General features: G+C 59.9%; 45 protein-coding genes, 2 rRNA genes, 1 other RNA gene and 3 pseudogenes (2 of these 51 cut by a window edge). 19 read left to right on the top strand and 32 right to left on the bottom strand.

Going from position 1 to position 57671, the window contains the following annotated elements:
• The 7 genes from AB4N53_RS23565 to AB4N53_RS23535 form a co-directional block, all read left to right on the top strand.
• A protein-coding gene (locus tag AB4N53_RS23565) for a (Fe-S)-binding protein (RefSeq protein WP_460123861.1) crosses the window boundary here: on the top strand, nt 1–238 show its 3' end. 587 nt of this gene lie to the left of the window's left edge; only the last 238 of its 825 coding nucleotides appear in the window; its start codon lies beyond the left edge, outside the window; it ends in the stop codon at nt 236–238.
• Nucleotides 235–1692: a LutB/LldF family L-lactate oxidation iron-sulfur protein gene (locus AB4N53_RS23560; protein WP_460123858.1), complete on the top strand. Its 1458-nt coding sequence runs from the start codon at nt 235–237 to the stop codon at nt 1690–1692. Before AB4N53_RS23565 ends, AB4N53_RS23560 begins: the two co-directional genes overlap by 4 nt.
• Nucleotides 1689–2360 carry a LutC/YkgG family protein gene (locus AB4N53_RS23555; RefSeq protein ID WP_460123855.1) on the top strand — a complete coding sequence of 224 codons (672 nt, stop codon included), beginning with the start codon at nt 1689–1691 and terminating at the stop codon, nt 2358–2360. The genes AB4N53_RS23560 and AB4N53_RS23555 overlap by 4 nt, the downstream gene beginning before the upstream one ends.
• Nucleotides 2357–5167, top strand: coding sequence for an FAD-binding and (Fe-S)-binding domain-containing protein (locus AB4N53_RS23550; protein ID WP_460123852.1), 2811 nt, complete (start codon nt 2357–2359; stop codon nt 5165–5167). The genes AB4N53_RS23555 and AB4N53_RS23550 overlap by 4 nt, the downstream gene beginning before the upstream one ends.
• A gap of 129 nt (nt 5168–5296) precedes the next feature.
• Nucleotides 5297–5575 carry a hypothetical protein gene (locus AB4N53_RS23545; protein WP_076565773.1) on the top strand — a complete coding sequence of 93 codons (279 nt, stop codon included), beginning with the start codon at nt 5297–5299 and terminating at the stop codon, nt 5573–5575.
• 98 nt (nt 5576–5673) lie between these two features.
• Nucleotides 5674–6062, top strand: a transfer-messenger RNA (tmRNA) gene (gene ssrA, locus AB4N53_RS23540).
• A gap of 187 nt (nt 6063–6249) precedes the next feature.
• Complete coding sequence (locus AB4N53_RS23535) at nt 6250–7506, top strand: integrase domain-containing protein (RefSeq protein ID WP_460123847.1); 1257 nt, start codon at nt 6250–6252, stop codon at nt 7504–7506.
• A gap of 146 nt (nt 7507–7652) precedes the next feature.
• Here AB4N53_RS23535 and AB4N53_RS23530 read toward each other — a convergent pair whose 3' ends face one another.
• The 7 genes and pseudogenes from AB4N53_RS23530 to AB4N53_RS23500 all read right to left on the bottom strand — a co-directional run bounded on the left by AB4N53_RS23530 (nt 7653) and on the right by AB4N53_RS23500 (nt 12457).
• Nucleotides 7653–7922 (bottom strand): hypothetical protein, encoded by a 270-nt coding sequence (locus tag AB4N53_RS23530; protein ID WP_093202012.1) that lies wholly within the window; start codon nt 7920–7922, stop codon nt 7653–7655.
• Nucleotides 7919–8509: pseudogene (locus AB4N53_RS23525) on the bottom strand (integrase domain-containing protein); the annotation flags it as partial. The pseudogene AB4N53_RS23525 and the gene AB4N53_RS23530, both read right to left, overlap by 4 nt.
• A pseudogene (locus AB4N53_RS23520) lies at nt 8509–8667 on the bottom strand (DUF3987 domain-containing protein); the annotation flags it as partial. The pseudogenes AB4N53_RS23525 and AB4N53_RS23520, both read right to left, overlap by 1 nt.
• Nucleotides 8668–9824: 1157 nt before the next feature.
• Complete coding sequence (locus AB4N53_RS23515) at nt 9825–10361, bottom strand: LasR-specific antiactivator QslA (RefSeq protein ID WP_107321852.1); 537 nt, start codon at nt 10359–10361, stop codon at nt 9825–9827.
• 76 nt (nt 10362–10437) lie between these two features.
• Entirely contained in the window at nt 10438–11322 is an 885-nt protein-coding gene (locus AB4N53_RS23510; protein WP_186639489.1) for a hypothetical protein, read from the bottom strand.
• Nucleotides 11277–11792 (bottom strand): hypothetical protein, encoded by a 516-nt coding sequence (locus AB4N53_RS23505; RefSeq protein ID WP_107321851.1) that lies wholly within the window; start codon nt 11790–11792, stop codon nt 11277–11279. The genes AB4N53_RS23510 and AB4N53_RS23505 overlap by 46 nt, the downstream gene beginning before the upstream one ends.
• Entirely contained in the window at nt 11789–12457 is a 669-nt protein-coding gene (locus tag AB4N53_RS23500) for a GTPase domain-containing protein (protein WP_460123842.1), read from the bottom strand. The genes AB4N53_RS23505 and AB4N53_RS23500 overlap by 4 nt, the downstream gene beginning before the upstream one ends.
• A 448-nt stretch (nt 12458–12905) precedes the next feature.
• Here AB4N53_RS23500 and AB4N53_RS23495 point away from each other — a divergent pair, with 448 nt between their 5' ends.
• The 4 genes from AB4N53_RS23495 (at nt 12906) to AB4N53_RS23480 (ending at nt 16752) form a co-directional block, all read left to right on the top strand.
• Entirely contained in the window at nt 12906–14009 is a 1104-nt protein-coding gene (locus tag AB4N53_RS23495; RefSeq protein WP_460123839.1) for a patatin-like phospholipase family protein, read from the top strand.
• A 98-nt stretch (nt 14010–14107) separates the two neighbouring features.
• Nucleotides 14108–14503, top strand: a complete 396-nt coding sequence (locus AB4N53_RS23490) for a restriction endonuclease (protein WP_460123836.1) — start codon at nt 14108–14110, stop codon at nt 14501–14503.
• A 574-nt stretch (nt 14504–15077) separates the two neighbouring features.
• Nucleotides 15078–15926 carry a hypothetical protein gene (locus AB4N53_RS23485; RefSeq protein WP_460123833.1) on the top strand — a complete coding sequence of 283 codons (849 nt, stop codon included), beginning with the start codon at nt 15078–15080 and terminating at the stop codon, nt 15924–15926.
• A 238-nt stretch (nt 15927–16164) separates the two neighbouring features.
• The gene (locus AB4N53_RS23480; protein ID WP_460123830.1) at nt 16165–16752 is read left to right on the top strand and encodes a GNAT family N-acetyltransferase; all 588 of its coding nucleotides are present in this window, start codon (nt 16165–16167) and stop codon (nt 16750–16752) included.
• A gap of 28 nt (nt 16753–16780) precedes the next feature.
• Here AB4N53_RS23480 and AB4N53_RS23475 read toward each other — a convergent pair whose 3' ends face one another.
• Together AB4N53_RS23475 and pmrG are read right to left on the bottom strand one after the other, a co-directional pair.
• Nucleotides 16781–17602, bottom strand: coding sequence for a phosphatase PAP2 family protein (locus tag AB4N53_RS23475; RefSeq protein ID WP_460123827.1), 822 nt, complete (start codon nt 17600–17602; stop codon nt 16781–16783).
• On the bottom strand, nt 17599–18270 hold the full coding sequence (gene pmrG / locus AB4N53_RS23470; protein WP_460123824.1) for a lipopolysaccharide core heptose(II)-phosphate phosphatase PmrG: 672 nt from the start codon (nt 18268–18270) through the stop codon (nt 17599–17601). Before pmrG ends, AB4N53_RS23475 begins: the two co-directional genes overlap by 4 nt.
• 253 nt (nt 18271–18523) lie before the next feature.
• Here pmrG and AB4N53_RS23465 point away from each other — a divergent pair.
• Nucleotides 18524–19537 (top strand): annotated as a pseudogene (locus tag AB4N53_RS23465) (methyl-accepting chemotaxis protein); the annotation flags it as partial.
• A gap of 42 nt (nt 19538–19579) precedes the next feature.
• Complete coding sequence (locus AB4N53_RS23460) at nt 19580–20443, top strand: methyl-accepting chemotaxis protein (RefSeq protein WP_370593494.1); 864 nt, start codon at nt 19580–19582, stop codon at nt 20441–20443.
• 819 nt (nt 20444–21262) lie between these two features.
• On the opposite strand, the gene AB4N53_RS23455 is transcribed toward AB4N53_RS23460, so the two are convergent.
• The 5 genes from AB4N53_RS23455 to AB4N53_RS23435 form a co-directional block, all read right to left on the bottom strand.
• The gene (locus AB4N53_RS23455; protein ID WP_460123821.1) at nt 21263–21682 is read right to left on the bottom strand and encodes a PIN domain-containing protein; all 420 of its coding nucleotides are present in this window, start codon (nt 21680–21682) and stop codon (nt 21263–21265) included.
• Nucleotides 21679–21924, bottom strand: a complete 246-nt coding sequence (locus tag AB4N53_RS23450; RefSeq protein ID WP_460123818.1) for a FitA-like ribbon-helix-helix domain-containing protein — start codon at nt 21922–21924, stop codon at nt 21679–21681. The genes AB4N53_RS23455 and AB4N53_RS23450 overlap by 4 nt, the downstream gene beginning before the upstream one ends.
• A 220-nt stretch (nt 21925–22144) precedes the next feature.
• Nucleotides 22145–23695, bottom strand: coding sequence for an FGGY-family carbohydrate kinase (locus AB4N53_RS23445; protein WP_460123815.1), 1551 nt, complete (start codon nt 23693–23695; stop codon nt 22145–22147).
• Nucleotides 23692–25287 carry a glycerol-3-phosphate dehydrogenase/oxidase gene (locus tag AB4N53_RS23440; protein ID WP_460123812.1) on the bottom strand — a complete coding sequence of 532 codons (1596 nt, stop codon included), beginning with the start codon at nt 25285–25287 and terminating at the stop codon, nt 23692–23694. The genes AB4N53_RS23445 and AB4N53_RS23440 overlap by 4 nt, the downstream gene beginning before the upstream one ends.
• Entirely contained in the window at nt 25284–26888 is a 1605-nt protein-coding gene (locus AB4N53_RS23435) for an FAD-binding oxidoreductase (protein WP_460123809.1), read from the bottom strand. Before AB4N53_RS23435 ends, AB4N53_RS23440 begins: the two co-directional genes overlap by 4 nt.
• 188 nt (nt 26889–27076) lie before the next feature.
• Here AB4N53_RS23435 and gliR point away from each other — a divergent pair, with 188 nt between their 5' ends.
• Both gliR and AB4N53_RS23425 read left to right on the top strand, forming a co-directional pair.
• Nucleotides 27077–28093, top strand: coding sequence for an AraC family transcriptional regulator GliR (gene gliR / locus AB4N53_RS23430; RefSeq protein ID WP_460123806.1), 1017 nt, complete (start codon nt 27077–27079; stop codon nt 28091–28093).
• Nucleotides 28094–28569: 476 nt separating this feature from the next.
• Nucleotides 28570–28935, top strand: coding sequence for a DUF6124 family protein (locus AB4N53_RS23425; RefSeq protein ID WP_460123803.1), 366 nt, complete (start codon nt 28570–28572; stop codon nt 28933–28935).
• A gap of 71 nt (nt 28936–29006) precedes the next feature.
• Here the strand turns inward: AB4N53_RS23425 and AB4N53_RS23420 are convergent, their stop codons facing one another.
• From AB4N53_RS23420 to AB4N53_RS23390, 7 genes are all read right to left on the bottom strand, one after another.
• Nucleotides 29007–29375 carry a glyoxalase superfamily protein gene (locus AB4N53_RS23420; RefSeq protein ID WP_042608820.1) on the bottom strand — a complete coding sequence of 123 codons (369 nt, stop codon included), beginning with the start codon at nt 29373–29375 and terminating at the stop codon, nt 29007–29009.
• A gap of 197 nt (nt 29376–29572) precedes the next feature.
• Nucleotides 29573–31030: an N-acyl-D-amino-acid deacylase family protein gene (locus AB4N53_RS23415; RefSeq protein ID WP_460123799.1), complete on the bottom strand. Its 1458-nt coding sequence runs from the start codon at nt 31028–31030 to the stop codon at nt 29573–29575.
• Nucleotide 31031: 1 nt separating this feature from the next.
• Nucleotides 31032–31892, bottom strand: coding sequence for a MurR/RpiR family transcriptional regulator (locus AB4N53_RS23410; RefSeq protein ID WP_042608818.1), 861 nt, complete (start codon nt 31890–31892; stop codon nt 31032–31034).
• Nucleotides 31893–31908: 16 nt separating this feature from the next.
• Nucleotides 31909–33258, bottom strand: a complete 1350-nt coding sequence (locus AB4N53_RS23405; RefSeq protein ID WP_460123796.1) for a GntP family permease — start codon at nt 33256–33258, stop codon at nt 31909–31911.
• A gap of 1262 nt (nt 33259–34520) precedes the next feature.
• Nucleotides 34521–35414 carry an NAD-dependent epimerase/dehydratase family protein gene (locus tag AB4N53_RS23400; RefSeq protein WP_460123793.1) on the bottom strand — a complete coding sequence of 298 codons (894 nt, stop codon included), beginning with the start codon at nt 35412–35414 and terminating at the stop codon, nt 34521–34523.
• 103 nt (nt 35415–35517) lie between these two features.
• Nucleotides 35518–36429, bottom strand: a complete 912-nt coding sequence (locus AB4N53_RS23395; protein WP_125917861.1) for a LysR family transcriptional regulator — start codon at nt 36427–36429, stop codon at nt 35518–35520.
• A gap of 126 nt (nt 36430–36555) precedes the next feature.
• Nucleotides 36556–37146 (bottom strand): NAD(P)H-dependent oxidoreductase, encoded by a 591-nt coding sequence (locus tag AB4N53_RS23390; protein WP_460123790.1) that lies wholly within the window; start codon nt 37144–37146, stop codon nt 36556–36558.
• A gap of 181 nt (nt 37147–37327) precedes the next feature.
• Here AB4N53_RS23390 and AB4N53_RS23385 point away from each other — a divergent pair, with 181 nt between their 5' ends.
• Entirely contained in the window at nt 37328–37642 is a 315-nt protein-coding gene (locus tag AB4N53_RS23385) for a putative quinol monooxygenase (RefSeq protein ID WP_460123787.1), read from the top strand.
• Here AB4N53_RS23385 and AB4N53_RS23380 read toward each other — a convergent pair.
• Nucleotides 37632–38396, bottom strand: a complete 765-nt coding sequence (locus AB4N53_RS23380; RefSeq protein ID WP_460123784.1) for a sulfite exporter TauE/SafE family protein — start codon at nt 38394–38396, stop codon at nt 37632–37634. The genes AB4N53_RS23385 and AB4N53_RS23380 overlap by 11 nt on opposite strands.
• Nucleotides 38397–38612: 216 nt before the next feature.
• On the opposite strand from AB4N53_RS23380, the gene AB4N53_RS23375 reads away from it, so the two are divergent.
• Nucleotides 38613–39503 (top strand): LysR family transcriptional regulator, encoded by an 891-nt coding sequence (locus AB4N53_RS23375; RefSeq protein ID WP_460123781.1) that lies wholly within the window; start codon nt 38613–38615, stop codon nt 39501–39503.
• Nucleotides 39504–39593: 90 nt separating this feature from the next.
• On the top strand, nt 39594–39944 hold the full coding sequence (locus AB4N53_RS23370; RefSeq protein WP_016770579.1) for a cupin domain-containing protein: 351 nt from the start codon (nt 39594–39596) through the stop codon (nt 39942–39944).
• 178 nt (nt 39945–40122) lie between these two features.
• On the opposite strand, the gene mmsB is transcribed toward AB4N53_RS23370, so the two are convergent.
• Both mmsB and AB4N53_RS23360 read right to left on the bottom strand, forming a co-directional pair.
• Nucleotides 40123–41010 (bottom strand): 3-hydroxyisobutyrate dehydrogenase, encoded by an 888-nt coding sequence (mmsB, locus tag AB4N53_RS23365; RefSeq protein WP_460123778.1) that lies wholly within the window; start codon nt 41008–41010, stop codon nt 40123–40125.
• 10 nt (nt 41011–41020) lie between these two features.
• On the bottom strand, nt 41021–42547 hold the full coding sequence (locus AB4N53_RS23360) for a CoA-acylating methylmalonate-semialdehyde dehydrogenase (RefSeq protein WP_460123775.1): 1527 nt from the start codon (nt 42545–42547) through the stop codon (nt 41021–41023).
• Nucleotides 42548–42695: 148 nt separating this feature from the next.
• Between AB4N53_RS23360 and AB4N53_RS23355 the strand changes: the two genes are divergently transcribed.
• Complete coding sequence (locus tag AB4N53_RS23355) at nt 42696–43643, top strand: LysR family transcriptional regulator (RefSeq protein WP_460123772.1); 948 nt, start codon at nt 42696–42698, stop codon at nt 43641–43643.
• Here the strand turns inward: AB4N53_RS23355 and AB4N53_RS23350 are convergent.
• The 8 genes from AB4N53_RS23350 to AB4N53_RS23315 all read right to left on the bottom strand — a co-directional run.
• The gene (locus AB4N53_RS23350) at nt 43640–44140 is read right to left on the bottom strand and encodes an OmpA family protein (RefSeq protein ID WP_460123769.1); all 501 of its coding nucleotides are present in this window, start codon (nt 44138–44140) and stop codon (nt 43640–43642) included. The genes AB4N53_RS23355 and AB4N53_RS23350 overlap by 4 nt on opposite strands.
• On the bottom strand, nt 44140–45408 hold the full coding sequence (locus AB4N53_RS23345) for a diguanylate cyclase domain-containing protein (RefSeq protein WP_460123766.1): 1269 nt from the start codon (nt 45406–45408) through the stop codon (nt 44140–44142). The genes AB4N53_RS23350 and AB4N53_RS23345 overlap by 1 nt, the downstream gene beginning before the upstream one ends.
• Nucleotides 45405–45974 (bottom strand): YfiR family protein, encoded by a 570-nt coding sequence (locus AB4N53_RS23340; protein ID WP_460123763.1) that lies wholly within the window; start codon nt 45972–45974, stop codon nt 45405–45407. The genes AB4N53_RS23345 and AB4N53_RS23340 overlap by 4 nt, the downstream gene beginning before the upstream one ends.
• A 119-nt stretch (nt 45975–46093) precedes the next feature.
• A complete protein-coding gene (gene recD, locus AB4N53_RS23335) occupies nt 46094–48202 on the bottom strand; it encodes an exodeoxyribonuclease V subunit alpha (RefSeq protein ID WP_460123760.1) in 2109 nt (702 codons plus the stop codon).
• A complete protein-coding gene (gene recB, locus AB4N53_RS23330) occupies nt 48199–51885 on the bottom strand; it encodes an exodeoxyribonuclease V subunit beta (protein ID WP_460123757.1) in 3687 nt (1228 codons plus the stop codon). Before recB ends, recD begins: the two co-directional genes overlap by 4 nt.
• Entirely contained in the window at nt 51882–55334 is a 3453-nt protein-coding gene (gene recC / locus AB4N53_RS23325; protein ID WP_460123753.1) for an exodeoxyribonuclease V subunit gamma, read from the bottom strand. The genes recB and recC overlap by 4 nt, the downstream gene beginning before the upstream one ends.
• A gap of 153 nt (nt 55335–55487) precedes the next feature.
• Nucleotides 55488–55603, bottom strand: a 5S ribosomal RNA gene (gene rrf, locus AB4N53_RS23320).
• A gap of 155 nt (nt 55604–55758) precedes the next feature.
• A 23S ribosomal RNA gene (locus AB4N53_RS23315) occupies nt 55759–57671 on the bottom strand (it continues 981 nt past the right edge of the window).

Here is a 57671-nt window from a genome sequence, read left to right as displayed (position 1 = left end):
CCACGAAAGCGAATGCTGTGGCTTCGGTGGGACATTCAGCGTCCGTATGCCAGATATTTCCGGCGCGATGGTGGCTGACAAGACCCGCGCATTGAAGGAGTCCGGCGCGCACCAGGTACTGAGTGCCGACTGCGGCTGCTTGATGAACATCAACGGCGCGCTGGAGAAGCAGCAGGAAGCGTTACGCGGGCAACATCTGGCGAGCTTCCTCTGGCAGCGAACCGGAGGTGCGCAATGAGCACCTCGACGATTATTCCTACGGTCGCCGTAGAAGAAGATTTCCGCACCCGGGCACACAACGCCTTGGGTGATCAGCAGCTGCGGAACAACTTCCGCACTGCCATGGATTCACTGATGACCAAGCGGGCAGCGGCTTTCACCGATGCCCACGAAAGAGAACACTTGCGCGCACTGGGCAATTCGATCAAGGCCCGCGCGCTGTCCAAGTTGCCCGACCTGCTCGAGCAACTGGAACAGAACCTGACCCGCAACGGTGTGACAGTGCACTGGGCGGAAACGGTGGACGAGGCCAATGGCATCGTCTTATCGATCATCCGCGCTCACGAGGCGCGGCAAGTGATCAAGGGCAAATCGATGGTCAGCGAAGAGATGGAGATGAACCATTTCCTCGAGGCTCGGGACATTGAATGTCTGGAGTCCGACATGGGGGAGTACATCGTCCAGCTCGACCACGAGAAGCCTTCACACATCATTATGCCGGCGATCCACAAGAATGCCGGTCAGGTCGCGTCCTTGTTCCACGACAAACTTGGCGTGGAATACACCAAGGACGTTGACCAACTCATTCAGATCGGTCGCAGGGTCCTGCGGCAGAAATTCTTCGAAGCCGACATCGGCGTCTCCGGCGTCAACTTCGCCGTCGCCGAAACCGGCACCCTGCTGCTGGTGGAAAACGAAGGCAACGGGCGCATGACCACCACCGTGCCGCCGGTGCATATCGCCGTCACCGGCATCGAAAAAGTCGTGGAAAACCTGCGCGACGTGGTGCCGCTGCTGTCACTGCTGACGCGCTCGGCACTGGGCATTCCGATCACCACTTACGTCAACATGATCTCCGGCCCGCGCAAGGAACATGAACTCGACGGCCCGCAGGAAGTGCATCTGGTGCTGCTCGACAACGGTCGCAGCCAAGCCTTCGCCGACAGTGAATTGCGCCAGACCCTGAACTGCATCCGCTGCGGCGCCTGCATGAATCATTGCCCGGTGTACACCCGCGTCGGCGGCCACACCTATGGCGAGGTCTACCCAGGCCCGATCGGCAAGATCATCACCCCACACATGGTCGGCCTGGCCAAGGTCCCGGACCACCCGAGCGCGTCCTCACTGTGCGGCGCCTGCGGTGAAGTCTGCCCGGTGAAGATTCCGATCCCGGCGATCCTGCGCCGTCTGCGCGAGGAAAACGTCAAAGCCCCGGACGCGCCGAATCAGGTGATGCGCGGTCAGGGCAGCAAATATTCGCGCAAGGAGCGTTTTATCTGGAACGCCTGGGCCAGACTCAACAGCTCGCCGACGCTGTACCGCTTGTTCGCTTTTTTCGCCACGCGCCTGCGCGCCCTCACGCCGAGCAATGTCGGCCCGTGGACGCAAAATCACAGCGCACCAAAACCGGCCGCGCGTTCGTTGCATGACATGGCCCGCGAGCATCTGGCCAAACAGGGAGAGCGTCGATGAGCGCCAAGCAACATATCCTCGGCAAGCTGCGGAAAAGTCTGACCGGGACCACGCCAATTGCCGACAACTTCGATGTCGATCTGGTCACCCAGCCCTACACCTACAGCGCCGAGCAACGCATCCCGCAACTGCGCAAACTGATGGAGGCGGTGCACACCGAAATCCACCTGACCTCGGGCACCGAGTGGCCGGCTTTACTTGCGCAACTGCTGCGCGACCGCCAGTTGCCGAGCCTGCTGATCGCACCGACCACACCGCACGGGCAACGCATCACACAGCACTGGGCGAATAATCCCGAGTTGCCGGCACTGAACTCCTACGACCGGCCAATGGAAGAGTGGAAAGCCGAGCTGTTCAACGACACCCCGGCCAGCCTCACTGGCACCCTCGGTGCGATCGCCGCGACCGGCAGCCTGATCATCTGGCCTACCCGTGAAGAACCGCGCTTGATGAGCCTGGTGCCACCGGTGCATTTCGCCCTGCTCAAGGCCAGCGAAATCCGCGACAACTTCTATCAGGTGCAACAGGAATTCGAATGGGCACAAGGCATGCCGACCAATGCGCTGCTGGTCTCCGGTCCATCGAAGACTGCCGATATTGAACAGGTCCTGGCGTATGGCGCGCATGGCCCGAAAGATCTGGTCGTGCTGATTCTGGAGGATCAATGAGTCTTCCTGCCGCTTTCCTGCGTGATGCCGAGCAATTGATTCCAGCAGACCGGCGCTTCGACGACCCGCTGTCGACCTTGGCTTTCGGCACGGACGCCAGTTTCTATCGGCTGATCCCGAAACTGGTGATCCGCGTCGAGTCTGAAGATGAAGTGGTGGCGCTGCTGCAACTGGCCCAGCGCGACAAGGTGCCGGTGACCTTCCGCGCCGCCGGCACCAGCCTGTCCGGACAGGCGATCAGCGACTCCGTGCTGATCGTGCTTGGGGACAACTGGAACGCCCGCGAGATTCGCGGCCAGGGCACGCAAATCCGCCTGCAACCGGGAGTGATCGGCGCGCAGGCCAATGCCTGGCTGGCACCGTTCGGGCGCAAGATCGGCCCGGATCCGGCGTCGATCAATGCCTGCAAGATCGGCGGCATCGTCGCCAACAACGCCAGCGGCATGTGCTGCGGCACCGCGCAAAACACCTATCACACGCTGGCCGGGATTCGCTTGGTGCTTGCCGATGGCACGCGCCTCGACAGCGAAGACCCTGCGAGCGTCGCGGCATTTCGTTCAAGCCACGGCGACCTGCTCGAAAGACTGGCGACATTAGGCCGCGAGACCCGCGCCAACGCCGAACTGGCCGCAAGAATCCGCCACAAGTACCGTCTGAAAAATACCACCGGCCTGTCGCTCAACGCCCTGGTGGATTTCGACGAACCTGTGGATATCCTGAGCCACCTGCTGGTCGGCTCCGAAGGCACGCTCGGCTTCATCAGCGCGGTGACTTACGACACCGTCATCGATCACCCGAACAAGGCCTCGGCGCTGATCGTGTTCCCCGATGTCGAAACCTGCTGCAACGCGGTCACCGTGCTGAAAAGCCAACCGGTGTCAGCGGTGGAGTTGCTCGACCGACGCAGTCTGCGCTCGGTGCAGGACAAAAAAGGCATGCCCGCTTTCGTACAGCGGCTGTCGGAAAATGCCTGCGCGCTGCTCATCGAATCCCGCGCCGCTTCATCGGCATTGCTACAGGAGCAACTGGCGCAAATCATGGCGTCCCTGCGCGATTTCCCCGTAGAGAAGCAGGTCGACTTCACCGAAGACCCGGTGGAAAACGCCCGCCTCTGGGCCATCCGCAAAGACACCTTCCCCGCCGTCGGCGCCGTGCGCAAAACCGGCACCACGGTGATCATCGAAGACGTGACCTTCCCGGTCGAACAACTGGCCATCGGCGTCAATCGCCTGATCGAGCTGTTCGACAAACATGCCTACGACGAAGCGATCCTTTTCGGACACGCACTGGAAGGCAATCTGCACTTCGTCTTCACCCAAGGCTTCAACAGCCCGGAAGAAATCGCACGCTACCAAGCGTTCATGGACGACGTCGCGCAACTGGTCGCGGTGGAATTCGGCGGTTCGCTGAAGGCCGAACACGGCACCGGACGCAACATGGCGCCGTTCGTGGAACTGGAATGGGGCAGCGACGCCTATCAACTGATGTGGCAGCTCAAACGCCTGCTCGACCCCAACGGCATTCTCAATCCGGACGTGGTGCTCAGCGAAGATCCGCAAATCCACCTCAAGCACCTGAAACCGCTGCCGGCGGCAGACGAGATTGTGGATAAGTGCATAGAGTGCGGTTTCTGCGAACCGGTCTGCCCATCGAAAGGCCTGACCCTGAGCCCGCGCCAGCGCATCGTCATCTGGCGCGACATTCAGGCGAAAAAACGCGCCGGCGTCGACACCACCGAACTGGAAAAAGCCTACGACTACCAAGGCATCGACACCTGCGCCGCGACCGGCCTGTGTGCGCAACGCTGCCCTGTAGGGATCAACACCGGTGAATTGGTGAAAAAGCTCCGTGGCCGACACGCCACGCATCAGAAAACCGCTGACTGGATCGAAGGAAATTTCGCCAAAACCCTGCAAGGCGCACGCTTCACTCTGCACGTCGCCAACGGCGCGCGGATGATGCTCGGCGCACCGCGTCTGGCGAAGTTGTCGGCGACGCTGACGCGCTTGTCCAAAGGCCAGGTGCCGTTGTGGACCAACGCCATGCCACAGCCGGAAAAAGCCATCCGCTTCAGCCCGAGCGTGGCAGACGAGCGCCCGCGCGTGGTCTATCTGGCGGCTTGCGTGTCGCGGGTCATGGGCCCGGCGGCGGGTGACAAAGAGCAGATGTCGCTGTACGACAAAACCCGTGGCCTGCTGGAAAAGGCCGGTTACCAGGTCGTCTTTCCCGACAACCAGGACAACCTCTGCTGCGGCCAGCCGTTCGCCTCCAAAGGCTACGCCGAACAGGCCGAACACAAACGCCAAGAGCTGATCAGCGCCCTGCTCCACGCCAGTCGCGGCGGCCTCGATCCGATCTACTGCGACACCAGCCCGTGTACGCTGAGGCTGGTTCAGGACATCGGCGAAACGCGACTGGATCTGTACGATCCGGTGCGCTTCATCCGTACGCATCTGCTGGATCGTCTGGACTTCACACCCCTGGAAGCACCGATTGCCGTGCACGTGACCTGCAGCACTCAGCACTTGGGCGAAAGCCAAGCGCTGATCGATCTGGCGCGCAAGTGCAGCAACACCGTGGTGATTCCCGAAGGCATACATTGCTGCGGATTTGCCGGCGACAAAGGCTTCACCACGCCGGAGCTGAACAGCCATTCGCTGCGTACGCTCAAGGACGCCGTGCAGCACTGCAGCGAGGGGATTTCCACCAGCCGCACGTGCGAAATCGGCCTGACCCAGCACGGTGGCATCGACTACCACGGGCTGGTTTATCTGGTGGATCGGGTGACACGCGCGAAGGCTGTCTGAAAAAAAATAGAACTCTTGAGCGAGACGGCAATCCACAGAACAGGCCCCGACAAATCGGGGCTTTTCCTCCATTCGGTGGCTCGCCCAGCGGTCAGCGAAGCCTGGATCCCTCAGTTCAAGGAGATACACATGAAGCGTTCTGTACTGTTAGGTCTGTTCGTTACTGCCTCGATGATGGCGTCCACTTCGTTCGCCGCAGACAAGCCTGCCGATCTGTGCGATGCCAACATCCAGACGATCAACAACGCCAAAGGGCAGTTGTCGGCGAATCCGGAATTGAGCCAGCGCGCCGAAACCAGCGTGAGCAAGGCCCAAGCTTTGAAAGCCGAAGGCAAAATCGACGACTGCGTTGCCGAAACTTCGCAAACCATCGTGGAACTGCGTAAATCGACCGGCACCAACAACTGATCCATGCTGACGGGCCAACCTGCGGGTTGGCCTCGTCGGCAGATTGACGTACACTGTGCACGCTTGTTGCCCGATCAGATTCACCGGGCAATGAGTTCGGGGCCGTTTAGGATTCGACGCCGGTTGCGAAACTCTAGGTGCATGCCGACTTGGTAACAGAAGTCGTAAATCCACTGTTGCAACTACTTATAGTTGCCAATGACGACCAATACGGTGTTGCTCTCGCTGCTTAATTGCAGCTGACAATGCTCCTGGTACCTTCGGGTCCAGCAATCATCAGGGGATGTCTGTAAACCCGAAATGATTGTCATATAGAACAGAATCGCCGTGCAGTACGTTGTGGACGAAGCGGCTAAAACTTACACAACTCGCCCAAAGCACCCTGCCCGTCGGGTCGCTGAGGGTTAACTTAATAGACACGGCTACGCATGTAGTACCGACAGCGGAGTACTGGCGGACGGGGGTTCAAATCCCCCCGGCTCCACCAAATGAACAATCAAAGACGTCCACGGACGTCTTTTTTTGTGCCTGCGATCCAGTAAATAAGCGGCTTCCAGCGCTTTTGCGGTCTTTTGAGATTTTTGGAGTTCCAGCCATTCGGGTATTCCAGGCGGTATTCCAGCCCGTCCGGTGCTAATCTTTGGAATACCGAATCAGTGCTTGAGGACAATCTCATGCCTGCTCAAAACCTCCGCCTCTCCGATCGACAGCTCAAGGCGGTCAAACCGAAAGACAAGGATTACGTCCTCACGGATGGCGACGGGCTCCAACTGCGAGTCAGGGTCAATCGCTCGATGCAGTGGAATTTCAACTACCGGCATCCCGTCACCAAAAATCGAATCAACATGGCACTCGGCTCTTATCCCGAGGTTTCTCTTGCGCAAGCGAGGAAGAAAACCGTTGAGGCCAGAGAGCTGCTTGCACAGGGCATCGATCCAAAAGCTCAGCGCAATGAGCTACAGGAAGCCAAACGAGCGGAGACGGAACACACGTTCGAGAACGTGGCCACCGCCTGGTTCGAGCTGAAGAAGGATTCCGTCACGCCGGCGTATGCCGAAGACATTTGGCGCTCCCTCACACTGCATGTTTTTCCGAGCATGAAATCAACGCCTCTCTCCGAAGTCAGCGCCCCAATGGTCATCAAGCTCCTTCGTCCGATTGAGGCCAAAGGCAGCCTCGAGACAGTTAAGCGAGTGAGCCAGCGCCTTAACGAGATCATGACCTACGGGGTCAATTCCGGAATGATCTTTGCCAACCCTCTCAGCGGCATTCGAGCGGTGTTCAAGAAACCTAAGAAAGAGAACATGGCAGCGCTACCACCAGATGAGCTTCCGGAGCTCATGATGGAAATCGCGAACGCCAGCATCAAGCGGACAACCCGCTGCCTGATCGAATGGCAGCTACACACTATGACCCGCCCTGCCGAAGCGGCGACTACCCGATGGGAAGACATAGACTTCGAAAAACGCATCTGGACCATCCCTCCGGAGCGAATGAAAAAGCGCCGTCCGCACACAATCCCGCTGACCGAACATGCACTCTCGTTATTGGAGACGCTTAAGCCCCATAGCGGCCACAGGGAATATGTGTTCCCGTCAGATAGAAATCCGCGCACCCATGCGAATAGCCAGACAGCCAACATGGCATTGAAACGAATGGGCTTTCAGGACCGCTTAGTCAGCCACGGCATGCGCTCCATGGCCAGCACAATTCTGAATGAGCATGGATGGGATCCGGAGCTAATCGAAGTCGCGCTGGCGCATGTCGATAAAGACGAAGTTCGAAGCGCCTACAACCGGGCGGATTACATCGAACGCCGGCGTCCGATGATGGCCTGGTGGAGTGAACATATCCAGAAGGCAGCCACCGGCAGCCTATCAGCATCCGCCATCAATCAAACCAGGGACCGTAACGTCGTGCCGATACGCTGAGCAGGCGACAATTCGTGCCGTGCAGCAGGGCGACTGAAGTGGCGACTGTCGCTAAATCAGCCGCATTCCTGCGCTTCTTCGGCCAAGTCCCTAAGTCTGGGAAGGCTCCGCATTCCCATACTTAGGGACTTACGCTTAAAGATCTATCAGACAACCACGAGTTGCGCCTTTCTGCGGCGGATCAGCCCTGCTGTTAACTCATAGTAATAGATGGTCGCGGGTGCTGAGCAACGCAGGTAGTGCTCTAAAAACCATCTGGTGTGCTTTTCCTTCCAGGACCAAGGGGTCGCACAACTCCAGCGCTCACGAATCGCCTCGTGCATCCTTTCTGCCTGCCTGATATGCCGCTGCCGCGTGGCATGCGCACCTTTGAGCACGGGGCTCAGAAACAACGCCATATCGAACTCGGACTTCACAGACGACCTCCGATGTAGGCACTCACCACGTCGATGCGGTTATGCCCCAACTCGTGGCTGATCTGCTGACGTGCACGCTGATCGAGTGCTCGATCCTCTCGTTGACCACCACCGCCATTGACGGGCGCGGAGAAGCCGGTCAGTTGTTCATAGCGCTCACAGGCGTAAGCCGCCCGCAGCTCATGAAAGCCTTTCAATCCATGCTCATGCATGATGTCCCGCGCCGGTCGTACAATTGTCTGCAAGAAATCTTTGTAGCTTTCATCAGGTGTTAACAAATTCCGACTGCCCTCGGGTGAGGCCTCGCAGGCCCTGTCGAGGGCGCCACGAACTTGATCCGTGACCGCAATCCAACGCGGTGCCGATGCTCCTGATCGACCGCCTTTGGTGCCGTCCTGGATATTGATCTTGCCCAGTTGCCGAGCCTCACATTGCAGCCGGGGCAAGTCCGCCAAGATCGCTTCACGCAGGCGCATGCCGGTCTCCCGAGCGAGGAGCACGATGGCACTCACCCTCAGTTGCTGTCGCTCTGACAGCGCTTGCGCAATCAGCCTGACCTGCACACGGTCTTGGCCTTGTGGCGCCTGATGAGGCAGCGACCGAGAATGCCTTGCCCCTGCAGCAATGGGTCACTGAGTAACTGCATGGCTAGATACGGTTGCAGCATCAGGTGCAGGCTTAAGCGTCGATCGTAAGCTCGCAAGCTTTCACCCGCCATAGACCGCGCGCGATCCCACCCAGCGCCTGCACCGGATAAGGCTGGGCCACGGGATTCGACTCAATCAACGGTCGAGGTGGTCGTGGTAGTTCAAGCTTCGGATCTAACTGCTGCATGGGCCCTCTCCTCGTTCATTGCTAGTTGTCCTCACGTCGTCCCGCCAAGGCTGCTGAGTGTTATCAGGGATCAAGGCCCCTGCGGCCTGTGAGGTGTTCACTGACGCGGAACGAACGGCTCCTTACGACCGGGAGCAAGGGCATGAACCCTTGAATCTGGCCTCCCTAGACGCATCCGAACATGCGGGCGGGTGGAGGCTGTGCCGACTGACGAGTTCGGCACCTGGAGATCCTGAGTAGGAGAAGGCAACGACATGGACACCTGGGGCATGCCTGACTGTCAGTCAGGTGCAGCCTTTCCATTGGCTGCGGCACCGGTGCCAGTGTCATTGCGGATGGCGACGAATCGGATTTGTCGGGTCGATTGTCACGAGGAGAGTTGCGGCAATGCCTTGTACTACGTGGCTTGCAGCACTGGTACGAGCGCCCGTCTCTTTCCAGGAGAAAGAGACGGGTGCGGTCTGGCGCAGCGATGTGTGCCGAAGGGTGAGGCAGCTGCAGTGCAGCTAGATAGGTCCATCGTCTGCCGCAGTGGACAGATTGGTAGAGAAGGCATCCGTCACTCTTGGGGAGTGACCGTGCGAGCCGCCGGACGCTAATCGCACTTAGCGAAGAACCACCACGCAAGTGGCGTAGCCTTAAAGGCTCTGGCTACCTGGGCAGGTGCTGTCAACGACAGCGATCCGTGCGCCAATTTTTATACCCACTCGAAAAGACGGTCAAGCGTCACGGGCAAAGCGCTCAGAAAGTGGCGACTGTCGCCACTTCTGTCGCCACGTTCCAGGTCACGTTCTACGCGGGCTGTCGCCGCTGTCGCCGCTGTCGCCACACTTACATCCATGCCCCCGAAAGATCCGCACACACACTGAATGGCGCTGCGCTCGATAGAAATCGCGGGGGATTACTGACGGGTAAAAATAATCGTGGCGTTAAATAAATGTGAAAATAGGAGGGTGGAACGCGGCGGCTTCGAGAAAAAGCGAATGAACCCTCCGATCGGCACGATCAAAGATCGCTTGATCGGAGGGTTTGGCGGGAAAAGCAAAGTCTCAAACTTCAATCGAAGACTCAGGCATCAAAGCGGGTTGATTGGGAAGTGGGGGCTTCGCGCCGCATGATCAGCGTCTGCTGCAACCGCAGCAGAAAGCCTGCTTCAAATGCTTCCTGATAGTCCCCTGGACGATGACGCTTTCGGTTCTGAGACAGCGCCCACCATAACGGTAATGATGAACCCTCGAGCCAAGTCTCTGCGCAACGAACACCCTCCTTTATTACCGGAGCGAACTCATTACCCCACGGTGTTTGGATCGCGGGAGCCCCTTCAGCGGACGGGACAGAGACATACTCATGGATCTGCTGATGAACGCTTTGAGCCGGAATACCAGTTAAATTCCGGAATGCCTTGTCGTACAACACGGCGGCGTCATCCAACAGCTCTACTGCCAGCTCAACGTCTTGCGGAAAATGAAGCAGAATACTCTGGGCTCCGTTAAGCCGGAGAGTGGCAGCCTGCCGCAATTTAACCGCTGCATCTTCAGGGGTAAGCGATGAAGTATCGATGCTGCTGGGTTTGGGGAGGCCGATGAGAAGCGAGAATTCAAACATCGCGGAATCCAAGCCCGCCCACCCGGTATCAAATATGATAGTCCAGGCTAGGCGATGGTAATCATGCGACGCACCGCTACAAACTATCGGTTTCAGGGCTGTCAAATTTTACCGTCAAGGTCAGAAGGTACTCTTCGATCGAATGAGCACTGTCCAGGTAATTTGCCGTTAGCCCTAGCCCCTTGACTGGCAGGTTAAGCTTGGCCACTACGCCCAGGGAACGCTTCGATTCACTCGACAGGCTGATCACCACCTTCTGTTCAAGGATCTGGTTGTCTTCATCAGCGCACTGCTCGACCAGGCTACGCATTACCACATCGCCCCACAGCTGTTTGCCACGCAGGTATTTTTCAGCTGCCTCGGTGTTGGGTTTGCCTCCGCGAAACGAGGCATTGATGGAAAACTTTCTGGCCAGTGAATTGCCCACTTTGTTTTCGACTTTGACATCGAGCTTGGCAACAGGAGCTTTGCCGTGCAACTCGTACACTTGGGACGAGGAGTCCTTGCTGACTTCGACCTGCTCAACGGTTACGTCCCGAGCTCCCAGGTATTGGCAGAGCCGCGAAAAATGCCGAAGCTTCTCAATCGCGAACTGATCCGTGGCCTGGCTCAGGTCCACATAGGCGTTACGGTCATACGGGCTCTGTAAGAGCACCGCGCCCGGTCGAAGCAGGTCAGCATCGATAATATTCTGCAGCGCCTGGCTATCTGGCTCATCGACCGTAAGCGGGTACTGCAGGATGTGGGACTGGGGATCAAATAGAAACCCCTTGGCTTCGGGCTCGAGATCATAGAGACACTCATTGATCGTGTTCTCATCCAACACGAGCATCACTCTGCGTGCGCCATGGTCCAGCGGAATCTTGCCTGTTGCCACATTGCTCCCCTTTCGCGCGATGCGCGTACCCTGTTCGTTCATTTGCCGAAAGTTTTCAGCGCCGCCAGTGCGCGTCTGAGCCACGCTGCCCACTCGCGCTGTAAAAGTGTTATCGCCAGGGCTATGAAGCTCTGGCTCGGCTGCTTTTTTTCGAATTGCTCAAGCGCCTCCCGTGCAGCCAAGCGTTTAGGCTCTGAAAAGCTGCGCCCGATGGAGGTAGCGAATTGCTCGAGCGACGCCCACACCGCATCGACACCAGTCGCTCCTGGCCCCTGCCCGGTATTATGCTCGATCCAGCAAACCACTGGCGCCAGCCGGCCCGCGCGGTCCCGCTCCTCCGCGACAACTTGCAAAACGGCTGCGTTGCCTTTGACGAACAGCTTCACGCCATCTTGTGCAAACAGAACAGTACCTCGCACGCTGATGCTGGTCAGTGCGGAATACGTTTGCTCTCGGACCGGGCTGCTAAGTTCCGCTCCACACTCCGCCAGACGCAAATAGTCCGAGGACCTGTTGTCCAGTGCTTGAGCTTGGAAAACCTTGGCATGCATCATGCTGTTACCGTATTGATCAACGTCGCGACCAATCTCGCCGCCTGATCTCGACTCACCAGACTGCCGAGAATGATCGGCGGCCGTTGACTTAGTTTCGACAGGCCTGCATCAAGGTGGAGTTTGACGAAACGATCACGGAAATGCCCCTGACCGGACACGGGTGTGGCGACGTACGTAGGGTCGAGGTCCATATGCGTGACGATCACGACCAGCTTGGGCGATGGCGCCGGAGCCTTCCTCCAGCTTTCAATCTTTTCGAGATCGCGCTTGATACGTTGTTGATTGACCTCTTGAGCATTGACCAGATAAAGGACGATGTCCGCTTCATTGTGCAGTGTTTTCCAGTCCTCGATTGCATCAGGCGCACCGGGAACGTCGCGGGTTTCCTTGAGGTCCAGCTTCAGGTCACCCATTGCAAACCGTGTTCCTTGGAGTTTCTCGGTCAGCGTGGTTTGCATGTACTCGTCGGAGACCTCACCACTAGCAAGGAACTTCAATAGAGCTGTCTTGCCGACATTGCGCTCTCCCAATATCGCCACGCGCTTACCTTTGAGGCTGATGATCATGCTGTCCCAGCCATCTTTGATTTCTTCACGTTTCCAGTAAGCGACGCCAGCCGCGACCACAGCTGCGGCTCCGGCAACGATTAGTCTCTCCCAACCCATACGAGCAGTCCCTGTCCTTCGTTTCTCGAATGGCCAGCATTGTGGCCCATTTGCTTATAACCCGTGCGTAAGCATGGAGAGGCTATCGGCTCCCCAGTGCCGCACTTAAGTAAGCGGCGGGTTTTATTCTGTGGGAGACCCGGCTAGCCACTATGCGTCGACCTGAACTGCACAGCCCATGAAGCCAGACGGCGCGTCTGACCAATTGCAAAATCTTTCACACAAAGTCAGCATACCGGCCTTCAAGGGCAGAACGCCACCATGGAAATTGCTTCAGTCAAAAGGAACTTGGAATGCTCCTCCCCCCGCGCCCGACAAAAGAGGCCGTCTGCAGTGAGTTATCGGGCAGCGACGATTCCCTGACCTTCCGAAAAATCGTACCGCCCCTCCCTCGCTATCCCTCATTTGGAAGACTCGGACGAGCCCTCTTAGAGACGCCGCCCCCCTCATGGAGCAGAGCATGAAATTCAGGAAACTCGGTCTTACCCTATCTGGCGGCGGCGGCAAGGGGGCCTATCAGATCGGCGTCTGGCAGGCTATGCGCGACCTGGGCTTGGACAGCCAACTGAGCGCCATCTCTGGCACCTCGGTAGGTGGTCTCAACGGCGCGATGTTCGCTCAAGACAAACTCGATCAGGCCAAATCCATGTGGCTGAACATCGAAAGCCGCAACATGCTTTCCGTACAGGACGTGCCAGGGCTGGCGTCACGACTGGCGCTGCTGACAACAAGCGGCGTGATCTCGCCGATGCTCAGCCACTTGATCAGTACCAAAGGCTTTTTCAAGCAAGATGGCCTCAAGAGCATGATCGCCGAAGGCCTGGACGCAGGCAGGTTGGCTTCTTCGGCGCTGCCGCTGAGCGTGGCGCTGCACAACACTGCCGCCAACCGGGTCGATTACCTCTCGGTACGCGACACCCACACTGCAGCGGACATGCTGCTCGGTACGGCGGCCCTGCCCCTGATCTTCGATGAGGTCGCCATTGACGACGGAATTTATACCGATGGCGGCTTTTACTGGGGCTTGCCGCATAAACAGATTGATAACACCCCGATCCGGCCACTGATCGAGGCCGGCTGCGACACCATCGTGGTGGTGTATCTGTCGCCCGACGACCTGAGCATCGACCCGCGCCACTATCCCGGGGTGCGCATTTTGCCGATCGTTCCTGCCAACAGTCTGGGCGGCGTCACCGCCACCCTCGACTTTTCCAACGAAGGAGCCGCAAGGCGCATGGAACAGGGCTATGCCGACGGCCTGCAGATCTTCCGCCACCTGCAGTTGTTCCTCGACAACGAAGCTCAGTACGAAGCCCTGTGGGAGCGCGCCCGCCTGGCCGCCGAACAGGAGCGCAAGCTCAGCGACAACCTGTACGACGTGGACCGTAAACACAGCAAGGCTGTCGACGATATCCATGACTTCGACCGGCAAGTTCGCAACGACGATTTCAGCCAGAAGCTCGACCTGGCCGACGACGATATGCCTCTCGCACTCGAGCACCTGGCTCTGCCCAGACCGACCTCGCCACTAGCAGCCCGCAGGAACGGCTGAACCAAGCCATACTCGAACTGCGTACTAGCGTTGCGGGCGACCTGCTGGACAGCCTGCTGCAAGCGAGCCCGACGCGCTTCGAGCACATCGTACTCGACGTGCTGCACAGCCTTGGCTACGGCGCGAACCGTCAGGCGCTGCAACAAGTCGGCGGCAGTGGCGACGGCGGCATTGACGGCGTGATCTCGCTGGACGCGCTGGGGCTGGAGAAGGTCTACGTGCAGGCCAAGTGCTGGCAGAGCACCGTCGGCCGCCCCGACCTGCAAGCGTTTTATGGCGCCCTGGCCGGGCAGAAAGCCACACGCGGTGTGTTCATCACCACTTCCGGCTACACCGTCCAGGCCGTTGACTTCGCTCGCTCGGTCGAGGGGCTGGTGCTGGTCGACGGCAAACGCCTGGTCAATTTGATGCTCGACCACGAGGTGGGCATCAGCTCGCAGCTTTACAAGGTGCCCAGGCTCGACAGCGATTACTTTGACGAATCACTCGGCTGAGCCGAAGTTGCAGCCCAAATACCTGAGCGCAACTGGGTGTCGCTCCTAAGCACCTTAAATTTAGGGATGAAAGTAGTTATCAAACGCCGTCGGCTACACTTCGACCTAGAATCCTTATAGAGGCTGAGCTCAACAAGCATCATCCATGGGAAGCCAGATTACGCAGCATTCCAAGTGGTATTCCAAGCAATTGGACTCATCAACTATTAGTCAATAAAATCAGCTTTCTACAGGCTTATTTCAGATTACCCCGGCCCACCAACTCTCAACGACAAAGCCCGCCCAGTGCGGGCTTTGTCGCATCTGGGGTTTGGCAATGTGCGCCATTCGCTCTCCATTGGCTCAAACCTGCCGTCGCTGTTCGTATTCGACGCTACAGGTTTTTGGAGGTGAACGGCCCAGCTTCGGCTCCTTCTCCAATTTGATAAAACCCACTTGGCTGTGAAGTAAATACACTTGCGGAAATAGCCAAACCACACCCATCCCCTTACCATTCCGCAGCTGGCTGGATGCCTCGCAGAGAAACCCGATCGGCACGTGAAACACTCAACCTGCACAAGGAAGGCAATAAAACATGAGCTTCATCGAAACAATCCAATCCAAGGAAGTCGATATCTACATATCGGCGTTCTTCACCATCCTCGGCCTGATTCTGGGAGCCATTCTGGATCGGGTACTGAAAGGCGATTCTCCACAATCCGCCAATCAGCCGGGCCATTCGGTAAACCTGACCTTCAACACGGTGGTCAATCCACCGCCGGGCGTGAACGCCGCCAGCACAAGCCAGGACATGACTCCAGTCATCTGCATGATGATGGTGATTGCCGGGCTGATTTATGTGTGTTTCCGGGCTGAGATACTCAACCTGCTTTCCTGGATCACGCTATTCACCATTTCCCTGTGGGCTGGCGGAACCTTGCATAGCCTTTACCGGGGCTTCTTCGCGGGCATTAAGTGGGTCGTTGCGCTGTTGTTTTGCTTGGCATTTTGCGTGGCCGCGACGTATGTCACCGACGAAGCTTTTATGCCCACACAGGCGCCGCCAAATTTCGAAAACGGTCAGCGAATCATCAATGAGCAGGGACTGACGGGGATAAAGGAAAATTTCGTCTTGCTAGATATGCATTGGTTTTTGCTGCACCTGTCGGGCGTAATCCTGCTTATTTACACAAGTCTGCGGATGATGCTTTTTTCAACCTACTTCATCGTTGCGGGCGCTCATGCCAACAACAATGGCACTGGCGAACCTTGGCTTTCCAGAAAAACCCGCAAGTACGCCAATCTGCGCAAAAACATCCTCTTCATGCCTATCCTGCTGGTTCTCGCGTATCTGCTTACCTCGGGTCTTGCTTTCGACTGGTTCATCCACACGATGCCAAATCAGGTCAATGCGTTGATGAATACGGTGCTGTATGGGCGCTGATATTTTCATCGTGCGTTGAAGATCGACTGTCGGGACATCGACCCGGTCGGCGGAAACGAGATGAACTTTTCTTCACTACGTCCACCCGACCAATCCCATAAAATCCCCCTGCTCATTCAAGAAACTACGGTTCGCCCGCGCTCCTAGCGGGCTTTTTTTCGTCCTTCATTCCCAAAACCTTGCCGCTCCCCAGCATATGCGCGACTCTGCCAGCAGATCCCTCGCCAAGGAGCGCTCGATGCCGCTGTTATCCCTGCCCTGCCCGCGCCTGACCCTGGCGATCCTCTCCCCCGATCAGGCCGAGCTCGAAAGCGTTTTCTACCAACGCAACCAGCGTCACCTCGCCCGGTGGTCGCCCATCCGCACCACCGACTACTTCTCCACCGCCAACATCCGCCGTCGCCTCGAGATCCAGGCCAGCGCCTTCGAAGCCGGGTTAGCCATGCATTTCGCTCTGCTGTCGCCGGACGGTCAGCAGATGATCGGGGCGTGCAATTTCAGCGGGATTATTCGTGGGGCGTTTCAGGCGTGTTATCTGGGTTATCACATCGATGAGGCGCATCAGGGACAGGGTTTGATGCAGGAGGGGCTGGAAGCGGGGATTGGTTATATGTTCGATACGCAGAATCTGCATCGGATCATGGCCAATTACATTCCCGGCAATGAGCGCAGTGCGCGTTTGCTTGAGCGGTTGGGTTTTGAGCGTGAGGGGTATGCGAAGGCGTATCTGAACATTGCCGGGCGTTGGCAGGATCATGTGCTGACGGCGCTGGTCAATCCGGGGTTCGAGGCGCCGGATCAGCGCTGGTCGCGGCGCCTGGGTTGACGTTCAATCCAGGTTTTTCTGAACGCGTTCAGAGCGATACCTCAGGCTGTGCGTTGAAAGCTTTCTGCGTGCTTTTGGCCCGCACCGGTAAATCCAATCGTGCGCGTCCGTAGAAGGCCAATGCCGTCAGTAAACAGGTCAGCCAGACGAAGATGCCGGCCCAGAACGTGTGGGACATGTAGTGCCAGCCCTGCAGGACGCGGGTGGTGCCGTAGACCAAGCCCAGCAGCAGCGAGCCCCACAAGATCGCATTGGAAAAACGCCACTGATGCCGTCGCGCCACGAAATACAGCGCCAGCATGGTGAAGCCACCCGACGCATGGCCGCCCGGCCAGCAACGGCCACTCCCGGCTTCGTGGAACAGTTGGAAATTGCTGTACCACTCGATGTGCGGCATTTTCCCGCCGTACAACGTGGTCTCGATCGGGCAGTAGACGCTGGTGTGGGATTTGAGGAAGTGGATCACGCCCGTGCAGAGCGCAAACGCGATCACGACAAAGAAAAAATCCCTACGGTGATCTGCGGCAAATCGCAGCACTGGTGCGACTCTGCTGCGCTCCAGAAAGGCGCCGAGTCGTGGCCGTTCGTGCGGATTGACCCCTGGCCAGATCAGCGACAGCAGTGCGCCGATCAGCGCGATCTCCGCCGTCCAGTTCGGAATGATCCGCGCCCATTTGTGGGTAAGTTTCTCGAAGAAGTGGATTTTGTCGATCGGGAAGGTTTGGCTCAGTGGGTCGAACAGCAGATTGCTGAAGGCGATGTCGATGTTGGTCATGTCGAACATCAGGAACACCACTGCCGCACAAACCAGCGGAATGCCGAGGTTGTAAGCGTAGAAACGGGATTTCATCGGGTAGTCACCGTGCGCCAGTCGGAGGCTTCAATGAAGCCGAGCATCTTCGGTGCAGCCGGGCTGGCAACGGATATGAACAAGGACGCGCCGTACCCCATGTTCGAAGCTGGCACTTTCAGGTCTTTTTCGATCTGCGCCATGCACTCGCTGTGGGTCACCAGAACCAGGTTGCGCCCGGGGACCTTGTGCGCGAGGGCATCCTGCAACATGCGGCCTCTGCAGTTGATCAACCAGTCATCGCCACTGGCGGCATGGTTGAACATATAGCCGGCCGTCTGCACGGTGCGCATTGACGGGCTGTTATAGATGTCGGCGTCGGTCAGGCCCAGTTGTTCGAACCGAGCACCGACTGCCACTGCGACACTGCGCGAGCGGTCGGTGATGCCGTCACTGCCACTCAGGCACGCAGCTTTGGAGTGATCGCAACGTTCGACGTGGCGCACCAGCACGATCATGTCGCCCTTGGCCCACCCCGCCGCCAAAGCTTGTGCACCCGCCTGATTACCGTGGGCCAGGTCCGGCACGGCATTTGGCGCCAGCAACCACAGGGTCAGCGGGATCACCAAAATCGATGCCGCCAGCACCACCCATGCATCGCGAAAACGCGCCAGACCGCTCAGATCGATCGAGCGTTTGACGCCGAACAGACTCAGTCTCAATTCCACAAAAACCGCCTCGCTACTCTGCATCACAGGTCATTCGATGCGGCGAAACTACAGAGGCGCGCGTGGGCAGTCAGTGAAACCCATGTGAAAAAGTCCTTGGGATTCGTTGCTTCGTGGACTGTCAGACAAAAATCCTTTCAGCTCTCGGGTTTGCGGCCGATACAGACCTGCTAACACCCCTGCTGGCTCAAAAGAACAACAATCTTCCAGCCTAACTGACGACCAAGAAACCCAACGTTTCTGGAGGATTTGCATGAATAGCTGGTTCGGTAACATCAGCGTGAACATGAAACTCGGCCTGGGCTTCGGCCTGGTGCTGGCCCTGACCTGCATTCTGGCGCTGACCGGCTGGACCAGCCTCGGTGGCCTGATCGACCGCAGCAACTGGATGAGCGACATCACCCAGCTCAACGCGGGCCTGACCAAACTGCGCGTGGTGCGCTTGCAATACATGCTGACCAATGGCGACGAAACCGCTGCGCAGAATGTGCAGACCACCCTGGAAAGCTTCGCCGCGCAGCAGCAGGCGCTGATCAGCAAATTCAAGAGTCCGGAGAACGTCAAACTGCTCAAGCAGCAGGCCGCGACCATCGCTGAATACCAGACCTCGCTGAACAAAATGCGCAACGCCTATCGCACCGGCAACAGCGCGCGCGACACCATGAGCGCCAACGCCCAGACTGCGTACAACCTGATCGAATCGATCAGCCAGCGCGTGCAGCAGATGGAGATGAGCGATCAGCGCTTCGAACAGTTCCAGGCTATTACTGCGGCCAAGGAAGCGTTCATCCTCGCGCGCTATGAAGTGCGTGGTTACACCGCGACCAGCAACGCCGAGACCGAACAGAAAGCCGTCGGCCAGATCGACGCGGCCATCGCCAGTCTCAAGCCACTGAATACACAATTTGCCGCGACTCAGCAGGATGCCCTGCGCCAATTGGAAACTGCGCTGAGCAGCTATCGCAGCGCGTTGATGGCGTACAAGAACGCCAACACCGATGCGGTGCAGGCGCGTAAGGAAATGACTGATCAGGGCACCACTATCGTCGCCCTGAGCGAGCAGCTGTACCAGATCCAGCTTGATCGCCGTGATGCCGAAAGTGCCCAGGCGCGCACCTTCCAGTTGATCAGCACGTTGCTGGCGCTGCTGGTTGGCGTGATTGCTGCGGTAATCATCACCCGTCAGATTACCCGCCCGTTGCAGGAAACCCTGGCCGTGGTCGAGCGTATTGCCAGCGGCGACCTGACTCAGAATGTCACCGTTACCCGTCGCGACGAACTCGGCGTGTTGCAGCAAGGCATCGCGCGCATGGGCGTGACCCTGCGTGATTTGATCAGTGGCATCCGCGACGGCGTCACTCAGATCGCCAGCGCAGCCGAAGAGTTGTCAGCTGTAACCGAACAGACCAGCGCCGGGGTGAACAGCCAGAAAGTCGAGACCGATCAGGTCGCCACGGCCATGCACGAAATGACTGCCACCGTGCAGGAAGTTGCGCGCAATGCTGAGGAAGCGTCGCAAGCCGCTGCCGCTGCGGATGGTGAGGCCCGTGAAGGCGACAAGGTGGTGAATGAGGCCATCGCACAGATCGAGCGTCTGGCCAGCGAAGTGGTGCGTTCGACCGAAGCGATGAGCGTGCTGCAACAGGAAAGCGACAAGATCGGCAGCGTCATGGACGTGATCAAGGCAGTTGCCGAACAGACCAACCTGCTCGCGCTCAACGCCGCGATTGAAGCGGCACGTGCCGGTGAAGCCGGGCGTGGGTTTGCCGTTGTTGCGGATGAGGTTCGCGGTCTGGCTCAACGCACGCAGAAATCCACCGAGGAAATCGAAGGTCTGGTCGCCGGTCTGCAGAACGGCACCCAGCAGGTTTCGGCGGTGATGAACAACAGCCGCGCGCTGACCGACAGCAGCGTCGCCCTGACGCGCAAGGCCGGCGCCTCGCTGGAAAACATCACCCGCACGGTGTCGAACATCCAGTCGATGAACCAGCAGATCGCCGCCGCTGCTGAGCAGCAAAGCGCCGTGGCAGAAGAGATCAGTCGCAGCATCATCAACGTCCGCGACGTGTCCGAGCAGACCGCAGCGGCGAGTGATGAGACGGCAGCGTCGAGTGTTGAGCTTGCGCGGTTGGGTGGTCAGTTGCAGCAGATGGTCAGCCACTTCCGCGTTTGATTTTGGTTTTGCGCTGAGGCTGAAATCGAATCGCGGGCAAGCCCGCTCCCACAGGTTTTCGTGGTCGACCACTGTTGATGTGTTCACCCCGATAACTGTGGGAGCGGGCTTGCCCGCGATGGCGGTGGGTCAATCAAATCAACGTTGCCTGACACTCCGCCTTCGCGAGCAGGCTCGCTCCCACATTTGGATTTGTGTGGGTCACAGGATTTGAGCACACCGCAGATCCCTTGTGGGAGCGGGCTTGCCCGCGATGGCGGTGGGTCAATCAAATCAAAGTTGCCTGACACTGCGCCTTCGCGAGCAGGCTCGCTCCCACATTGGATTTGTGTGGGTCACAGGATTTGAGCACACCGCAGATCCCTTGTGGGAGCGGGCTTGCCCGTGATGGCGGTGGGTCAGTCAAATCAACAGTGTCTGACACTCCGCATTCGCGAGCAGGCTCGCTCCCACAATGGATTTGTATGGCTCACTGGATTTTGAGCACACCGCAAAACCTTTGTGGGAGCGTGCTTGCTCGCGAAGGCGGTGGGTCAGTCAAATCAACGTTGCCTGACACTCCGCCTTCGCGAGCAGGCTCGCTCCCACAATGGATTTGTATGGCTCACTGGATTTTGAGCACACCGCAAAACCTTTGTGGGAGCGGGCTTGCCCGCGATGGCGGTGGGTCAGTCAAATCAACATTGCCTGACGCTGCGCCTTCGCGAGCAGGCTCGCTCCCACATTGGATTTGTGTGCCACGCTGGATTATGAGCACACCGCAAAACCTTGTGGGAGCGAGCCTGCTCGCGAATGCGGTTTAAATGACAGAGCAGATTTTCAGACCTGCCACGGATTGATCACTTCAATCCCGGAAAACTCGAAATCCCGGACATTGCGCGTAGCAATCGCGGCTCCACGATTTCGGCAGATCGCTGCGATTTGCGCATCGGCCATTGCAATCCCCCGCCCCTTCGCCTCTGCATCGGCTACCAGCGTCGCGTACTCGACGGCTGCGTGGGCATCGAATGGCAAAATCCGCCCGGCAAAATCCTCTTCAAACATTGCCAAAGCGTGGGCCTGGAGTTTTTGTTTGCGCTTGCCGGAAGGTAATCGAGCGATGCCGTGCAGTATCTCCGCCACGGTGATTGCGCTGATGGCCAGGTCCATGGCCGGTTGCGCATCCACCCAAGCCAACACTTGAGCCTCGGGTTCGATACGCATGAATTCGGATAGAACGTTGGAATCGAGCATTATCATTCAGAAAAGTCCACCCCGAGTGGTTTTTCTGCACGCGCAGGCAGATCGAGCTCGGCTCCGCCCTCGGCGCTGAAACGCTGGTGGATCCGACTGCCCAGCCCTCCGGCACGATCAACCGTGGTGAGCGCTCGGCCCAGAATCAGCCGAGCCTCTTCTTCCATGGAATGTCCATTGTGTGCAGCGGTAATGCGCAACTGCTCCTTGAGCTCCTCGTCAAGGTTTCGAATGGTGATGCTGGCCATGTCGCCCTCCTGCAATCAATGAAATCATTGATTGCAGGCTAGCATATTCAGGTCTGAAAAGAGTGAGGCTTAGCCGAACGGCACCGTCGGCACCGGCACTCCGCAATACCCCCGTGGGAGCGAGCCTGCTCGCGAAAGCGGCGGACCATTCAAACGATCATTGACTGCCACTCCGCCTTCGCGAGCAGGCCCGCTCCCACAGGGGTCTAGGGTGTCAGTACTATTCGGGATACCCGGTGATTTTGCGGATGCTTTGATACAGCGGTTTGAGCTGCCGGTACATGCGCAAATACACCTCTCTGTACAACTGCTCATAAACCTTCTGCGCCTCAGGCTGCGGTGTAAAAACCGCTCCAACCCGAGTCATCGCCGCAATGGCCGATGGAAAATCCCTGTGCAGTCCCAACCCCACCGCGCAGCATATCGCCGCCCCCAACCCTGACGCTTCATAGACATGCGGGCGCTCTGCCGGTAGGCCGAAGATGTTGGCGGTCAGTTGCATGGCGGCGTCACTTTGTGAGCCGCCGCCGGCGACGCGCAGGCGTTTGATCGAGACTTTTGAGCGTCGCTCGATGTTCTCCATGCCTTGGCGCAGCGCGTAGGCCAGGCCTTCGAGAATCGCCCGGTAGATGTGCGCGCGGGTGTGTACGTCGCCGAAGCCGATCATCGCGCCTTTGGCTTCCACGCCCGGTTCGCGGATGCCCGGTGACCAGTAGGGTTGCAGCATCAGGCCCATCGAGCCCGGGGGCACTTCGTTGACCAGTGCGTCGAACAGTTGCTCCGGTTCGATGCCCTGCTCTTTCGCCTGCTGCATCTCACGCAGGCCGAACTCGTTCTTGAACCAGCTGACCATCCAGTAGCCGCGATAGATCATCACTTCGCAGTTGTACTGATCGGGCACGGCCGAGGGGTACGGCGGGATCAGCGGGACAATTTCCAGGTAGCGCGAGCGGGTGCTGGTGATGGTCGCGGTGGTGCCGTAGGACAGGCACACGGTGCGCGCATCGACCACGCCGGAACCGATCACTTCGCACGCCTTGTCGGCGCCAGCGGCAATCAGCGGCAGGCCTTCGGGAATGCCGGTGTGGCGCGCGGCTTCGGCCGTGATGCAGCCGAGGGTTTCGCCCGGTTTGTGCAGGGTCGGCAACTGCTGCGGACGCACCGCCAGTGCCTGCCATTTCCAGTCGCGCGGTGCCGCCCATTTCAGCCGTTTGAAGTCGAAGGGCAGATAGCCGACGCAACAGCCGATGGAGTCGACGAAGCGCCCGCACAAGCGATGGGTGAGGAAGCCTGAAAGCAGTAAATACTTGTCGGTCGCCGCCCACACTCCGGGCTGATGCCGAGCGATCCAGTTGGCCTCGGCCTGGGCGCGGAAATAATCCACCGTGGCTTGGGCACCGACCATTTTGAACAGCCAGCCCCACGGCCCTTTGATGCCCCCCTCGACCTCAGCCTGACGTTGATCGAGCCAGACAATCGCTGCGCGCAGCGGTTTGCCCTCGGCGTCCACGTTGATCACGGTGCCGCGCTGGGTGGTCAGGGACACGCCGGCAATCTGCGCACGGTCGATGCCAGTCTGCTGCCAGAGTTGCTGACACGCCTCGCCAAGCTTCGCCCAGTAATACTCCGGATCCTGCTCGGCCCAACCGGGTTGCGTCGAGTAGTACGCCTGCAGATCGACTTTGCCTTTGCCGAGCAGATTGCCCTGCAGATCGAAGAGCAACGCGCGCACGCTCTGGGTGCCGTTGTCGATCGCTAACAGGTATTTCATGGCGTGATCTCCGGCAAGCCGTGATCGCGCAGCCACAGCAAACGGTAGCGCTGGATTTCCGCTTGCCAGCGTTCATCGCCCCAAGCCAATCGTGGCTGACAGAGCGTGCGAATCGCGGGCAGATAGTCCTCGCCACCGCGCGGCAGCAACAGGCCCAAACGGCTGCGGCGCAGCAGCAAATCATCCAGGTGCAGAATCATTTCCGCCTCGCAGGCGAACGCCAGTTCTGCCCACAACGTATCGCTGGCGCCTACCGTTTCCAGACCGAGTTCGCCGAGCAATTGCGCCAGCCTCGGCAGGTCTCGACCGTGACGTCCGGCCAAGCGTCGCCACTGACTGCCGCTCAGTCCCGCAATTGTCAGCGGCGGCACAGCGGCGAACACCGGCGCGCCGTCATCGACAAAAGAACGCCCGAGCATCACCGCACACGCCTTGAGCACTTCGATCGCTTGCGGGCGAAATGTGGTCAGTTTGCCGCCGGCCAACGTCACACAACCGGGCTCCTGCCACAGCACATGTTCGCGGGTTTCGTTCGATGGTTTGCCCTGCTGCGCACCCGCCGCGCTGCCGACCACCGGACGCACGCCTGACCAGGTCGACAGCACGTCGTCGACGCCCACTTCGGCACGGGGAAATTGCTGCTGGCACGCGGCGAGCAGATAGTCGAGTTCGTCGCTGGAAATGCGCGCGCTGTGGTCGAGGTCTTCGCGGTGATCGAGGTCCGTGGTGCCGACCACCGTCGCGCCTTCCCACGGAAACACGAACACTGGGCGCCGATCGCGCTTATGCAGAAAAGTGAACGCCTGCGCCACCGGCAACCGCCAGCCCGGAAGCAACAGATGACTGCCGCGCAACGGGCGCAATTGCTTCGCAGCGTCAGCGGGACGGAGACGCTCAGCCCATGCGCCCGTGGCCACGGCCAACACAGCGGAGCGCAATTGCAGCGTCGCACCGCCCTCGCCATCTTCGATCTGAACCCCGCACACCCGCCCGCCTTCACGCAGCAGTTGCGTGACCCGCACACCGCTGACAATCACCGCGCCGTCAGCCCGGGCCTCGCGCAGTACGCGCATCACCAGTCGCGCGTCATCGGTCAGCGCATCGACAAAACAGCTGCCGCCGAGCAGGCCGTTTTCCTTCACCCCCGGCGCGAGAAAACGCAGTTGCTGGGCGTCATGAAAACGATGATTGCGCCGCCCCGCCAGCGCGTCGTAAACCGAGAGCAAGCCGCCCATGACGCGCGGCCCGGGAAAACCGCCGCGATAGTGCGGCATCATGAAACTCATCGGCTCGACCAGCCCCGGCGCCTCGTCGAGCAGGCGCTGGCGCTCGCGCACCGAATCGCGGGTCAGGCGCCACTGGCCCTTGGCGATGTAACGCAAACCGCCGTGGACCATTTTCGATGATCGGCTGGAGGTGCCCCAGGCAAAATCGCGCTGCTCCAGCAGCAGACAGCGCCAGCCCCGGCGCGCGGCTTCGCGGACGATCCCGGCGCCGCTGATGCCGCCGCCGATGACGATCAGGTCCCAGGTGTCATCCGCCAGCGTCGGCAGAATCTGCTCGCGCCACTGCGCGTTCCAGTTCGCCGTCATGGCCGCGACTCTGGCAACAGCGTGCCCGGGTTGAGGCGCCCCTCCGGGTCGAAATGTTCGCTCAGCGCCTGCAACGTCTGCATCGCCAGCGGGCCTTTTTCGCGCAACAGATACGGCGCGTGATCCTTGCCGACGCCATGCTGATGGCTGATGGTGCCGTGGTTGTCGACGATGGTCTGGCTGGCCGCGTGTTTGAGCATCCGCCAGCGCGCCAGCGTCGCGGCATAATCCGCTGCCGGGCGAAACACGTAGGTGGTGTAAATGCTCGAGCCTTCGCCGTAAACGTGCGAGAGATGAGTGAAGACATGCACGCGTTCGCCCTCGGCGGCCAACGCGTCGCGCAGGCTGTCTTCGATGAGGCTGAGCAAGTGGTCGACGTTGCTCCAGTCGGTGGCGGTTTCAAGGGTGTCGACCACGTAACCGGCGTTCCACAGGTTCTCGCGCAGGTAGGGAAAGCGGAAGCGGTTCTGCGCCCACTTCTTCCCCAGCAGAGTGCCGGTGAACACCCCGCCGAAGGCTTTCAGATGCTGGCGCGCGTGTTTCAGCGACAGTGCGTTTTGCTGGCGATTGCCCGTCACACCGAAGGTCAGCAGGCATTTGCCGTCGCCGGCACCGCGCAGCTTGAGGTACTTTTCCAGCCAGGCGATCTGTTGCGGATGGCCGGCCAGCGCCAGTTGCGTTTCGGTTTCCACCGCGTTGGACAGGCGCAGCATCGACAGCGGTACGCGCGCCTGCGCCAGTTGGCGGATCGCTTGCAACGCCTGCGGCCAGTCGGGCAGGAACACACCGTAGAAACGCTCGTCCGCCGGCAACGCGCTGATTCGCACTTTCACCTCGGAAATGATCCCGAAACGACCTTCGCACCCCAGCACCATTTCACGCAGATCGGGACCTGCCGCCGACGCGGGAAAGTTTGGAATCTGCAGAGGCCCGGCGAAGGTTTCCAGGGTGCCACCGGCAAACAATTGCTCGATCCGCCCGTAGCGCAACGACTGCTGGCCGCTGGAGCGACTGGCCACCCAACCGCCCAGCGTCGACAGCTCCCACGACTGCGGAAAATGCCCCAGCGTGTAGCCGCGCGCGCGCAATTGGCTTTCCACTTGCGGCCCGCTGGCGCCGGGGCCGAATGTCGCCAGCAGGCTGTGTTCGTCGAGGTCGGTCAGGCGATTCATTCGCGCCAGCGACACCGTCAGCACCGGACGCGCGGAGTCTGGCGGATTGATGTGCCCGGCCACCGACGTGCCGCCGCCGTAGGGAATCAGGCACAGATCCTGATCATGGGCGAGCGCCAGCAATTGGCGGATTTGCTCAGCGGTTTCGGGAAACGCCACGGCATCGGGATACGTGCCCAGTGCGCCTTCGCGTAATGCCAACCAGTCCGGCAGGCTCTGGCCGCGCGCGTGCAGCAGGCGATCGTGAGTATCGACGCTGTACAAGCGATGCGGCACCAGGCGCGAGGTCGGCACTTGCGCCAACGCCGCTGCCAGGGTCGCATCGGGCAATGCCCGGCCGGCGCCCAAGCGTTCGTGGAGAAATGTCGCGCCCTGGGCCGGCAGTTCAACCACCGTGCCTGCCTCTCCCCAGCCGTTCCAGCGTCGCATGCGTGTGTCCTTTTTCTGCCGTTGGATCAAGCTTGCATACTAGTCAGCGCTGGAGATCTGTCACGGTCGCATCCGGCCAGATCCTGTAGCCAATGGCGCCAAACGTCCGGGCATTTACTTTCGCTGGGCAATCCACTTACCTTGCGCCATTCATTCGCTCACGCGCCGTCGATCAAAGGACCGCGACCATGTCATCGCTCGGCTTCACTTCCGTTCCGCCGCTGCTCAAATACCTGCGTCACGCCGAACAGTTGGGCATGGCCATCGAGCCTGCGTTGGCGGCGGCCGGGTTGCAGGCGCAGCAGTTGAGCGACAACACCTTGCGCCTGCCGGGTGAGGTTCACGAGCGCTTGCTGGATTATTTCTGCGAGCACTCGGGCGATGGGTTGTTCGGGCTGCATGCAGCGAGTTTCGTCCTGCCCAACTCGTGGAGCGTGCTCGGTTACATCACCATGAATTGCGCCACGTTGGGCGATGCGATGAGCCGGATCATGCCGTTCGAAAAACTCGTCGGCGATATGGGCGTCAGCCGCGCCGAGGTGCAGGGCGAGCACGTGCATCTGATCTGGGCCTGCCGTTACCAGCGGCCACGGATTCGTCGACATCTGGTGGAAAACGTGCTCGGTTCGTGGCTGCACTACGCGCGCTGGATCGCCGACACGCAGCTGTCGCCGGCCTGCGTATGGCTGGAGCATGCGCGGCCGGATGAGGTGACGCAGGCCGAGTACGAGGCGTTTTTCGGTTGCCCGGTGCGGTTCGATCAGGCGTATTCGGCGCTGGTGGTGCCGCTGGCTTATTTGCAGTTGCCGTTGCGTCAGGCCGATGCGCAATTGCTGCGAACGCTGGAAGAACACGCGATGGGTTTGCTGGCGACGCTGGAGGATGTGTCGCTGGCGCAACAGGTGAAGAACATCCTGCGCGGTTTGCTCAAGGAGGGCTTGCCGCGCAAGGAGCAAGTGGCCGAACAGCTCAGCGTCTCGGTGCGCACGTTGCAGCGGCAGTTGCAGCAGGCTGGGACGTCGTATCAGCAGATTCTCGATGAGCTGCGTCAGGAGTTGGCGGAGCACTATTTGCTCAACAGCACGTTGCCGATTCAGGACATTGCGCAGTATCTGGGCTTCACCGAACCGCGCTCGTTTCATCGCACCTTCAAGAGCTGGCGCGGGATGCCACCGGGGGAGTTTCGGTTGCGGAATCGGCGGTGATGCTGATGGCCTCTTCGCGAGCAGGCTCGCTCCCACAGTAGTTCTCGGTTGTCTGCATTTCCGAGTTCACCGCAGATCCCCTGTGGGAGCGAGCCTGCTCGCGAAGGCGTCATTCGCCACACCAATTAAACACGTCTTGGCGCAACTGTTTAAAGCGACAAGGCATTCCGCGAAACCACCCACAATTCCTTGCGCCGCTGCCTACGCCTGCGCCAGAATCCGCCGGCTTGTGCGCCCCAGACCTCATCGCTACTGTGATTGCGTCACTGCCCATCAGTGATCGGGTTTAGTAGCCCGGAGTATTTGGGGTGCATCGTTCATCAGACAGTCAGGTCTCGCCTGAGCTTTATGGTGGCTGTGCGCAGGGCGCCCTCGGGCGCGCCGGTTTTCCCAGATCCCCGGTCTACTAACCTGCGCACAGCTGCCTCCACTTCTTTTAGTAGGGAAGCGGTGGCTAGCCAAATGAGGATCTGGATATGTTCAAAGTAACCCCAAACCCGCCAACCACCGACCCGGCATCTCCCTACGAATCCGCCGATTCGAAGAAATTCCACGAAGCCGCCGACCGCGCCCTCGACCATTACCTCGGCCCATCCAGCGCCGAATTCATGGCCCCGCCCTACAAACCCAACACGCTGTACATGGCCAATCCCGAGGCCGACAACGAATCGCTGCTGGCCGACGCCTGCGAAACTTTGGGGTCGGCGACGGTGATGCTCAACGATCAGGCGGGGCTGGTGAACGGCTCGCAGCGCAAGACGTTGCAGGGCATTGCGCAGATTGTGATGGTCGCGGAGATGGCGGTGAATCGGGTGCTGGATCGGCTGGTGCCGACGGAGTGAGGTGAGCGCCCGCAAGTATTACCGATGCCTGCGGGCAACCCCAGGAGGTCAGGTCGCGCTAGGCGTTCAAGTCAAAGACTGATCGCATTGGTAAACACCAACCGATTGCCAAACGGATCAGCAATGGTCATGTCCTGACTGCCCCACGGCATTGCCTGAATCTGCGGATGCGAGAACGTGTAGTCCTTGGCCATCAGTTGCTGCTGAAATGCCTCCAGCTCATCAGTCTCGATACGCAGCGCCGAACCCGGGCAGGCATCGCCGTGATGCTCGGACAGATGCAGCACACACTCGCCCCGCGACACCTGCAGATACAGCGGAAAATTCGCTTCGAAGCGATGCTGCCAGTCGATCTTGAAACCGAGAAAATCGACGTAAAACTCGACAGCCTTGGCCTCATCGAAGATCCGCAGGATCGGGGTGGTTTTGCCGAAGCTCATGGGGTGCTCCCTGACTGAATGGCCCCGCAGTGTAGACGGGGTGGATGTCAGGAGTTCGGCTCATTGATCGCTTTCTTTAATCGCACAGTGCCACTATGAGACCTAGATCAAAAGATCGCAGCCTTCGGCAGCTCCTACATTGGAATGCGATCTCTGTAGGAGCTGCCGAAGGCTGCGATCTTTTGGCGTCATTCGAATCAACGAAACCCATCGCGCAAATCACCTTCGCGAGCCAGAAACCGCCCAGCCCTGCCCCCATTCGCCTGCCCGTCGCGATAACTCAACACGCCGTTGACCCAAACCCCGTCGATCCCCTGCGCCGCCCGCTGCGGATCGTTGAAATCGGCCACGTCGCGCACGGTCGCCGGATCGAACAACACCAGATCCGCCCAATGTCCTTCACGAATCTCGCCCCTTTCCTGCAAGCCAAAACGCGCCGCCGACAGGCCGGTCATCTTGTGCACGGCGGTGTGCAGGGGAAACAGGCCGACGTCGCGACTGAAATGGCCCAGTACCCGTGGGAAAGCGCCCCACAGGCGCGGATGCGGGAACGGGTCTTCGGGCAGTCCGTCAGAGCCGACCATCGAAAGCGGATGGGCGAGGATTCTTCTGACATCGGCCTCGTCCATGCCGTAGTACACCGCGCCGGCCGGTTGCAGACGTTTCGCGGTTTCTTCCAGCGACAGGTTCCATTCGCCAGCGATGTCGATCAGGTCGCGCCCGCTGACTTCCGGATGCGGCGTCGACCAGGTGATGGTGATGCGGTGGGCATCGGTGACCTGCTTCAAATCCAGCGTCGAGGAACTCGCCGCGTACGGGTAGCAATCGCAGCCGACCGGATGGGTTTTCGCTGCTTCCTCCAACGCTGCGAGTAATTGCGGACTGCGCCCCCAATTACCCACGCCGGCGCATTTGAGGTGGGAAATGATCACCGGCGATTGCGCGTGGCGGCCGATCTGAAAGGCTTCGTCCATCGCCTCCAACACCGGGGCGAATTCGCTGCGCAAATGGGTGGTGTACACCGCGCCGAACGCCGTCAGTTCTTCGGTCAGTTGCATGACTTCATCAGTGGACGCGTTGAAGGCGCTGGCGTAGGCCAGGCCTGTGGATAAACCCAACGCGCCAGCCTCGAGACTGTCGCGCAACTGCTTACGCATGGCAGTGATTTCGTTGGGCGTCGCGGTGCGGAACAAGTCGTCGAGGTGATTGCTGCGCAGCGCGGTGTGGCCGACCAGTGCGGCGACGTTCAACGTGGGGTTGGCCGCTTCGACGGCGGCGCGGTAGTCACTGAAACGCGGATAAACGAACGCCGCTGCGCTGCCGAGCAGGTTCATCGGATCGGGTGGATTGCCCTTCAAAGTGACCGGCGAAGCGCTGATGCCACAGTTGCCGACAATCACCGTGGTCACGCCTTGGCTGAGCTTGGGCAGCATCTCGGGTTGGCGGATGACCACGGTGTCGTCGTGGGTGTGCACGTCGATGAAACCCGGTGCCAGCACCCGGCCGGCCGCATCGATTTCTTCGGCGGCGCGGGCGTCAGGCAGTTCGCCGATGCGCTCGATGCGACCATTGAGAATCGCCACGTCTGCGCGGTAGCCCGGCGTGTTGCTGCCGTCGATGAGCAAAGCGTTGCGGATCAGGGTGTCGTACTGCATGTCAGTCTCCCAGCGGCAGGTGATCGTCGCCGCCACGGTATTCGTCGAGGGCGAGTTTGATTCGCCGCAGACGTTCTTGATTGTCTTCAGGGCTGGCCAGCGCCAGCTCGGTGGCGAGCACGTCGATGGCCAGCAGCATGCCGTAGCGCGCCGCCGTCGGTTTGTAGATGAACGAGGTTTCCGCGCCTTGCAGCGGCAGGACGACGTCGGCCAGTTCGGCCAACGGTGAATCGCCGCGAGTGATGGCGAGAATGCGCGCGCCGTAATTGCGCGCCAGCTCCACGGTTTCCAGAAGCTCCGGGGTGATGCCGGTCAGCGAGCAGACGATCAGCACTTGCTCGGCGTTCAAACTGGCGGCGGTGACGCGCATCATCACCGCGTCATGACACACCGCAATCGGGTAGCCGAGGCGCACCAGGCGCACCTGCAATTCATCGCTGCACAGGGTCGAGCAACCGCCCATGCCGAACGCGTGAATCATTCGCGCCTGGCTGAGCAATTTCACTGCGTCGGCGAAGCGCGATTCATCGAACCCGGCCAGATGCTGGCGCAGCGTGGTTTCGATGTCGCCGACGATCTGCCCGTAGAACGCCGACTGCTCAGGCGTGCCCGCCGGATCGAGAAACCGGCTGCCAACGCCGCTGGCCTGGGCCAGTTGCAGACGCAGATCACGCAGGTCACGGCAGCCGACCGTGCGGGCAAAACGCGACAGCGTGGCGGTGCTGACTTCGGCGCGTTGCGCGAGGTCTTCGAGGCTGGCGCTGGCGGCAAAGCCGACATCGTCGAGCATCAACCGCGCAATGCGCCCCTCGCCGGCGCTGAAGGAGTCCTGGCGGGCGCGGATCTGGTAGAGGATGTCCATGGGCGGCGGGCTCCGGTTACAGCAGGTAGGAAAGGCCAACGGTCAGCGCGAAAGCGACCAGCGAAATCAGCGTCTCAAGCACGGTCCAGGTCTTGAACGTCTGCGCGACCGTCATGTTGAAGTATTCCTTGATCAACCAGAAGCCGCCGTCGTTGACGTGGGAAAAGATAACCGAGCCCGCGCCGGTCGCCAGCACCAAAAGCTCAGGATGTGGATAACCCAGACCGATGGCCACCGGCGCGACAACGCCTGATGCGGTGGTCATCGCCACCGTCGCCGAGCCAGTGGCAACGCGCATCAGCGCGGCGAACAACCAGCCCATGATCAGCGGCGACAGATGAAATTCATGGGCGAGGCCGACGATCTGATCGGTGACGCCGGCATCCACCAGAATCCGGTTCAAGCCGCCGCCCGCGCCGACCAGCAAGGTAATGCTGGCGGTGGGCGCGAGGCATTCGTTGGTGAACTTGAGGATCGATTCGCGGTTGAAACCTTGGGCAATCCCTAGCGTCCAGAAGCTCAGCAAGGTCGCCAGCAACAGCGCGATCACCGAGTTGCCGATGAACAGGAGGAACTGGTTGAACGCGCTGCCGGGAGTGGAAATCAGGTTGGCCCAGCCGCCGATCAGCATCAGCACCACCGGCAGCAGAATGGTCGCCATGGTGATGGCGAAACCCGGCAGTTTGTCGCGCGGTTCACGCTCGAGAAATTGCTTTTCCAGCGGGTTGTCCGCCGGCAATTGAATGCGCGGCACGATGAATTTTGCGTACAGCGGGCCGGCGATGATTGCGGTCGGAATGCCGATCGCGATGGCGTACAGCAAGGTCTGCCCGACCGACGCCTGATAGGCCTGCACCGCGAGCATCGCCGCCGGGTGCGGCGGCACCAGTGCGTGCACTACCGAGAGGCCGGCCACCATAGGCAGCCCGACCATCAGAATCGACACGCCAACCCGGCGCGCCACGGTGAAAGCGATTGGCACCAGCAAGACGAAACCGACTTCAAAGAACAGCGGCAAACCGACCAGAAATGCGATGCAGACCATCGCCCAATGCGCGTTCTTCTCGCCGAACCTTTCGATCAGCGTGCGCGCCATCTGCTCGGCCCCACCAGACTCGGCCATCATCTTGCCGAGCATCGTCCCCAACGCCACCACCAGCGCAATATGCCCCAGCGTCTTGCCGACACCCGCCTCATACGCGCCGACCACAGCCGACGGCGGCATCCCGGCCACCAGCGCCAGGCCCAGGGAAATCAGAGTGATGACAATGAACGGATTGAGCCGGTAACGGGCGATCAACACGATCAGCGCTATGATGGCAACGGCGGCATAGACCAGCAGCCAATAGCCGAAGGAAGGCGTCATGCGGTACTCCTCGAAAGGGTCACGTTCGAATGGGTTGTGAAACTCATAAATCATTTCGAGATAGAGATTTCAAACCGCATGAAAGTAATTTTCGTGGAGAGACAAGAGGTGTCGCTGGTGGGTATGCCGTGTCGTGATTAATGAAAATCGGAGGGCGGGATTTTCATGGCTTTCTCCCCCACAAAATCCATGTGGGAGCTGGCTTGCCAGCGATGACGGCGCCACGTTCAGCATGGGTGGCGACTGATCCACCGCTATCGCTGGCAAGCCAGCTCCCACAGTTTTGATCGCGTGCCTTCAGCTACATCGCAACCAACCTGTGGGAGCGAGCCTGCTCGCGGAAGCGGCTGCACAGTCAACATCTTCATTGCCTGACCCAGCGCTTTCGCGAGCAAGCCCGCTCCCACAATTTTGATCGCATTCCTTCAGGCAGAACGCCGTCTACCTGTGGGAGCGAGCTTGCTCGCGAAGGCGGCTTCGCAGTCAACATCTTCATTGCCTGACCCAGCGCTTTCGCGAGCAGGCTCGCTCCCACAATTTTGATCGCATTCCTTCAGGCAGAACGCCGTCTACCTGTGGGAGCGAGCCTGCTCGCGAAGGCGGCTTCACAGTCAACATCTTCATTGCCTGACCCACCGCTTTCGCGAGCAGGCTCGCTCCCACAGTTTTGATCGCATTCCTCCAGGCAGAACGCCGTCTACCTGTGGGAGCGAGCCTGCTCGCGAAGGCGGCTTCACAGTCAACATCTTCATTGCCTGACCCACCGTTTTCGCGAGCAGGCTCGCTCCCACAATTTTGATCGCATTCCTTCAGGCAGAACGCCGTCTACCTGTGGGAGCGAGCCTGCTCGCGAAGGCGGCTTCACAGTCAACATCTTCATTGCCTGACCCAGCGCTTTCGCGAGCAGGCTCGCTCCCACAGTTTTGATCGCATTCCTCCAGGCAGAACGCCGTCGACCTGTGGGAGCGAGCCTGCTCGCGAAGGCGGCTTCGCAGTCAACATCTTCATTGACTGACCCACCGCTTTCGCGAGCAAGCCCGCTCCCACAGTTTTGATCACATTTCTTCAGCTACATCGCAACCAACCTGTGGGAGCGAGCCTGCTCGCGAAGGCGGCTGCACAGTCAACATCTTCATTGACTGACCCAGCGCTTTCGCGAGCAGGCTCGCTCCCACAGTTTGATCGCATTCCTCCAGGCAGAATTCGATCCAATTGTGGGAGCGAGCCTGCTCGCGAATGGCTTCACTCGGTGCGCGCTGAACTCACACCATTTCGTTACGAATCCATTCAACCACCGAGGTGCGTTTCGGCGTCCAGCCCAGCAGGTCGCGGGCGTGTTTGCCGCGTACGCGGCTGTTGGAGCCGAGGCCGTAGTTGGCCATTTCATAGCCCCATTCGGCTTCGGCGTCTTGCAATGGCCAGTCTTGCGGTTTGCCCAGGTCGAGGGCTTCAGCCATGGCGGTGGTCATGTCGATGAACGAGGCTTCACCGCTCTCGACAAAGTAGAAAGTGCCCGGCACATTTCTGGTCAGCGCCAGCTGATACAGGGCGACGACATCTTCGATGTGCACGTTGGACCAGATGTTCTCGCCGCTGCCGACGTGGCGCACCACGCCGCTTTTGCGCGCCTGTTTCAGCAGTCGCGGCAGTTGCACGCTGTCGCGTTTGACGCCCAGGCTGTGACCGTAGATCAGCGTGTTGCAGATCACCGCCGAATTCACGCCATCCTTGGCCGCCGCAAGCACCCGATCGTCGATGGCCACGCGCGCCGCCTTATCGACGGTCGGTTCCGGCAAATTGTCTTCGTAATAGATGACATCGCTGGATTTGCCGCCGGAGGCATCGCCGACGATGCTCGAACCGCTGGTGTGCAAAAAGACCTTGTTCGAGCCACGCAAAGCACCGAGCAACGCGTCCACTGCGCCGCGATGATCGCTGCTGGCAGCGTTGATCACCGCATCGGCAGCACGCGCCTGTTCCGCCAGCAACTGGCTGTCATCAAGAGTGCCGATCACCGCATGCATGCCCAATGCTTTCAGCTCATCAGCCTGCTCGGCGCTGCGCACCAGGCCGGTGACGTTGTGCCCGGCCTGCACCAGGCCGGTGGCGATGGAACCGCCGATAAAACCGGCAGCGCCGGTAACGAATACGTTCATGGAGTAACTCCCTGCGTGAATAAGTAATGCAGCGAGTATCGGCCGATGAACCTCAGCGAAAAACCCGCCCTTGGCCAATTCACTCTTGCGCAGGGATCACGAATCAGCCCTTGAATTCGGCGCTGGCGTAGGCGGCGAGTTTGCTCTGGATGAAGTCGAGGAAGCACTGGATGCGCAACGCCAGTTGCGAGTTACGGTAGTACACGGCGTTGATCGGCTGGCGGTAGCCGCTGTTGAATTCACCGAGCAGGACTTTCAGGCGTCCGGCGCGGATGTCGTCGATGGTCATGAAGTGCGACAGACAGGCAATGCCCTGCCCTTCCAGCGCCAGATGGCGAACGGTCTCGCCGCTGGAAGCGCTGATCGCCGGGTTGATCGGCCAGCGGTCGCCATGCACATAGCGCAGCGGCCATTGGTTGAGGCCTTCGTTGTGGGTGAAGCCGAGCAGCGTGTGTTCACTCAGGTCTGCGACCTGCCGGGGCGCACCGTGCTTCTTCAAATAGGCGGGGCTGGCGACGATCATCAACGGACTGCAACCGAGCGAACGCGCATGCAGCGTCGAATCGGCGAGGGTGCCGATGCGGATGGCGACGTCGGTGCTTTGTTCCAACAGGTCAATGATCAGGTCATTGCTGTTGAGTTCGAGTTGGATGTCCGGGTACAGCTGCCGGAATTCGTCGATGTAGGGAACGATGGCGTGGAGCATGAACGGCGAGGCGGCGTTGATGCGCAGGCGCCCGGACGGGGTTTGTTGGCGCGAGGACAGGCGCTCTTCGAGTTGATCCATCTGGTCGAGAATCAGCTTGGCCTGTTCGAAGAAATACTTGCCCTCCTCGGTCAGGTCCATGCGCCGCGTGGTGCGGTTGATCAGCGTGGTGTCGAGCTTGGCTTCAAGCTTCGACAGCGTGCGACTGACGGCCGATGGCGTCTGCCCAACCTGTTCGGCGGCGGCGGAAATCGAACCGCATTCGATCACGCAGACAAAAATCTGCAACTCATCTGATCTGGCTTTCACGGGTTCCCTCTTTGAAATCGCCAAGATCGCAGCCTTCGGCAGCTCCTACATTGGAATGCATTCCCCCTGTAGGAGCTGCCGAAGGCTGCGATCTTTTGCTGTTACCCGGATAGTAGCCCGAAACCATCAGGCCTTGAGGCCAAACACCTCGGTCAGATGCTGCTCATAACGCGCCACATCATTGTCGATGTTCGGACGCTTCATCACGTCGACACAGAGGAAGGTCGGCAACGCGGTCATGCCAAGGAATTCGTTGGCCTTGTGGAACGGGAAGTACACCGCGTCCACGCCTTTGGCTTCGAAGAAATCCGTCGGGTCATCGAAGGCTTGTTGCGGCGCATTCCAGGTCAGCGACAGCATGTATTGCTTGCCCTGAATCAGACCACCACTGCCGTACTTCTGCGATGCATCGGAACGGGTGCGGCCGTCACTGGCGTAGAGGCTGCCGTGGCCTTCGGTGAACACTTCGTCGATGTACTTTTTCACCGTCCACGGCGCGCCCATCCACCAGCCCGGCATCTGATAAATGATCACGTCGGCCCAGAGGAATTTCGCCACTTCTTCGGCAACGTCGTAGCCCTCATCAATGAAAGTGGTTTTGACGTCGGCACCGCCGCGATCGAGCACGCTCAGCGCCGTTTCGTGCAAGGTGGTGTTGTAGCGGCCATCGGAGTGGGCGAATTTTTTACCGCCATTGAGCAACAGCACTTTCTTCATCGGAAAACCTCGGCGCAGCCTTCAAGGCTGGATTGAAACAGGAATTGGAATGGCGGCAGATTAACCATCGATCTCGCGCGGAAACAGCCACATCGGCGCAAAATACATTTGATCAAAACGCACGAATCAACAACCAATTGTTGCCGTAGCATTCAGCACTTTCTGTTTCGAGGAAGTTGTGATGAGTGAACGCCAGGGTTTTATCCTGCACGCCAAGACCCGCCCGGAAAAATCCGCCGAGTTCGAAGCGCTGTTTCGCGCCTATGTCGAGCCGAGTCGCGCCGAACCCGGTTGCATCGAGTACCACATGCTGCGCGACCAGCAGGACCCGACGCTGTTTATCTTCTACGAGATCTGGGCCAGCCAGGCAGATCTGGATGTGCATTCGGCGTTGCCGCACATGAAAGCGTTCTTCGCCAAACGCATGGAATACCTGGAACGCGATTTCGATATTCGCCCGATCGACATGCTCAGCGAATCCTCGGCTAGCCGCTGATCAGCAAGTGTGCGCCGAGCGCGCCCAGTCCGATAAAGAATACGCGCTTGAACAGCGCCGCACTGATGCGCTGACGCAACCATTGGCCAAGCCACATGCCGAGCATCGCCGGGATCAACGCCAGCAGCGACGCGCTCAATTCGCCACCGCCGAGGGCGCCATGCCAGAGCAGCCCAAGCGCCAGCGCGAAGGTCGAAACGCTGAACGATAGGCCGAGGGCCTGCACCAGTTCATCGCGGCTCAGCCCCAGCGCTTGCAGATACGGCACCGCTGGAATCACGAAGACGCCGGTGGCGGAGGTGATGACGCCGGTGATCAGGCCACACAGCGGGCCGAGCCAGCGTTCATGACGCGGGTTGACGTGCAAAGTCGGCAGAAACAGTCCGCTCAATGCATACAGCAACAGTGCCGCGCCAAGTCCGCGCACCACCCAATGGCCGCCGGACATGCCGATCCAGAGGGTGCCAATGCCAGTGCCAAGGAAGATCATCAGCAGCATCGGCCAGAGGCGTTTGAGCAATCCTCGCAGATGACCGCCGAAGGCCAGTTGCCAGAGATTGGTCAGGGTAGCGGGGATGATCAACAGCGCGGCTGCCTGCGTCGGCGCCATAGCCAGACCGAGCAGGCCCATGGCGACGGTAGGCAGACCAAGGCCGATCACACCTTTGACCGTACCGGCGAGGAGGAAGGTGGCGATGACCAGTAGGGACAAGGTCGGGCCGAGGGTTTGGTAGAAGTCGATTAGCGTGTGCATTGGGGTAATGTGCACTGATCCGGGCCAGGGGAAAATCTGCCATATACTGAGGCAGCCTCTTCCTTTGCAAGAGGCTGACATCGGCGTTGAGGCATCTGACCTCTTCGCGAGCAGGCTCGCTCCCACACGGGATCTGCGCTGTACATAAGTCCCTGTGGGAGCGAGCCTGCTCGCGAAAGGGCCAGCCCAGCCACCGCGAAACCACAGGCAAACCCAATGCACTACGACCTCACCGACCTGCGCCTCTACCTGCACATCCTCGACACCGGCAACATCACCGCCGGCGCCGCCCGCAGCCACTTGTCCCTCGCCGCCGCCAGCGCCCGAATCCGCGCGATGGAAGCCTCGCTGGGCGCCGAATTCCTCGAGCGCGGCCGGCGCGGCGTCACGCCAACGCCTGCCGGCAAGGCCCTCGCCCACCATGCGCGGATCCTTTTGCAACAGGCCGATCGCATGCAGCAGGATTTGGCCGATTACGCGAAAGGCGTGAAAGGCCAGGTGCGGCTGTTGTGCAACACCACGGCGATTACCGAGTACCTGCCGGAAGTGCTCGCCGATTTCCTGCGCAGCCATCCCAACCTCGATATCGATCTACAGGAACTGCCCAGCGCGCGGATTACCCATGCCTTGCGGGAAGGCGCGGCGGATCTGGGGATTGTGTCCGACGCAGTCGACACCAACGGCTTACAGACTCAGGCGTTTCGCGACGATCCGCTGGTGCTGATTCTGCCGCTCGATCACCCGTTATCTGACGCCGCCGAGGTCAGTTTCAGCGACGCGTTGCAGCACGACTTTGTCGGACTCAGCGCTGACAGCGCACTGGCGATTTATCTGGAAGAACAGGCGCTGCACAGCGGCGCGCGAATGCAGGTGCGCATTCGCGCCGATGGTTTTGATGGCGCGATGCGCATGGTCGCCCGTGGCGCCGGACTGGCTATCGTGCCCTTGGCCGCTGTCGAACGCGCGACGCTCGAACGGTTCAAGTGCGTCACTCTGAATGAGCCGTGGGCGCGCCGCAGGTTATTGCTCTGCGCGAGAGACTTCGCCGCGCTGCCGGGTTATGCCAACGCGTTGTTACAAGCGCTCAGCGTTTGCGCGCGTTTCTGAGCACTCCGATGTCGACCCCAGACAACTGAGCGGCAACCGGGCGCTATAGGGTGCGACTTCAATTCTCAAGTCCACTTGACCGGAGTCCCCATGACCGCGACCGCCCCTATCACCGTTCTGCGCGACACCCACCCGCTGCCGGTACTCGACGCCTGCAAATGGGAAAAACTCGAAGGCGACCCGCACACCGTCAACCTCAACGCCTACACCAGCGAAGACGGCAGCAAGATCATGGGCACCTGGATCTGCACACCGGGCAAGTGGCGCGTCGATTATGTGAAGTGGGAGTACTGCCATTTCCAGGAAGGCTACTGCGTGATCACCCCGGACGGCATGGCGCCGATCCACCTGCGCGCTGGCGATATCTTCGTGGTTGAGCCGGGCATGAAGGGCACGTGGGAAGTGGTCGAGACCGTGCGCAAATATTTCGTCTTCGCCTGATGCAAAAAAGCCGGGAAATCACCCGACGTGATTTCCCGGCAAATAATTTGATAGGGCCGCGATCCCCCTGTGGGAGCGAGCCTGCTCGCGAAAGCGGTCTGCCAGTCACTCCATGTTCGAGGCTGATGCCGTCTTCGCGAGCAGGCTCGCTCCCACAGGTGTTTTCACCACGGGCCTTCTATTGCGGCTTGCGATAGCTATTGATGATCGCCGAGAAATCCTTCCCGCCGTCACCGCGCTGGCTCATCGCCTGATACAACTGCTGCGCCACCGCACCGAGCACCACCGGCTGGTGCGCCTGCCGCGCCGCTTCTGTCGCCAGGCCGAGATCCTTGAGCATCAGTTCGGCACCGAACCCGCCGGTATACCCGCGCGAGGCTGGCGCCGTTTCGACGATCCCTGGCCACGGGTTGTACATCTCCGAACTCCAGCAACGGCCGGTCGAGCTGTTGATGATCCCGGCGAGCACGCCGGTGTCGATCCCCAGCGCATCGCCCAACGCCATCGCCTCACTGACGCCGACCATCGAAATCGCCAGCAGCAGGTTGTTGCAGATCTTGGCGATCTGGCCGGTACCGACTTCACCGCAATGGACGATGTTGCGGCCCATCTGCGCCAGCACCGGTTGCAGGGTGGCGAACAGTTCCGGCGTTGCGCCGACCATGAATGTCAGCGTCCCGGCGGTCGCGCCGCCAGTGCCGCCAGAGACTGGCGCATCGGCCATGGCCACACCGTATTTGGCGGCGGCCGTTGCGACATCGCGGGCGGTCTGCGGATCAATGGTGCTGCAATCCACCGCCGGCACACCTTGGCGAATGCCGGCGAGTACGCCCTCTTCACCCAGCCAGACGCTGCGCACGTGCACAGCGGCCGGGAGCATGGTGATCACCAGTTCGGCATCCTCCGCCGCCTCGCTGGCCGAAGCGCGGATGGTACCGCCCAGTTGTTCCAGTTCCGCCAGCACGGTTTTGTTCAGGTCGACCAGGTTCAGCGAGTGGCCGGCCTTGATCAGGTTGCGCGCCATCGGCGCGCCCATGTTGCCCAGCCCGATAAATGCGATTTTCATGATCGAATCCTCAGCGCAGGTTGATGGTGGTGTTCACGCCGTCGTTGACGCTGTCGTCGTCGAACCAGCGCGCCGTGACCGTTTTGGTCTGCGTGTAGAACTGCACCACTTGCTTGCCGTACGGGCCGAGGTCGCCGAGTTTCGAGCCGCGCGAACCGGTGAAGCTGAAGAACGGCACCGGCACCGGAATCGGGATGTTGATGCCGACCTGACCGACGTCGATTTCAGTCTGGAATTTACGCGCCGCCGCACCGCTCTGGGTGAACAGGCCAGTGCCATTGCCGAACGGGTTGGCGTTGACCAGCGCGATCGCCTGATCGAGGGTGTCGACTTCCAGCACCACCAGCACCGGGCCGAAGATTTCCTGGGTGTAGATCTGCATGTCGGTGGTCACCCCGGAGAACAGGGTCGGGCCGACAAAGTTGCCTTGCTCGTAGCCCGGCACGCTGATGTCGCGACCGTCCAGTTCAAGCTTGGCGCCTTCCTTGATGCCGCTTTCGATCAGTTCAAGGATCCGCGCCTTGGCTTTCCTCGAAATTACGGGACCGACATCGGTGCCCGGCTCGCTCCCAGCGTTGACCTTGAGCTTCTGCGCCAGCGCTTTCAGATCCGGCAGCCACTGTTTCGCAGCGCCCACCAGCACCACCACCGAGGTGGCCATGCAGCGTTGCCCGGCGGCGCCGAAACCGGCGCCGACCAAGGCATTCAGCGCTTGCTCGCGATTGGCATCGGGCAGCACCACGGCGTGGTTTTTCGCGCCCATCATCGACTGTACGCGTTTGCCATGTTTGCCGGCCAGGTCATAAACGTGGGTGCCAACAGCGGTCGAACCGACGAACGATACGGCTTTGATGTCCTTGTGCGTGCACAGGCCATCGACCACATCCTTGCCGCCGTGAACGACGTTGAGCACGCCCGCAGGGACGCCAGCCTCAATGGCCAGTTCCACCAGCAGCATGGTCGACAGCGGATCCTGTTCCGACGGTTTGAGCACGAAGGTGTTGCCGCAGGCGATCGCCATCGGGAACATCCACAGCGGAATCATCGCCGGGAAGTTGAACGGCGTGATGCCGGCGCACACGCCGATCGGCTGGCGCAGGGTGTACGTGTCGACGCCGCCAGCGACGTTTTCGGCGAACTCGCCCATTTGCAGAGTGCCGATCGAGCACGCGTGCTCGACCACTTCCAGGCCACGGAAAATATCGCCCTCGGCGTCGGCAATGGTCTTGCCCTGCTCGGCACTGAGGACCACGGCGATGCGTTTGGAGTGCTCGCGGATCAGTGCCTGCAATTTGAGCATGATGCGCATCCGCGCGCCGATCGGGGTCAGTTTCCAGGTCTGGAAGGCACGCTGGGCGGCGCTGACAGCGGCATCGACCTCAGCGGCGGTGGCGAACGGAACCTTGGCCAGCACTTGCTGGGTGGCCGGGTTGACGATGTCGTGCCACTCGGTGGTCTGCGACTCGACCCATTCGCCGTCGATCAGCAGTTTGACCTTTTGCAGGGTGGTGTCGTTGGGCGTAAGCGATGCGTTCATGCTGGTCTCCAGAACTTGTTTTTATCGTAGGAGCCAAGGCGAAAGGTTCGCCTTGAGATGAGGCGTGTGTCCAGAATGGTTGTCGGACGGTTTTTGGAGTATAGATGTGCAAACTTCTAATAAGAACGCACATATAAGCCCGTCCATCATGCAAAAAAACATCACCTCGCTAGGCTCGCTGAACTGGGACGACCTGAAATTTTTCCTCGAAGTCGCCCGCACCCGCAAGGCCAGCACCGCCGCGAAACGCCTGGCTGTCGACTACACCACGGTGTCGCGACGGATCAGTTCGCTGGAAGCGGCGCTCGGCACATTGCTGTTCGAAAAATCCCGCACCAGCGGCTTCGTCCTGACCACTGAAGGCCAGCGCTTGCTCGGTTATGCCGAGTCGATCGAAAGCACGCTGCACATGGCCTGCGAACAGGTTTCCGGCTCGGGTGTGGCCCTCTCCGGGCACGTGCGCATGGGCTGCACTGAAGGCTTCGGCAGTTTTTTCATCACCCCGCAACTGAGCCATTTCGTCGACGCCTACCCGGCAATCTCGGTGGACATCCTGCCGCTGCCGCACTTCATCAGCCTGTCCAAACGCGAGGCCGACATTGTCATTGCCCTCGAGCGGCCGGAGCACGGGCCGTACGTCTGCTGCAAACTCTGCGACTACCGCTTGCAGCTGTACGCAACCCAGGACTATCTGGACAAACACCCACCGATCCGCCGCCCGGCGGACTTGAGCAAGCATCAATTCATCAGTTATGTGGACGACCTGGCGTTCAGCTCGGAGCTGCTTTACCTGGCCAACGTGCTGCCCGGCGCCAGCGCACACTTGCGCAGCACCAGCGTGATCGCGCAATACGTCGCCGCGCAGCAGGGGCGCTCGCTGGCGATCCTGCCGTGCTTCCTCGCCGCGCAGGACCCGCGATTGCTGCCGGTGTTGCCGGAGGAAATCGACATCACCCGGCAGTTCTGGATGTACTGCCGGGAGGACCTGCGCAAGTTGAAGCGGATTACATTGTTGTGGGATTACATTCGCGAGGTGACTGAACGCAATCAGGCGTTGTTGATGGGGGGAACGCGGGAGATGCGCTTTGCCGATTAATCGGCGCTGACCACAATCGACACCCGGCGATTCTCCGTGCGCCCCGCTGCGGTGTCGTTGGAGGCTACCGGTTCGCTGCTACCGAGGCCTTGCAGCTGGATGTTCTCCTGCTTCATGCCGACCGTGCCGAGGACGTTGGCGACGCTCTTGGCCCGGCGCAGCGACAGTTGCTGATTGTAGGTTTCCTTGCCCGACGCATCGGTGTGGCCATCGACGCGCACCCGCTCGATTCCCACGCCGAGCAGCGCCTTGCCGATGCGTTCGACGATTTCCGTGCTGGGTACGTTCAGGCTTTCGACGTCACTGCCAAACAGCACTTTGCCCGACAGGCCGAATTCCCAGCCGTCGTCGGTCAATTCGAAACCTTGCTGTTTGAGCACGGCAACCTGCGCCGGTGTCAGGCCTTTCTGTGGGGCGGTCTGGCAACCGCTCAGAGTCAGTGCGGCGATCAACAACAATGCGGAAAACAGTCGAAAGGGAAGTGTGAACACGGGCATCAGCTCCTGGTGTGAACGGAATCGACCGGGCGCTCCGACCCGGCGGTGAATTGCGCGCCGCGCGACAGACGCTTGGCCTGATACATCGCCGCGTCGGCTGCGTTGAGCAAGGCGCCCGGCGTGGCGCCATGATCGGGATAGACGGCGATACCGATACTGAGCGAGGTCACCACACTGGTGTCGCCGGGCAGACTGATCGGCATGTCCATACTGGCGAGGATCTTGTCAGCAATGTGCTCAGCGTCTTCGACCGTATGCAGCGGCGCCAGCAGCACGGCGAACTCGTCGCCGCCCAGCCGCGCGACCAGATCATCCTCGCGCAATTGCGCTCGCACTCGATTGGCGATCGCCACCAGCACGGCGTCCCCCGAGGCGTGGCCAAAGTTGTCGTTGATGCCTTTGAAGCGGTCGCTGTCGAGAAACAGCACGGCAACCCGCTCATCGTGTTTTTTGCCGCTGCGCAAGGCGCGGATCAAGCGGCCTTCGAAAAACGCGCGGTTGGGCAACCCGGTGAGGCTGTCGTGGGACGCTTGATGGGCGAGGGTTTCGTTTTCGTTCTGCAGATGGGTTTGCCAGGACTCGAGTTCGCCGAGCAAGGCATTGAAGTCGTTGCCCAGATTATCCAGCTCAGCGATCTGCGCCGGCGGCACGCGCCGGTCCAACGCTCGCTCACTGCGCGCGGCGTGGGCGACCGAGGCGAGGCTGTGCAACGGGCCGATGATCGCGCGCAACTGCCGCCGCGCCAGATAAAGCGCGACCCAGGCGCTGATCGCGGTGCACAGCACAATACCGGCCAGGCCGCTGAGCAGGAAGCGCATCAGGCTGCCACCGTGACCGATGAGCAGGACACGACCGATTTCGCGGTCCTGATGCTCGATCGGCAGGCTGACCGGCTTTTCCAGAATGGCGCGGGTGATCTGCATTTCCAGCTCGGAGAACAAGCCGGTCTCGGCACGCTGCCATTGCGCGATCAATTGGCCTTGCGCGTCCAGCACCCGGGCATCCGCCACTTCCTCGGTGGAAGCAATGATTGCCAGCGCCTCGGTCGCCGCCGCCTTGTCGTTGAAAACAACGGCCGCCTCGACGGTGTAGCTGATAGAACGAGCGATCAAATGCAGATTGTGGTCGGCATACACCCGCAGCGCCAGTACGCCCAGCAGGGTCAGCGAAACACTGGCCATCGCCACCGCCACCAGCGCGACGATCAAATGCCCACGGCCGATGACCGAGCCCAGGGTCGGGCGAGCCTTCCAGCTGAACAGTTTCATGGCGCCGCCGCTTTGCGACGGGACAACTGCAACACGCTGGGGTGAATGCGCACACCACTGCGAGCCACGGAGTCCAGATTGACCTCGAACGACACTTGTTCATCGCCAACGCGCAGGCAGAACAGACTGCCGACAGTGCATTGATCATCCGCTTCGCTGATGCTCAGCACCGGATGCCCGATCAATGATGCGAACAAGCGACTGCGTTCATCAGCAGTCAGCTTGCCGATGTACACCGCGTCGCATTCGCTGACGATGGCTGGGTTGTCTGCCAGCAGCCGCCGCACAGCCACCGGCCGGCCCGTGGCTTGCGTAGTTCCTTTGACCAGGTCATCGGTATATTCGGTAGGGCCGACGATGCACAGGCGCAACTGCGCCGGTTCCACCGGCCAGCGTGCATAGCTGAGGATGCCAAGAACCACCTGCGTGGCCGCTTTGGCCCGTTGCTCGGCCGGCCCGGCTTGCGCCTGTGCGATGGCGCTGCCCGTGAACAACCAGAGCAAAACGATCAGCAATGCGTGCTGGCAGGCCACCACACGCTGTGTCGCCCAGACGGCCACCTTCATGGAGGGATTCTCTTGGAGCGTAACGAAATGATGCCGCAACGATAGCACAGCGCCAGAACGCCAGCGAGGCGCCGGCCTCTGACCGGTTGGTCAGTATTTGTTGTCGGTCATTCAGCGCTTCATCCCTGAGGCTCGGTGCCCTCCTCCAGTTCCAGCATCAGCCCACTCAGACGCTTGACCTTGCGCTGCACCGCTTCCTCAAACACGCCGGCACGCGGCTCGATCAAGGTAAACCAGTGCCGGGCGCGAGTGATGCCTGTGTAGATAAGCTCTTTGGTCAGTACCGGGTTCAGCGCATCCGGCAGGATCAGCGCCGTGTGCGCGAACTCCGAGCCCTGGGATTTATGCACCGTCATGGCGTACACGGTTTCGACATCATTGAGCCGACTCGGCAACACAAAGCGCACGCCGCCCTGACCATCGTTACGCGGGAAGGCCACGCGCAGAACGGTTCTGCCGATCTCTGCGCCTTCACGCTCGGGCAGTTTCAGGGCGATGCCGATGTCGCCGTTCATCAGGCCCAGACCATAGTCGTTGCGAGTCATCAGCACCGGCCGACCTTCATACCACTGCTGATCGCTCTCGATCAGACGCGCCTTGAGCAACGCAGCGGTAATGCGCTGATTCAGGCCTTCAACGCCCCATGGCCCTTTGCGCACTGCGCACAACAACTGGAACGTATCGAACGCCTGCAAGACTTCCCGCGCCCAATCGGTCCAGGCCGAATGCTCAAGTGGCTGCGTCGACGGTGGACGCTGATCGCGCAGTACGCTCAGGTAATGGCGGTAACCCTGCGGGCCGTTGCCGTGACCTTCAAGCAGAAGGCGTTCGAGCTTCTGATCATGTTCGTCTTTAAGCGGCAGCGAATACACGTCGGCGTAACTGCCAGCCGCGAGCAACTGTCGCGCCTCGTTGGCCAATTGCTGGTTGACTCGGCGCGCGAGCTGACCGATGCCGCTGCCCTCGCCGAAGCGGCGCGAGTGACGCAGCATCACCACTTGTTGCGCCAGCGGATGGGTGCCGTCGTGGTCTTCATGCAAACCGCTGCCCTGCAATGACTCGCCACTGACTGATTCCAGCCATTGCCTCGTTTGCGGGCTGTACCAACCGCCCTCGGCGTCACGGCACAGATCGCCCAATACCGCACCGGCCTCGACCGAGGCCAACTGATCCTTGTCGCCCAACAGTACCAGCCGCGCATGGGCCGGCATGGCGTCGAGAAGGTTGGCCATCATTTCCAGGTCGATCATCGAAGCTTCGTCGACCACCAGCACATCCAGCGGCAAGCGGTTACCGGCATGGTGACGGAAGTGGCGGGTGCCCGGTCGACTGCCGAGCAAACGGTGCACGGTGGTCACATCGCTGGGGATCGCCGCGCGCACCGTTTCGGCGACTTGCAGCGATTGCACTTGCTGACTGATCGACTCGGTCAAGCGTGCAGCGGCCTTGCCGGTCGGTGCCGCCAGACGAATGCGCAGCGGATGGCCAGCCTCGACAGCCGGTGCCTGCAGCAACGCAAGCAAGCGCACCACCGTAGTGGTTTTGCCGGTACCCGGGCCGCCGGTGATGATGCTGAAGGCGCTTCGCGTCGCGATGGCGCAAGCGAGTTTTTGCCAATCGATGACAGCTGCAGATTCCGCGCCGCCGAACAATTCATTGAGGCGCTGCGGCAGATCATCCGGCGTCGGCTCCTGTTGCAACAAGCGTTGGCGCAACGCTGCATCGATGCGGCGTTCGTAGCTCCAGTAACGGCGCAGGTACAGGCGTTTCGAGGACAGTACCAACGGACGTGTCTGCGCTGTTTCACTCGCATCAGTGGCCAGAGCGACCAGCGAGCTGCTTGCCAGCACTTTGCACCAATGAGCTCCATCGAGCGTTTCGAGCAGTTGTGAGGGCAGCAGCAACACACCGCCCTGCACGTCGCCTTCGGGCGGCAATGACAGTGCAAAATCCGGCGCCTTGAGGGTTTCGAACAGGTCCAGACACACATGACCATGGCCGAGTTGATGGCTGGTCAGCGCAGCCGCGAGCAGCACCAACGGATCGGTCTCGGGCTCGAGTTCATGCAGGAAAGCGACGAAGGCCCGGTCCAGCGCGCGCAACCAGCCGCGCTCGACCCAACGGCTCAGCAACAACAGCAAATCATCGGCGCGGGTCAGCGGCGAGAGTTTCGACAGGCTGTCCGCTTCCAGTGGTGTCGGCAGCAGATCGGCGAATGTGCGGCTCATAGCAGGACTCCCTGTTCCCAGGCGGGTTCGGACTTGGGTTCGGGTTTGCCCTGGAACATCCGGTCGAGGCGTTCGATCAATTCCCGTGGCGGACGCACGAAGTACACGCCACGACTTTCGGCACGCGTACCGCGCAGAAACAGATACAGCGCCCCGCCGACATGGCGGTCGTAATCGTAATCCGCCAGCCGCGCCTTCAACTGGCGATGCAGTGCCAGCAGATACAGCACGTATTGCAGGTCATAACGGTTGTCGAGGATCGACTGCTCCATCGCCTGCACGGTGTAGGCCTGATCATCCACGCCGAGCCAGTTGGATTTGTAATCGGCGACGTAATAGCGACCAGCGTGCTCGAAGGTCAGGTCGATAAAACCCTTGAACATGCCGTTGAGTTGAACCGGTTCTGCCGCAACACGGGCGACGCCATTATGGGTGTGCTGGCGCACCTGTTCGTCGAGTTTGAGCACGTCGACCTTGTGGCTGGCGAACCAGAATTCCATCTCGACGCGGTATTGCTTCAGTTGCTCAAGAATCACCGGCGGTTGCCCGCCCGCGATCGGCAACGGCGACTTGAGCAGATGCTGCAGCCAGTCCGTCAGCGTGATGATCCAGCCTTGCCAGCCGCGCAGGTTGCAGCGCCGGGCAATCGCATCCTCCAGCGCCTCGCGGGTTACCGCAAAACCCTCAGCACCTGCCCATTCGAGCAAACCATGCAAAAACGTGCCGGGATTCGGTCCGCGAGGGAAACGATGAATATCGGCGCCACCACTGATAATTTCCCGGGGTGCGTCGGGGTCGAGGCGTTCGTCGTCAAAGAGCTTTTGCGCCTGCGGACTGTCCGGTGCTTCATCGCTGCCGACGCTCAATACGTCGCTGATACGCAACGCGCTGTAGGAAGCGATCCACCAGTTTTCACTGGCTTTGCGCTTGGGCCGTAGTGTGGCTCGTAGCACTGCTTCATTGCGCGGCGGCTGGTAATGCTCGTCAGTGGGCTGAGGCATTTCGCCGATACCGATGGCCGGGCAATCTTGCTGCAGATCCCGTAGCCAGCGGTTCAATTCACTGGACTCGCCCAAAGCGGCACCGCCACCGAGCAAATAACCCAACGCCGACAGGTGCAGCACCGAGCTGTTGTTATTGCCGCGCTTGAGATCAGTGACGCCCAGCCAACAGGCATGCTGCGCGCGCGTTAATGCGACATACAGAAGACGCAAATCTTCGGCCAGACGCTCATCATCAGCCTGGGCGATCAACTCGAGGGTAGGCTTGAGGCTGATCTGCGCCTTGCCCGCAGCGTCGTGGTAATGCAGCGGCAAACGGCTGCCATCCATCGGTTTCGCCGAGCAAATGAATGGCAGGAATACCAATGGATATTCGAGACCCTTGGATTTGTGGATGGTCACCACCTTGACCAGTTGCTCGTCGCTTTCCAGACGAAGGATCTGCTCTTCGCCGGCCTGACCGGACAGTGCCAGCAGCTCGGCCAGATGGCGGATCAACGCTTGCTCCCCGTCCAGTTCAGCGGCGGCTTGCTGCATCAGTTCCGAGAGGTGCAAAAGGTTGGTCAGCACGCGTTCGCCGTCACTGCGCTGCATCAGGGTTTGCGGTAGGTGGAAGTCGTGAAGCAGGCGGCGCAACATCGGCAACACGCCCTGTTTGCGCCAAAGTTCGCGATAGCCGCGGAACTGCATGACCCGGGCCTCCCAGACCATTTCGTCTTGGTTCAGACGCTCCAGTTCGATCAGCGGCAGGTTAAGTGTGGTGCAGGCCAGCGCAGCCTTCAGCGAGCGCTCGACATCAGGCTCGGCACAAGCCTTCAGCCAGGCCAGCAGGTCATGCGCCTCTTGCGCGGCGAACACCGAATCCTTGTCCGAGAGATAAACACTGCGCACACCTCTGGCGGCGAGCTCGGAACGGACGGCTTGGGCTTCCTTACCGTCGCGAACGAGGATCGCGATGTCAGAAGGACGCAAACCTCTCAAATCATTTGCCTGAACGAAACCAGCGCTGCCGGTTTGTCCGCCATTGAGCAGCCTGGTGATTTCACTGGCGCAGGCGGCGGCCATTTGCTGGCGATAGACCGCGCCGGACAGCGGCTGCTCGCTGGGCAGTAGCCAGACATTCAGCGCCGCGACATCTTGTCCGTTTATCCGCAGCGTTTCCTTGCGTCCCTGAGACTCGACTGGCAGAAACGGCACCGGGTTCGAGCCGTCTTTCTCGCGAAACAAAAACGCGCCGCGTCCCTGTTCTCGGGACTCGGCGCGTTCGAATACATGATTGACCGCTGTGACCATGCCGTGGCTGGAGCGAAAGTTGGTCCCCAAGGTGTGCAAGCGGCCAGTGGTGGCCTGACGTGCGCGCAGGTAGGTGTAGATGTCAGCACCGCGAAAGGCGTAGATCGCCTGCTTGGGGTCGCCGATCAGGAACAGGCCGGTGTCAGGGTGATTATCTTCGATGCGGTAGATGCTTTCGAAGATGCGGTATTGCACCGGATCGGTGTCCTGGAATTCATCAATCAGTGCCACCGGAAACTGCTCGCGGATCAACGTCGCCAGACGCTCGCCGCCCTCCGATTGCAACGCTGCATCCAGACGCAGCAGCATGTCGTCGAAACCCATTTCTGCGCGACGGCGCTTCTCTTCTTCAAAGCGCTCACCGACCCACTTGGCGGCGTGTTGCAGAACGGCGGCATCGGGCGTTGGTAAAGCGTCAAGGCTCGCCTTGAGCCCGGACATGGCGTCCAGTCCCGGATGACTGGGGGCCTGGCCTTTCCAGGCTTCGGCCATACCATCAGGTGTTAGCCGAGTGAAGCCGGTGCCGATGTCCAGTTGTTCAAGCGTCTCGTCTTCAGCCCAGGTCTTTAGTTTCTCGAACCAGGGCTCGAAATAACGCGCCTGCATCTTGCGGCCATCGACGGTTTTGCTGGCCACGCCTTCGTGGCAGAGAGCAAGCAGTTCGTCTGCCCAGTCACGCCAAGGCGCTTTCAGCTCAACCAATGCTGCTCGCCGCTCCAGCAAACATTCTGCGATCAGTTCCCCCGGCTCCTTGCCGCCATCGGTGTCACGCTCGCTGGCAAACAAGCCGCGGATCCGAGGCAGCAACGCTGCGGGGCCACCCCAATTGCTGCGCACCCAATTCAGCGCATCGCCCTGCATCGGGTAGCAGAACAGCCGCCAGTAATCGCGCAGCACCTCACCGAGCAAATCGCTGTGATCGGTTTCCAGCGATTGCGTGAACAGGCTGCCGCTATCGAACGCATGCTCGCGCAACATGCGCTGACACCAGCTGTGAATGGTCGAAACCGCGGCTTCGTCCATCCACTGCGCGGCGATATCGAGGCGGTTGGCGCAGCCGGACCATTGCAGCGAATCAAACTGATCGCGCAGTTCGGCGATCAGTCCGTCAGGAGCGGGAATCTCGTCGCGGAAGAAACGCGCCGCCTCGGCCAAGCGGGTTCGAATGCGCTCACGCAGTTCTTTGGTGGCGGCGTCGGTAAACGTCACTACGAGGATTTGCGGCGGCAGCAATTCGCGTGTGAAACCGCTTGTTTCGCCGCCATGGCCAAGAATCAGCCGCAGATAAAGCGCTGAGATGGTGAAAGTTTTGCCGGTGCCGGCGCTCGCCTCGATCAGTTGGCTGCCGCGCAACGGGAAGGCCAGAGCTAACGGTGTCTTGGTACTCATGAGCGTGCGCCTTCGCTGGACAAGGAACGCCAGGTCGCTTCGAATAATGGGCGGTACAAGGCATCGCACCAGCCAGTGAAGGTTTCGTCTGCCGATAAAGCATCGAAGTCGGGGTATTGTCGGAGCAGTGCCGGGCTTTCACGCCGCTCGCCGTCGCTGGTCTGGCCGTCACCTTCATAGGCTTTTCGCGCAGCGGCTTCGGCTTTGACCGGGTCGGATTGCGACAGCCAGGCGAACGCGGTTTTTATCGCAATCGGCAAAGGTTGGCGCATGCCGGTTTGCCAGGCGAGCAGCAAGTCACCGAGCAATCGCAGCGCTCGGTCCCGCTCCATGGGCTCAAGCAACAGTGTGTCGTCACTGGCGACCAATGCCGTCGTCAACGCATGTTCGCTGGCGCAGGCGACCAGATGGGTGACCCACGGTTTGGTCAGCCGGTGCCACTTGCGCGTTTTGATCGAGCCGATGCTGTTGGGAATGGTGGTGACTGACAGTAGTCCGCCATCGGCGCGTTGATGCAGGCTTGCGAGCCAGCCCTCCAGCCGCATACCTTGCAAGTCGAGACTGACCGGGATCGCACTGGTCAACGGCGTCGGCCATAACGTCAGCAACTGTTGATAACGCTGCAGAAGATCCGGCAGCGGTTCGATCAGTTCACGCTGCAGGCATTCGCCAAAACCGGCCATAGGCAGCAGACCACTGTTTTGCAGGCGTAGCGCACGGGCTTGCAGCGCCTGATCGATATTGTCCGGCTGGCTGAGCGCGGCTTCCAGCAAGCTGTCGCTGAGCGTGTAGCGCTGCAGCGCGTCCAGCACGAAAGGTTCTTCATCGGCCAGCGGTGCTTGCGCGGCCTCGAAATACACCTTTAGGCGTTGAGTGAAAAAATGCCGAACCGGGTTACGCAGAAAGTCCTGGAGCAATGCCAGCGTCAGCGGTTCCTCTTGAACATATGGCGCGAGTAAGGGTGCTTCACTTTGCTGCGCTTTCTCTTGATGCAACACCTGCCACTCGCTGGCGTAGCTGAACAGTTGCTCGTCTTCGTGGAAATAGCGGGCGCTGAAAGGTTGCAGAGGATGTTCTTCGGTCAGCGCGTCCAACAGATCCTGGCTTGGGTCGATTGAACGCCAGCCGCTGGCGAGGTGATCGCGCAACTGACCGATCAGCACCGAAGCTGGTCGCTCGCTGTTGTCGCGAATGCTGCGACCGACCCAACTGATGTAGAGCTGATTGCGTGCAGACAACAGCGCTTCGAGTAGCAGGTAGCGGTCATCTTCACGCCGTGAGCGGTCGCCAGGCCGGTAATCGCTGCCCATCAGGTCGAAATCCAGAGGCGGTTGGGCGCGCGGATAGTCGCCGTCGTTCATACCCAGCAGACAGACCAGTTTGAATGGAATCGCGCGCATCGGCATCAAGGTGCAGAAGTTCACCGCACCGGCGAGGAATCGTTGCGATAAACGCCCTTGATCCAGCCCGGCGAGCCAGGCTTCGCGTACGACAGTCAGCGGCAACTCGTCAGTCAGCCCCACTGCCTCGCAGGTCTCGAGCCAGGTTTCGCGAAGCTCCTCCAACTGGGTCAGAAGATAATCGTCATGCTCGTTGCTGGCCTGGAAGAACACCTGCATCAGCGCCTGCAAGCGCAGCCCCCACTCTTTCGGTTGAGCCGGTTGCGTGAGTTGCTGATGAGCGATTTCCAAGGCATCCAGCAGAGCAACCAATGGCCCGATCAGAGCGGCATCAAGCCCACCAATTTCATCATAAGGTTCGATACCTGCACACGCCTCAGCGCTGCCGACGGCGTAACCCAGCAGCATTCTGCGTAGACCGAAATGCCAGCTGTTCTGCTCCAGTTCCTCCGGCAGGCCGAGACCGGCACGTTGTTCAGCGCTCATGCCCCAACGCACGCCGGCGCCTTCGATCCAGCGATGCAGGGTTGGCAGGTCACGCTCTTCTACGCCAAAACGAGCGCGCAGCGCTGGGACGTCGAGCAGGTCGAGGATCTCACTGACTGGGAAACGGCTGTCCGGAAGCTTGAGCAGATGCTCGACCGCGATCAATAACGGATCGCGTCCACGCTGGCCCTGATCCGCCAAAGTGAACGGAATGAAGCGCGGGTCAAATCGATCGAGCTGACCGAAAACCGCGCGGATATGCGGCGCATAGCTGTCGATATCCGGGACCATGACGATCACATCTCGCGGGCGCAGATCCGGGTCGGCACTGAAACGCGCCAGGAGTTGATCGTGCAGGATTTCGACTTCGCGCTGAGCGCTGTGGGCGATGTGAAAACGTATTGAATGGTCTTGGGCCAGGTCGACTGCAGGCCAGAGCTCGCGAGTCTCGTTGAGTGGACGCAATTCGAGGATGTCGTCCTGAAGCTGGTTAAGCATGCTGTGCGGCTGGGCTTCGCTGAACAGGTCGATGCGGCCGTCACGAAAGGCTGCGCGGTAGCTGTTGGGATCGTCGTAGCTGTCGAGCAGGTTGATATAGTCGCGACCTTGTTTGCCCCATGCGGCCAGCAACGGATGCGCGTGCTGATGCAGGGTCTCGGCATCAAGCACGACAGGCATTCCGCTTTTGCGCTGTTGCCGTTTGTATTGATGTCGCAGCAGATCCTTGTCGGCAACGATATCGGCCCAGTGGTGACGACAAGGGTTGTGTACGCAAAGCAGCACCTGGCTGAAACGTGCCAAACCGGCGAGCGCTTCAAGAACTTGTGCGGGCAATGAAGAAATGCCAAAGACGATCACGCGCGGCGGCAACGCAGCCGGGGCCTCATCAAGAGTGTTGATGCGTTCCATGAAGCGTTGATGCACACCTGCGCGACTCTGCGCCATGCCTTGTTCGCCGACGTCATCCAGCAGCGCGCGCCATAACTCCGCCTGCCAGCAACTGGTCGGCGGCAGCGGCTTTACTTCACCTCTGACATTGCGCAATTGATGCCGACCTTCAGCCCAATCTTCCAGCCAATCGGCCCGATAAACCTGATATTGATCGAACAGATCAGCCAGACGCTCTGACAATTGATAGCGCTTGCGCAAATCGCTGTCGTGAGTGAGGAAGCGTTGCAGCGGTTCGAAATGTGGAAGGTCGATTACCTGTGGCAAGAGGCGCATCAGGCGCCAGGTCAACGGAGCTTTATCGAGCAGGGATTTCGCTGGAATTTCATCTCTTCCCAGCACCATGCGATAGAGCTGCCACATGAAACTGCCGGGTAGTTGCACGTCAATCGCCGCAGCGATCCCGCAACCGCCAAGGTCGTCGTCTTCGGGATCCTCGGCCAATGCCAGTTTGAGCCATTGGGCGATGCCGTTGCTTTGCACTAAAGCGATTTCATTCTCCAGGGGTGCCAGTGGGTAACGCCGCATGATGCTGACCACAAGGCTGCGCAGCTCATCGAGACTATTGCTCTGAACCACCATGAATGCAGCGTTGAGGGACTGGGCGTCCGACATATGGATTCCTTGAAAGATCGCTTAAGCCGAGACAGAACCTTAGCATTGTCGGCCGGATGTGACAGCCGGACGAGGTCTGCAAAGGCTGTAAGAACTTTCTCGCAGGCAAAACAAAACCCCAACTGCTTTCGCAATTGGGGTTTCGGAATTTAATCTTGACGATGACCTACTCTCACATGGGGAAACCCCACACTACCATCGGCGATGCATCGTTTCACTGCTGAGTTCGGGATGGGATCAGGTGGTTCCAACGCTCTATGGTCGTCAAGAAATTCGGGTACTGACTCGTGACCAGATGGCCTCGCTTCAGCAAATTGGGTATGTGACAGCTTTCGGTGTTTGTGCGCTTCGAACTTTCGGTTCGTTTCGTCTTCACACACCGCAATCTGGTCTCTTTCGAGTTCGCAAATTGCTTGGGTGTTATATGGTCAAGCCTCACGGGCAATTAGTATTGGTTAGCTCAACGCCTCACAGCGCTTACACACCCAACCTATCAACGTCGTAGTCTTCGACGGCCCTTCAGGGAACTCAAGGTTCCAGTGAGATCTCATCTTGAGGCAAGTTTCCCGCTTAGATGCTTTCAGCGGTTATCTTTCCCGAACATAGCTACCCGGCAATGCCACTGGCGTGACAACCGGAACACCAGAGGTTCGTCCACTCCGGTCCTCTCGTACTAGGAGCAGCCCCTCTCAAATCTCAAACGTCCACGGCAGATAGGGACCGAACTGTCTCACGACGTTCTAAACCCAGCTCGCGTACCACTTTAAATGGCGAACAGCCATACCCTTGGGACCGGCTTCAGCCCCAGGATGTGATGAGCCGACATCGAGGTGCCAAACACCGCCGTCGATATGAACTCTTGGGCGGTATCAGCCTGTTATCCCCGGAGTACCTTTTATCCGTTGAGCGATGGCCCTTCCATACAGAACCACCGGATCACTAAGACCTACTTTCGTACCTGCTCGACGTGTCTGTCTCGCAGTCAAGCGCGCTTTTGCCTTTATACTCTACGACCGATTTCCGACCGGTCTGAGCGCACCTTCGTACTCCTCCGTTACTCTTTAGGAGGAGACCGCCCCAGTCAAACTACCCACCATACACTGTCCTCGATCCGGATAACGGACCTGAGTTAGAACCTCAAAGTTGCCAGGGTGGTATTTCAAGGATGGCTCCACGCGAACTGGCGTCCACGCTTCAAAGCCTCCCACCTATCCTACACAAGCAAATTCAAAGTCCAGTGCAAAGCTATAGTAAAGGTTCACGGGGTCTTTCCGTCTAGCCGCGGATACACTGCATCTTCACAGCGATTTCAATTTCACTGAGTCTCGGGTGGAGACAGCGCCGCCATCGTTACGCCATTCGTGCAGGTCGGAACTTACCCGACAAGGAATTTCGCTACCTTAGGACCGTTATAGTTACGGCCGCCGTTTACCGGGGCTTCGATCAAGAGCTTCGCGTTAGCTAACCCCATCAATTAACCTTCCGGCACCGGGCAGGCGTCACACCCTATACGTCCACTTTCGTGTTTGCAGAGTGCTGTGTTTTTAATAAACAGTCGCAGCGGCCTGGTATCTTCGACCGGCATGAGCTTACGGAGCAAGTCCTTCACCCTCACCGGCGCACCTTCTCCCGAAGTTACGGTGCCATTTTGCCTAGTTCCTTCACCCGAGTTCTCTCAAGCGCCTTGGTATTCTCTACCCAACCACCTGTGTCGGTTTGGGGTACGGTTCCTGGTTACCTGAAGCTTAGAAGCTTTTCTTGGAAGCATGGCATCAACCACTTCGTCACCCAAAGGGTAACTCGTCATCAGCTCTCGGCCTTAAGATCCCGGATTTACCTAAGATCTCAGCCTACCACCTTAAACTTGGACAACCAACGCCAAGCTGGCCTAGCCTTCTCCGTCCCTCCATCGCAATAACCAGAAGTACAGGAATATTAACCTGTTTTCCATCGACTACGCTTTTCAGCCTCGCCTTAGGGACCGACTAACCCTGCGTCGATTAACGTTGCGCAGGAAACCTTGGTCTTTCGGCGTGGGTGTTTTTCACACCCATTGTCGTTACTCATGTCAGCATTCGCACTTCTGATACCTCCAGCAAGCTTCTCAACTCACCTTCACAGGCTTACAGAACGCTCCTCTACCGCATCACCCGAAGGTGATACCCGTAGCTTCGGTGTATGGTTTGAGCCCCGTTACATCTTCCGCGCAGGCCGACTCGACTAGTGAGCTATTACGCTTTCTTTAAAGGGTGGCTGCTTCTAAGCCAACCTCCTAGCTGTCTAAGCCTTCCCACATCGTTTCCCACTTAACCATAACTTTGGGACCTTAGCTGACGG

This window comes from Pseudomonas sp. H3_E04, assembly GCF_054668915.1.
Note: the sequence above shows the minus strand (reverse complement) of the source record. Positions and strands in the feature narration are given on the sequence as shown.

Excerpts from the sequence above, each read along its gene's own strand:
- AB4N53_RS23340 (WP_460123763.1), bottom strand. The coding sequence starts at position 45,974 with ATGAAGGTGGCCGTCTGGGCGACACAGCGTGTGGTGGCCTGCCAGCAC.
- gliR (WP_460123806.1), top strand. The coding sequence starts at position 27,077 with ATGTCATCGCTCGGCTTCACTTCCGTTCCGCCGCTGCTCAAATACCTG.
- AB4N53_RS23475 (WP_460123827.1), bottom strand. The coding sequence starts at position 17,602 with ATGAAATCCCGTTTCTACGCTTACAACCTCGGCATTCCGCTGGTTTGT.
- AB4N53_RS23380 (WP_460123784.1), bottom strand. The coding sequence starts at position 38,396 with ATGCACACGCTAATCGACTTCTACCAAACCCTCGGCCCGACCTTGTCC.
- AB4N53_RS23460 (WP_370593494.1), top strand. The coding sequence starts at position 19,580 with ATGGGCGTGACCCTGCGTGATTTGATCAGTGGCATCCGCGACGGCGTC.
- AB4N53_RS23560 (WP_460123858.1), top strand. The coding sequence starts at position 235 with ATGAGCACCTCGACGATTATTCCTACGGTCGCCGTAGAAGAAGATTTC.
- AB4N53_RS23480 (WP_460123830.1), top strand. The coding sequence starts at position 16,165 with ATGCCGCTGTTATCCCTGCCCTGCCCGCGCCTGACCCTGGCGATCCTC.
- AB4N53_RS23375 (WP_460123781.1), top strand. The coding sequence starts at position 38,613 with ATGCACTACGACCTCACCGACCTGCGCCTCTACCTGCACATCCTCGAC.
- AB4N53_RS23545 (WP_076565773.1), top strand. The coding sequence starts at position 5,297 with ATGAAGCGTTCTGTACTGTTAGGTCTGTTCGTTACTGCCTCGATGATG.
- AB4N53_RS23355 (WP_460123772.1), top strand. The coding sequence starts at position 42,696 with ATGCAAAAAAACATCACCTCGCTAGGCTCGCTGAACTGGGACGACCTG.
- AB4N53_RS23455 (WP_460123821.1), bottom strand. The coding sequence starts at position 21,682 with ATGATAATGCTCGATTCCAACGTTCTATCCGAATTCATGCGTATCGAA.
- AB4N53_RS23440 (WP_460123812.1), bottom strand. The coding sequence starts at position 25,287 with ATGACGGCGAACTGGAACGCGCAGTGGCGCGAGCAGATTCTGCCGACG.
- AB4N53_RS23385 (WP_460123787.1), top strand. The coding sequence starts at position 37,328 with ATGAGTGAACGCCAGGGTTTTATCCTGCACGCCAAGACCCGCCCGGAA.
- AB4N53_RS23445 (WP_460123815.1), bottom strand. The coding sequence starts at position 23,695 with ATGAAATACCTGTTAGCGATCGACAACGGCACCCAGAGCGTGCGCGCG.
- AB4N53_RS23415 (WP_460123799.1), bottom strand. The coding sequence starts at position 31,030 with ATGCAGTACGACACCCTGATCCGCAACGCTTTGCTCATCGACGGCAGC.
- recC (WP_460123753.1), bottom strand. The coding sequence starts at position 55,334 with ATGTCGGACGCCCAGTCCCTCAACGCTGCATTCATGGTGGTTCAGAGC.
- AB4N53_RS23420 (WP_042608820.1), bottom strand. The coding sequence starts at position 29,375 with ATGAGCTTCGGCAAAACCACCCCGATCCTGCGGATCTTCGATGAGGCC.
- AB4N53_RS23550 (WP_460123852.1), top strand. The coding sequence starts at position 2,357 with ATGAGTCTTCCTGCCGCTTTCCTGCGTGATGCCGAGCAATTGATTCCA.
- AB4N53_RS23500 (WP_460123842.1), bottom strand. The coding sequence starts at position 12,457 with ATGGGTTGGGAGAGACTAATCGTTGCCGGAGCCGCAGCTGTGGTCGCG.
- AB4N53_RS23505 (WP_107321851.1), bottom strand. The coding sequence starts at position 11,792 with ATGATGCATGCCAAGGTTTTCCAAGCTCAAGCACTGGACAACAGGTCC.
- AB4N53_RS23425 (WP_460123803.1), top strand. The coding sequence starts at position 28,570 with ATGTTCAAAGTAACCCCAAACCCGCCAACCACCGACCCGGCATCTCCC.
- recD (WP_460123760.1), bottom strand. The coding sequence starts at position 48,202 with ATGAGCCGCACATTCGCCGATCTGCTGCCGACACCACTGGAAGCGGAC.
- AB4N53_RS23350 (WP_460123769.1), bottom strand. The coding sequence starts at position 44,140 with ATGCCCGTGTTCACACTTCCCTTTCGACTGTTTTCCGCATTGTTGTTG.
- AB4N53_RS23435 (WP_460123809.1), bottom strand. The coding sequence starts at position 26,888 with ATGCGACGCTGGAACGGCTGGGGAGAGGCAGGCACGGTGGTTGAACTG.
- AB4N53_RS23390 (WP_460123790.1), bottom strand. The coding sequence starts at position 37,146 with ATGAAGAAAGTGCTGTTGCTCAATGGCGGTAAAAAATTCGCCCACTCC.
- AB4N53_RS23360 (WP_460123775.1), bottom strand. The coding sequence starts at position 42,547 with ATGAACGCATCGCTTACGCCCAACGACACCACCCTGCAAAAGGTCAAA.
- AB4N53_RS23400 (WP_460123793.1), bottom strand. The coding sequence starts at position 35,414 with ATGAACGTATTCGTTACCGGCGCTGCCGGTTTTATCGGCGGTTCCATC.
- AB4N53_RS23515 (WP_107321852.1), bottom strand. The coding sequence starts at position 10,361 with ATGTTTGAATTCTCGCTTCTCATCGGCCTCCCCAAACCCAGCAGCATC.
- AB4N53_RS23450 (WP_460123818.1), bottom strand. The coding sequence starts at position 21,924 with ATGGCCAGCATCACCATTCGAAACCTTGACGAGGAGCTCAAGGAGCAG.
- AB4N53_RS23405 (WP_460123796.1), bottom strand. The coding sequence starts at position 33,258 with ATGACGCCTTCCTTCGGCTATTGGCTGCTGGTCTATGCCGCCGTTGCC.
- AB4N53_RS23555 (WP_460123855.1), top strand. The coding sequence starts at position 1,689 with ATGAGCGCCAAGCAACATATCCTCGGCAAGCTGCGGAAAAGTCTGACC.
- mmsB (WP_460123778.1), bottom strand. The coding sequence starts at position 41,010 with ATGAAAATCGCATTTATCGGGCTGGGCAACATGGGCGCGCCGATGGCG.
- AB4N53_RS23410 (WP_042608818.1), bottom strand. The coding sequence starts at position 31,892 with ATGGACATCCTCTACCAGATCCGCGCCCGCCAGGACTCCTTCAGCGCC.
- AB4N53_RS23345 (WP_460123766.1), bottom strand. The coding sequence starts at position 45,408 with ATGAAACTGTTCAGCTGGAAGGCTCGCCCGACCCTGGGCTCGGTCATC.
- AB4N53_RS23535 (WP_460123847.1), top strand. The coding sequence starts at position 6,250 with ATGCCTGCTCAAAACCTCCGCCTCTCCGATCGACAGCTCAAGGCGGTC.
- AB4N53_RS23485 (WP_460123833.1), top strand. The coding sequence starts at position 15,078 with ATGAGCTTCATCGAAACAATCCAATCCAAGGAAGTCGATATCTACATA.
- AB4N53_RS23495 (WP_460123839.1), top strand. The coding sequence starts at position 12,906 with ATGGAGCAGAGCATGAAATTCAGGAAACTCGGTCTTACCCTATCTGGC.
- recB (WP_460123757.1), bottom strand. The coding sequence starts at position 51,885 with ATGAGTACCAAGACACCGTTAGCTCTGGCCTTCCCGTTGCGCGGCAGC.
- AB4N53_RS23370 (WP_016770579.1), top strand. The coding sequence starts at position 39,594 with ATGACCGCGACCGCCCCTATCACCGTTCTGCGCGACACCCACCCGCTG.